General features: G+C 72.2%; 42 protein-coding genes and 3 pseudogenes. 20 read left to right on the top strand and 25 right to left on the bottom strand.

Features of this window, described 5'->3' with window-relative positions; all coding sequences use genetic code 11:
* The first annotated feature begins 254 nt into the window (after positions 1–254).
* Entirely contained in the window at positions 255–1,151 is an 897-nt protein-coding gene (locus tag IF78_RS0134115; RefSeq protein WP_031486299.1) for an arginase family protein, read from the top strand.
* A 129-nt stretch (positions 1,152–1,280) separates the two neighbouring features.
* Positions 1,281–2,492: an SLC13 family permease gene (locus IF78_RS0134110; protein ID WP_199921441.1), complete on the top strand. Its 1,212-nt coding sequence runs from the start codon at positions 1,281–1,283 to the stop codon at positions 2,490–2,492.
* Between the two features lie 46 nt (positions 2,493–2,538).
* On the opposite strand, the gene IF78_RS0134105 is transcribed toward IF78_RS0134110, so the two are convergent.
* The gene (locus IF78_RS0134105; RefSeq protein ID WP_031486297.1) at positions 2,539–3,336 is read right to left on the bottom strand and encodes a DUF899 domain-containing protein; all 798 of its coding nucleotides are present in this window, start codon (positions 3,334–3,336) and stop codon (positions 2,539–2,541) included.
* 309 nt (positions 3,337–3,645) lie between these two features.
* Here IF78_RS0134105 and IF78_RS46750 point away from each other — a divergent pair, with 309 nt between their 5' ends.
* Entirely contained in the window at positions 3,646–3,951 is a 306-nt protein-coding gene (locus IF78_RS46750) for a hypothetical protein (RefSeq protein WP_234439921.1), read from the top strand.
* Between the two features lie 56 nt (positions 3,952–4,007).
* On the opposite strand, the gene IF78_RS0134095 is transcribed toward IF78_RS46750, so the two are convergent.
* The 8 genes and pseudogenes from IF78_RS0134095 to IF78_RS0134060 form a co-directional block, all read right to left on the bottom strand.
* A complete protein-coding gene (locus tag IF78_RS0134095; protein WP_037641869.1) occupies positions 4,008–4,904 on the bottom strand; it encodes a hypothetical protein in 897 nt (298 codons plus the stop codon).
* A gap of 357 nt (positions 4,905–5,261) precedes the next feature.
* Entirely contained in the window at positions 5,262–5,492 is a 231-nt protein-coding gene (locus tag IF78_RS0134090) for an MFS transporter (RefSeq protein WP_031486295.1), read from the bottom strand.
* Positions 5,493–5,535: 43 nt separating this feature from the next.
* On the bottom strand, positions 5,536–6,756 hold the full coding sequence (locus tag IF78_RS0134085; protein ID WP_031486294.1) for an RNA-guided endonuclease InsQ/TnpB family protein: 1,221 nt from the start codon (positions 6,754–6,756) through the stop codon (positions 5,536–5,538).
* A 137-nt stretch (positions 6,757–6,893) separates the two neighbouring features.
* A pseudogene (locus IF78_RS44100) lies at positions 6,894–7,856 on the bottom strand (MFS transporter); the annotation flags it as partial.
* Between the two features lie 130 nt (positions 7,857–7,986).
* Positions 7,987–8,400 (bottom strand): hypothetical protein, encoded by a 414-nt coding sequence (locus IF78_RS0134075; RefSeq protein WP_031486293.1) that lies wholly within the window; start codon positions 8,398–8,400, stop codon positions 7,987–7,989.
* A 107-nt stretch (positions 8,401–8,507) separates the two neighbouring features.
* On the bottom strand, positions 8,508–9,698 hold the full coding sequence (locus IF78_RS0134070) for an MFS transporter (protein WP_031486292.1): 1,191 nt from the start codon (positions 9,696–9,698) through the stop codon (positions 8,508–8,510).
* A 122-nt stretch (positions 9,699–9,820) separates the two neighbouring features.
* Positions 9,821–10,576, bottom strand: coding sequence for a dienelactone hydrolase family protein (locus IF78_RS0134065; RefSeq protein WP_031486291.1), 756 nt, complete (start codon positions 10,574–10,576; stop codon positions 9,821–9,823).
* Positions 10,577–10,701: 125 nt separating this feature from the next.
* Positions 10,702–11,322 carry an L-threonylcarbamoyladenylate synthase gene (locus IF78_RS0134060; protein WP_031486290.1) on the bottom strand — a complete coding sequence of 207 codons (621 nt, stop codon included), beginning with the start codon at positions 11,320–11,322 and terminating at the stop codon, positions 10,702–10,704.
* Positions 11,323–11,446: 124 nt separating this feature from the next.
* Between IF78_RS0134060 and IF78_RS48620 the strand changes: the two genes are divergently transcribed.
* Positions 11,447–11,584: a hypothetical protein gene (locus tag IF78_RS48620; protein WP_158751559.1), complete on the top strand. Its 138-nt coding sequence runs from the start codon at positions 11,447–11,449 to the stop codon at positions 11,582–11,584.
* 134 nt (positions 11,585–11,718) lie between these two features.
* Complete coding sequence (locus tag IF78_RS0134055) at positions 11,719–13,251, top strand: helix-turn-helix domain-containing protein (protein ID WP_031486289.1); 1,533 nt, start codon at positions 11,719–11,721, stop codon at positions 13,249–13,251.
* A 125-nt stretch (positions 13,252–13,376) separates the two neighbouring features.
* Here the strand turns inward: IF78_RS0134055 and IF78_RS0134050 are convergent, their stop codons facing one another.
* Genes IF78_RS0134050 through IF78_RS0134025 form a run of 6 tightly spaced genes read right to left on the bottom strand, consistent with a single transcriptional unit; the run spans position 13,377 to position 18,905 of the window.
* Positions 13,377–14,609, bottom strand: a complete 1,233-nt coding sequence (locus IF78_RS0134050; protein ID WP_031486288.1) for a cytochrome P450 family protein — start codon at positions 14,607–14,609, stop codon at positions 13,377–13,379.
* Positions 14,606–15,880, bottom strand: coding sequence for a cytochrome P450 family protein (locus IF78_RS0134045; protein WP_031486287.1), 1,275 nt, complete (start codon positions 15,878–15,880; stop codon positions 14,606–14,608). The genes IF78_RS0134050 and IF78_RS0134045 overlap by 4 nt, the downstream gene beginning before the upstream one ends.
* 5 nt (positions 15,881–15,885) lie before the next feature.
* Positions 15,886–16,515, bottom strand: coding sequence for a GTP-binding protein (locus IF78_RS0134040; protein ID WP_031486286.1), 630 nt, complete (start codon positions 16,513–16,515; stop codon positions 15,886–15,888).
* Positions 16,487–16,849, bottom strand: coding sequence for a DUF742 domain-containing protein (locus IF78_RS0134035; RefSeq protein WP_031486285.1), 363 nt, complete (start codon positions 16,847–16,849; stop codon positions 16,487–16,489). The genes IF78_RS0134040 and IF78_RS0134035 overlap by 29 nt, the downstream gene beginning before the upstream one ends.
* Positions 16,846–17,268, bottom strand: a complete 423-nt coding sequence (locus IF78_RS0134030; RefSeq protein WP_031486284.1) for a roadblock/LC7 domain-containing protein — start codon at positions 17,266–17,268, stop codon at positions 16,846–16,848. Before IF78_RS0134030 ends, IF78_RS0134035 begins: the two co-directional genes overlap by 4 nt.
* Positions 17,265–18,905: an ATP-binding protein gene (locus IF78_RS0134025; protein WP_031486283.1), complete on the bottom strand. Its 1,641-nt coding sequence runs from the start codon at positions 18,903–18,905 to the stop codon at positions 17,265–17,267. The genes IF78_RS0134030 and IF78_RS0134025 overlap by 4 nt, the downstream gene beginning before the upstream one ends.
* Before the next feature lie 530 nt (positions 18,906–19,435).
* Here IF78_RS0134025 and IF78_RS0134020 point away from each other — a divergent pair.
* The 6 genes from IF78_RS0134020 (at position 19,436) to IF78_RS0133995 (ending at position 39,963) form a co-directional block, all read left to right on the top strand.
* Complete coding sequence (locus IF78_RS0134020) at positions 19,436–21,175, top strand: fatty acyl-AMP ligase (RefSeq protein WP_031486282.1); 1,740 nt, start codon at positions 19,436–19,438, stop codon at positions 21,173–21,175.
* Positions 21,176–21,307: 132 nt separating this feature from the next.
* Positions 21,308–35,077 carry a type I polyketide synthase gene (locus tag IF78_RS0134015; protein ID WP_031486281.1) on the top strand — a complete coding sequence of 4,590 codons (13,770 nt, stop codon included), beginning with the start codon at positions 21,308–21,310 and terminating at the stop codon, positions 35,075–35,077.
* A 78-nt stretch (positions 35,078–35,155) separates the two neighbouring features.
* Positions 35,156–37,498: a thioester reductase domain-containing protein gene (locus tag IF78_RS0134010; RefSeq protein WP_031486280.1), complete on the top strand. Its 2,343-nt coding sequence runs from the start codon at positions 35,156–35,158 to the stop codon at positions 37,496–37,498.
* Positions 37,495–38,634 (top strand): alpha/beta hydrolase, encoded by a 1,140-nt coding sequence (locus tag IF78_RS0134005; protein ID WP_031486279.1) that lies wholly within the window; start codon positions 37,495–37,497, stop codon positions 38,632–38,634. The genes IF78_RS0134010 and IF78_RS0134005 overlap by 4 nt, the downstream gene beginning before the upstream one ends.
* A gap of 65 nt (positions 38,635–38,699) precedes the next feature.
* Complete coding sequence (locus IF78_RS0134000; protein WP_031486278.1) at positions 38,700–39,497, top strand: alpha/beta fold hydrolase; 798 nt, start codon at positions 38,700–38,702, stop codon at positions 39,495–39,497.
* Positions 39,498–39,525: 28 nt separating this feature from the next.
* On the top strand, positions 39,526–39,963 hold the full coding sequence (locus IF78_RS0133995) for a GNAT family N-acetyltransferase (protein WP_031486277.1): 438 nt from the start codon (positions 39,526–39,528) through the stop codon (positions 39,961–39,963).
* 64 nt (positions 39,964–40,027) lie between these two features.
* Here the strand turns inward: IF78_RS0133995 and IF78_RS0133990 are convergent, their stop codons facing one another.
* From IF78_RS0133990 to IF78_RS0133980, 3 genes are all read right to left on the bottom strand, one after another.
* Positions 40,028–41,257, bottom strand: a complete 1,230-nt coding sequence (locus tag IF78_RS0133990; protein WP_031486276.1) for a GNAT family N-acetyltransferase — start codon at positions 41,255–41,257, stop codon at positions 40,028–40,030.
* 253 nt (positions 41,258–41,510) lie between these two features.
* Positions 41,511–43,154 (bottom strand): DEAD/DEAH box helicase, encoded by a 1,644-nt coding sequence (locus IF78_RS0133985; RefSeq protein ID WP_051828365.1) that lies wholly within the window; start codon positions 43,152–43,154, stop codon positions 41,511–41,513.
* An 87-nt stretch (positions 43,155–43,241) separates the two neighbouring features.
* Positions 43,242–43,445 (bottom strand): cold-shock protein, encoded by a 204-nt coding sequence (locus IF78_RS0133980; RefSeq protein ID WP_031486274.1) that lies wholly within the window; start codon positions 43,443–43,445, stop codon positions 43,242–43,244.
* 200 nt (positions 43,446–43,645) lie between these two features.
* Between IF78_RS0133980 and IF78_RS44095 the strand changes: the two are divergent.
* Positions 43,646–43,998, top strand: a pseudogene (locus tag IF78_RS44095) (ArsR/SmtB family transcription factor).
* Complete coding sequence (locus IF78_RS0133970) at positions 43,991–44,629, top strand: SRPBCC family protein (protein WP_031486273.1); 639 nt, start codon at positions 43,991–43,993, stop codon at positions 44,627–44,629. The pseudogene IF78_RS44095 and the gene IF78_RS0133970 overlap by 8 nt, the downstream one beginning before the upstream one ends.
* A gap of 270 nt (positions 44,630–44,899) precedes the next feature.
* On the opposite strand, the gene IF78_RS0133960 is transcribed toward IF78_RS0133970, so the two are convergent.
* Positions 44,900–45,610: a lipoprotein gene (locus IF78_RS0133960; protein WP_031486272.1), complete on the bottom strand. Its 711-nt coding sequence runs from the start codon at positions 45,608–45,610 to the stop codon at positions 44,900–44,902.
* A 103-nt stretch (positions 45,611–45,713) separates the two neighbouring features.
* On the opposite strand from IF78_RS0133960, the gene IF78_RS0133955 reads away from it, so the two are divergent.
* Entirely contained in the window at positions 45,714–46,505 is a 792-nt protein-coding gene (locus tag IF78_RS0133955) for a maleylpyruvate isomerase N-terminal domain-containing protein (protein ID WP_031486271.1), read from the top strand.
* Between the two features lies 1 nt (position 46,506).
* On the opposite strand, the gene IF78_RS0133950 is transcribed toward IF78_RS0133955, so the two are convergent.
* The gene (locus tag IF78_RS0133950; protein WP_031486270.1) at positions 46,507–47,133 is read right to left on the bottom strand and encodes an NADPH-dependent F420 reductase; all 627 of its coding nucleotides are present in this window, start codon (positions 47,131–47,133) and stop codon (positions 46,507–46,509) included.
* Between the two features lie 247 nt (positions 47,134–47,380).
* On the opposite strand from IF78_RS0133950, the gene IF78_RS0133945 reads away from it, so the two are divergent.
* The gene (locus IF78_RS0133945; protein WP_031486269.1) at positions 47,381–48,019 is read left to right on the top strand and encodes a class I SAM-dependent methyltransferase; all 639 of its coding nucleotides are present in this window, start codon (positions 47,381–47,383) and stop codon (positions 48,017–48,019) included.
* Positions 48,020–48,050: 31 nt separating this feature from the next.
* On the opposite strand, the gene IF78_RS0133940 is transcribed toward IF78_RS0133945, so the two are convergent.
* Both IF78_RS0133940 and IF78_RS0133935 read right to left on the bottom strand, forming a co-directional pair.
* Positions 48,051–49,640, bottom strand: a complete 1,590-nt coding sequence (locus IF78_RS0133940) for a glycerol-3-phosphate dehydrogenase/oxidase (RefSeq protein ID WP_031486268.1) — start codon at positions 49,638–49,640, stop codon at positions 48,051–48,053.
* Positions 49,637–50,236 carry a TetR/AcrR family transcriptional regulator gene (locus tag IF78_RS0133935; protein WP_051828363.1) on the bottom strand — a complete coding sequence of 200 codons (600 nt, stop codon included), beginning with the start codon at positions 50,234–50,236 and terminating at the stop codon, positions 49,637–49,639. Before IF78_RS0133935 ends, IF78_RS0133940 begins: the two co-directional genes overlap by 4 nt.
* Positions 50,237–50,310: 74 nt before the next feature.
* Here IF78_RS0133935 and IF78_RS0133930 point away from each other — a divergent pair, with 74 nt between their 5' ends.
* Both IF78_RS0133930 and IF78_RS0133925 read left to right on the top strand, forming a co-directional pair.
* Positions 50,311–51,909 (top strand): FAD-binding oxidoreductase, encoded by a 1,599-nt coding sequence (locus IF78_RS0133930; RefSeq protein ID WP_031486266.1) that lies wholly within the window; start codon positions 50,311–50,313, stop codon positions 51,907–51,909.
* A gap of 118 nt (positions 51,910–52,027) precedes the next feature.
* Entirely contained in the window at positions 52,028–52,909 is an 882-nt protein-coding gene (locus IF78_RS0133925; RefSeq protein ID WP_031486265.1) for a YegS/Rv2252/BmrU family lipid kinase, read from the top strand.
* Between the two features lie 43 nt (positions 52,910–52,952).
* On the opposite strand, the gene IF78_RS0133920 is transcribed toward IF78_RS0133925, so the two are convergent.
* Positions 52,953–53,318: a helix-turn-helix transcriptional regulator gene (locus IF78_RS0133920; RefSeq protein ID WP_031486264.1), complete on the bottom strand. Its 366-nt coding sequence runs from the start codon at positions 53,316–53,318 to the stop codon at positions 52,953–52,955.
* A gap of 129 nt (positions 53,319–53,447) precedes the next feature.
* On the opposite strand from IF78_RS0133920, the gene IF78_RS0133915 reads away from it, so the two are divergent.
* The 3 genes from IF78_RS0133915 to IF78_RS0133905 all read left to right on the top strand — a co-directional run bounded on the left by IF78_RS0133915 (position 53,448) and on the right by IF78_RS0133905 (position 56,934).
* On the top strand, positions 53,448–54,227 hold the full coding sequence (locus IF78_RS0133915) for an ANTAR domain-containing protein (RefSeq protein ID WP_051828361.1): 780 nt from the start codon (positions 53,448–53,450) through the stop codon (positions 54,225–54,227).
* A gap of 46 nt (positions 54,228–54,273) precedes the next feature.
* A complete protein-coding gene (locus IF78_RS0133910) occupies positions 54,274–54,726 on the top strand; it encodes a flavodoxin family protein (protein ID WP_031486262.1) in 453 nt (150 codons plus the stop codon).
* 198 nt (positions 54,727–54,924) lie between these two features.
* Positions 54,925–56,934, top strand: coding sequence for a DUF1996 domain-containing protein (locus IF78_RS0133905; protein ID WP_031486261.1), 2,010 nt, complete (start codon positions 54,925–54,927; stop codon positions 56,932–56,934).
* Between the two features lie 118 nt (positions 56,935–57,052).
* Here the strand turns inward: IF78_RS0133905 and IF78_RS0133900 are convergent.
* Positions 57,053–57,520, bottom strand: a pseudogene (locus IF78_RS0133900) (SDR family oxidoreductase); the annotation flags it as partial.
* A 59-nt stretch (positions 57,521–57,579) separates the two neighbouring features.
* The coding region (locus IF78_RS45470; protein ID WP_199921440.1) for a transposase at positions 57,580–57,671 on the bottom strand (92 nt) is incomplete at its 5' end.

Below are 57,671 nucleotides of genomic sequence, written 5' to 3'. Positions count from 1 at the left end.
AAAGCAAGCCTTTACCGCCGGTAGCAGTTGAGCTCTGCATCACCGTGGGTCAACTCCGGTCACACAGCGATGAGTTTTGGCCAGTAGGAGGCTGGGCTCGGGAAGCCCTGCTAGGGGAGCGCACCGCCGAGCCGTGAGCGCGCCCTGCCCCGCCCCTGCCCCCGGCCGGCCTCGAGTGGTGACCGGCCTCCGGGTGTGGGACAGATGGAATGAGGGCGGCAGTGGACAGGGAGCAGCGGCGGAAGGGAGCGGAGATGCGGGAAATCGCGATCATCGAGGCGCCGTCCGTGCTCGGACTGCGACCCTCGGGGGTCCAGGACCTGCCGGCCGTGCTGCTCGACAGTCACCTGGCGTCCACTCCCGGCGCGGTACGCGCCGGCCGGATCGAACCACCCGCCTACGACCCGACGAGGGACGCCGGCACCGGGGTGCTCAACCCGCACGCCATCGCGGAGTACTCCGCCCGACTGGCCGACGCGGTCGGAGAAGCCCTCGACGCGGGCCGCTTCCCCGTCGTCCTCGGCGGGGACTGCAGCATCCTGCTCGGCAACCTCCTCGCCCTGCGCCGCCGCGGACGCCACGGCCTGCTGTTCCTCGACGGGCACACCGACTTCTACCAGCCCTCGGCGGAGCCGGCCGGTGAGGCGGCCTCGATGGAACTCGCCCTGGCCACCGGCCGCGGCCCCCGGCTCCTCACCGACCTCGAGGGCCGCGGCCCCCTGGTGCGGGACGAGGACGTCGTGGCCTTCGGCTTCCGCGACGCCGCCGAGTCCGCCCAGGCGGGTATGCAGCCGCTCCCGGCCGGGCTGCACGCCGTCGACCTCGACGCCGTACGCGCGTCCGGCGCGGGCACCGCGGCGCGCCGGGCGGTGGACCGGCTCGCCGCCGGTGCGGGGGCCGGGTTCTGGATCCACCTCGACGTCGACGTCCTGGACGACGCGATCATGCCCGCCGTCGACTACCGCCAGCCCGGCGGCCTGACCTGGGACGAACTGGAGAGCGTGCTGCGGACGGCGCTGGCCGACGCGCGCGCCGTGGGTCTCGACGTCACGATCTTCAACCCTCGCCTCGACCCGGACGGCACCATCGCCGCCCGCCTCGCCGAGTGCCTGCGCCGTGGGCTGTCGGTGCGGACCGCCGCACGGGCCTGAGTAATCTTGGGTTACCCGGATGACCAGGTGGTTTGTGCCACTGCCGCGTTCACCGGACACCCTCGATCTCGAAAGGCTCCGACCCTGAACGGCTCGCTCACGGAAGTACTCTCGGCCGTCCTTCTCGTGATGGTGCTGATATGCGCGGTAGTGCGTCCCTGGGGACTGCCGGAGGCGGTCGTCGCCGTCCCGGCGGCGGGGGTGGTCATCGCCACCGGGGCGATATCACTTGATCATGCCTCGGACGAGGCCGCCCGGCTCGGGCCGGTGATCGGCTTCCTCGCCGCCGTCCTGGTGCTGGCCCGACTGTGCGACGACGAGGGCCTGTTCCAGGCATGCGGAGCCTGGATGGCGCGCACCGCCGCGGGGCGGCCGCGCCGGCTCCTCGGGCAGGTGTTCGTCGTCGCCTCGCTCATCACCGCGGTGCTGAGCCTGGACGCCACCGTGGTGCTGCTGACCCCGGTGGTCTTCGCCACCGCCGCCCGGCTCGGCGCCCAGGCCAAACCGCATGTGTACGCCTGCGCCCACCTGTCGAACACGGCCTCCCTGCTGCTGCCCGTCTCCAACCTCACCAACCTGCTGGCGTTCGCCGCGAGCGGGCTGAGCTTCACCCGCTTCGCCGCGCTGATGGCGCTGCCGTGGGTGGTCGCGATCGGCATCGAGTACCTGGTCTTCCGCCGGTTCTTCGCGGTGGATCTGGACGCCGGCGCACAGGCACCTCCCTCCGCCGGCCCGCCCGAGGTGCCGCTGTTCGCCCTCGTCACGGTGGTGGGCACGCTGGCCGGGTTCGTGGTGACCTCCGCGGTGGGGATCGACCCGGCGTGGGCTGCCCTGGCGGGGGCGCTGGTGCTGGCCGTCCGCGCCCTGATCCGGCGCCGTACCACTCCCAGGGCCCTCGTGCGGGCCGTCGGCCTCCCGTTCCTCGCATTCGTCCTCGCGCTGGGGATCGTGGTGCGGGCGGTCGTCGACAACGGGCTGGACGGCACCCTCGGTCACCTCGTCCCCGACAGCACCGGACTGCCCGGGCTGCTGGGCATCGCCGCGCTGGCCGCCCTACTGGCGAACGTGATCAACAATCTGCCGGCCGTGCTGGTGCTCCTGCCGCTGACCGCCGAGGCCGGGCCCGGTGCGGTGCTGGCGGTGCTGCTCGGCGTCAACATCGGCCCCAACCTCACGTACGCCGGGTCCCTGGCGACGCTGCTGTGGCGGAAGATCGTGCACACGCACGACACCGACGTCGAGCTGGGCGAGTTCACCCGGCTCGGCCTGTGCACGGTGCCTGCCGCGCTCACCTGCTCGGTGCTGGCGCTGTGGGGCGCGCTGCAAGTGATCGGAACCTGATCAGCGCCCGATCGGCAGTGGCCGAACAGCATCCCTGCTCCGGGCGTCAGTCGTCGTACTCGTCGGGCAGACGCAAGGCGGGCCCGCCGGCCTGCAGACCCAGCGGCACCGCCCGGCCCTTCGGCTCCTCCCACTCCTCCTGGCGGCCGAGCGCGGTGAGGTCGAGGTACGGGATGCCGTAGTGGAACTGCTCGATGCCACGGCCGAACGTGGAGTACGTGTGGAAGACGTCGTCCCCGACCCGCAGAAAGGCGCTGATGCCCGGCCAGTCGCCGCGCATCCCCTCCGACCACGGCATGCCCGCCTCCGCGAGCTCGGCCTCGTTGCGGTGGAAGACCTGCACCGGCGCGACCCGCTCGTCGACGGTCGCGTGGAAGTCGTAGTTGAAGTCGCTGCCCGCCGAGGAGTACCAGGGGAAGGCCCACTCCATCCGTGCGCGGTACGCGGCGATCTTCGGGTACGGTGCCCGGCTCACCGCCACCAGCGTCGTGTTGCGGGCATGCAGCTGCCGCAGTCCGCTGATGCAGTCGGCCGCGGAGGAGCAGCTGGGGCAGCCGGAGTCGCGGGGGTGCTCGATGCCGTCGGCGTCGATGTCGTACGTCCACATGAAGTGGTGCATGACCAGCTGGGGGCGCCCCTCGAACAGGTCGGGCAGGCTCACCGTCCCGTCCGGGCCCTCGAAGGCGTACGCCTTGTCGACCCGGACCATCGGCAACCGTCGCCGCTCGGCGTTCACCCGGTCACGCGCGCGCGTGAGCTCCTTCTCCTCGGCCAACAGCTCCTTGCGGGCGGCGAGCCACTCCTCGCGCGACACCACGTCCGGCAGGTTCGCCATCGAAGTCATGTCCCGGTCCTCCCACAGGTCTCGTCCTACGAGCAGCCGAATCGACCCCACTCCAGCTTGCGCCCGCCCCCGCCCGCGCCGCACACCGGGCCGGTCCGGATGTCAGCGGGTTCCCCTACTGTGCTCGGCCATGACCCATGACGTGCGTCCAGCCCGCGGACGCCATGGCCCTGGGCCTACGATCGCCTGCGCGATCCTGCGGGCGCGAGGCGTCGCATCCCGTGCCCGGTGCGGTTTCGGCACCTACTTCCAGCAGGGGCGCGGCTTCGATCAAAGGATCACCGAGTACTGGGACGACGGCCGGCGTCGATGGGCGCGTGTCGACACCAAACATCTCGACAGCGACTTCGTCGGGCGGGCGGCACCGAGCACGCCCTGGGGCCGCACGAGATCAGCGGCAACGTCGTCCGTGACCTCGCCGCGCTGTGCAAGCGGGAGACTCTGAACTGGGACGAATGGGGCCGGATGACCGCGGCGTACGAGGGCAGGACCGGCCCCGACTACGACCGGCTGATCGACGTGGTCGCCGAGGCGTGCGCGGAGGACGATCCGGCCGCCTTGATACTCCTGTCCGCCCACGAGGACCTCGCCGTACCCCGGCACATCACCGGTTGAGGTGGGCGGCAGCCGGATGGCCGGGCGGCGGTCGGATGGGACCGACAGAGATTCCCCTAACGCCTGCGTGCGCTCAGGCGTTTCACCTCCCGTGCGGCCTCGCGTTCCGCCCGCTCGGCCTGGGCCACCGCGTCGGCGGTCGTACGGCTTCGTTCCTCCGCCTGCCGTTGTTCGCGGTCGGCTCGCCGGAGCTCTTCCCGGGCCTGGCGCAGCCGCTGTTCGGCGTCCGACAGCTGCTGCTGGGCCTGGTCGTGCCGGTCTCTGGCCTGCTGCAGCGCGTTGTCGGCGTCGGCTTGCTCGGCGCGTCTGTCGTGCAGCCGCCGCGCGGCCTCTTCCGCTGCTCTGTGGGCCTGATCGAGCTGTTCCTGCCGCTGCCGCCGCCGTTCGGCGAGTTCGTCCTTCGAGCCGGCTCGCGCCGGCGGGGCCGCTGGCGTTGCCGCTTTCGTGCTCGGTTTTCGCGGGGCGCCGGACGCCGGAGCGATGTCGGTGGGAAAGTCCGACGGCGGGGTGAGGGCGCCCGTCAAGCGGCCGCCGGCCCACCTGTCGGCGGCCTCCGGATCGGCGAGCACGGCACGCAGGGTGGCCTCGACGTCCTGCCGCACCGTGGCCGACAGGGGGTTCCCGGCCTGATGGGCCAGCTCCGCGGCCTGCTGGGACAACGCGGACACCATGCGCCGACGCCGGTCCGCCAGCTCCTTGATGCCGGTGGCGTCCAGGGAGTGGTACGCCTCGCGCAGAGCGGGTCCCAGTTCCAGCAGCCGCCGGCTCTCCTCCGGCTGGGAGCGCAGCAGCAGGTTCGCGGCCCAGGCCGCCAGGGTGGGGCGGCGGGCAGCGCCGATACGGCGGGCGTCCTCGCCGTGGCCGCCCGACTTGGCCGCGGCCGCCATCTCCGCGCGGCGGACGACGAATTCGGCCGGAGGCGTGACGTAGAGCTCGTCGAGCACCGCCTCCACATCGGACTCCCCGGCGCCTCGCGCCCCTTTGCGGCTGCTCAGGGTCCCCACATCCCCGGCCGAGCCTCATGCCACCGGCGCGGACCCGACTCGGCGGCGCCCGAGGCAACCCAGTCGGCCAGGTGATCCCATCCGGCCGACGCATCCCATCCGGCAAGGGCATCCCAGCCGGGCAAGGCAACCCAGTCGGCAAGCGTGGCCGTCCGGCCACCGGCCCCGGACGGCAGACAGACGATCACGCGGTGCTCGGACATGGCACCAGCCTCACCCGCCGCCGGTGCCCCCGCACCCCGGACCTGCCGATCGGCAGCCGACGCGGCGGGACACGTCACCCGCGGCAACACGTGCGGGTCGGTGTCACCAAGGCCGGCCCGTCCGCTGCCCGGGTGTCCTGGCCTGTTGCGCGGCTACGGCCATGACGACGGCGGAGATCAGGACGATACCGGCGCCGACGTAGAGCGGTGCCGTGTAGCCGAGGCCCGCCGCGATGGCCAGGCCTCCGAGCCAGGCGCCGAGGGCGTTGCCCACGTTGGACGCGGACACATTGGCGCTCGCGGCCAGTGCCACGCCCTGGGCGAAGTCGGTCACGCGCGTGTTGACCTCCTCCCCGGGCTGAAGCCCGGGGATTCCCCTATGCGGGGGTTCGGCCGGTTGCCCGGCTTACGGGTTCCTGTTTCACGGACCGGCTGTTGCCGAGGTCTCCGCAGGCTGACACGGCATGTCCTGCCGCGTGTTTGATGTTGATGGCCGCGTTGACGTCGGCATGCTGGCGGTGTCCGCAGTCTGGGGCTTTGCACGCGAAGACCGATTGGCTCTCTCGGTTTCCTTCAGTGACAAGGCCGCAGGCGGAACACCGCTGCGACGTGTACGCGGGATTGACCTTCACCACCGTCGTGCCGGTGTACCGGGCGGCGCTGGTGAGGGCGAGTTCGAGGCGGTGCCATCCCTTGTCCAGGATCGCGCGGTTCAGGCCCCGTTTCTGGGCCGCGCGGGTACCCGGCGTCTCGATGGTGCCGGATGCCGAGGCGGACATGTTGCGAGTCTTGAGGTCTTCCAGGACCACCACGGCGTTCTTGGCTGTGATCTGGGCGGCGGTCCGGGCGCAGAAGTCGCCCCGCCGGTCCGTGACCCGTCCCATGATCCGGTTCATGCGGGCGTGGACCTTGGCCCGGCCCGCGCTGCCCTTCTTCGTGCGGGCGTACTGCTGCTGAAGCCGGCGGTAACGACCGGCCTCGCCGGGGGTGATGAACTGGCGGTCGTGGAAGTCTCCGTCCGAGGTGACCGCGGCCGTCTTCACTCCCCGGTCGATCCCCACGGCCGTGCCCGGCATGGCGTGCCGCTCGGGCGTGGCCGCGCCGTCGTCCACGAGGAACGACACATACCAGCGTCCGGCCTTACGGCTGACGGTCGCGGACCGGATCCCCCCGCCCAGCGGCCGGGACCAGCGAAAGCGCGCCCATCCCAGCTTCGGCAGCTTCACCCGGCCCCACTTACGCCCGAGGCGCTCCACGATGACAAGGTTTCCGGCCGGGAACCTGAACGACGGCGCCCAACGCGCCTTCGAACGCCACCGCACAGCGAAGGTGCCGTGATCCCGGCAGGCCCGGTCCAGATCCCTGAGCGTCTGCTGAAGCACGTGCGACGGCGCGGCCTTCAGCCACGGGTGCTCGCGCTTGGCGTCGGCCAGCTCGGCGGCCTGCGGCACGTAGTTCATCCACGCACCCCGCCTCCGGTACTCGCGCCGCTGTTCCAGGGCGATGTTCCACACCGACCGGCATATGTTGCCGAACTCCTCGCACATCCCGGCCTGTTCGGGCGACAGGTCGAGCAGATAGCGACGACCAGCCAGCATGAGAACACCCCCCTTCGACTGATGTGATCAACCTAGTACATGACACTGACAACGCAGCGAACTCCGCCGCTGCGCGGCTCCGGCACGAGGATGAGCTAACCCCCAGCTAAAGCAAGGGGCCTGCGCTCAAGAGAGCCGATCAGGCCGGGCACGCCGGCGAACCCGAACAGTCCCATCAAAAAGGTCAGGACGACCGATGCGGTCGCGCTGGCGGCCAGCAGACCGAACACGGCCAGCGTGACGGTGAGTCCGAGCAGGGAGAGCACCAGCGCGCGGTCACGGTCACCGTCCGCGGCCCGTCCGCCGATCAGGTTCCCGACGACCAAGCCCACGCCGTACACCATGAGCAGCCAGGCCACATCCGCCGGGGAGAAGCCACTGACCTCGGTGAACGTGTAGGCGATGTAGCTGAACGCCCCGAACATCCCGCCGTAGCCGAGCGCGGTGGCCGCCAGGGTCAGCCAGACCTGCCCGGACCGGAAGGCACGGACCTGGGCACGCAGGCCACTCGGCGGCATCGCACCGGAGCGACCCGTCGGCAGGGGTGCCCGGCCCGCCCAGCCGGGTACGAGGACGGCGATTCCCACAAGTGCCGCCACGCCGATCGCGGTCACCGCCCAGAAGGCCGCCCGCCAGCCCCAGCGCTCACCGACCAGCGCGCCGAACGGCACGCCCAGCACGTTCGCGACCGTCAGACCGGCGAACATGACCGCCACCGCGCGGGACTTCCTCTCCGGCGCGACCAGGCCGCGCGCGACGAGCGAGCCGATGCCGAAGAACGAGCCGTGGCACAACGCCGCCACGACCCGTCCGAGCAGCATCACGGGATAGCTCGGCGCCAGTGCGGACAGCAGATTGCCGACGACGAACAACGCCACCAGGCCGACCAGGACGCTCTTGCGGGGCAGCCGTGCCGTCGCCGCGGTCAGCGCGATCCCACCGATCGCGACACTCAGTGCGTACCCGGAGATCAGCCATCCGGCGGCTGCCTCCGACACCTCGAGACTTGACGCCACCTGCGGCAGCAGCCCGGCGATCAGGAACTCCGTCAGCCCGATGCCGAAACCGCCCAGCGCCAGGGCGACGAGCCCACCCGGCAGCCGCCGCTGTTGTTCGCCCATGGGCCCACCCTCACCGCCGCCGATGGCTCCGTCGATGGACAAAGATCGACGACGCTTGGACGAATGTGAGAGCGGACGGCTGCCGACGGGTCATGCCGTCATGCGTTGGCTAGGCCTGAATCCACCGCCGCAGCGCCTCGACGGTGTCCTCCGGCGAGGTGTTGAAGCACAGCCGGATCCCGGGCGCCTCCTCGGTCAGGACGTTGACCAACCGCTCGAACAGCAGGGTGTTCTCCGGCAGCATCCGCACACCTCCGCCGATCATCGCCAGGCCGAACGTCTGCTGCCGAAGCTGCTCGCGGACCGTGGCCTCGGCGCTGTCGGGAGAGTTGTCGATCAGGCAGGGCACGGCATCGAACCCCGCGTCGCGCAGCGCCGCGTTCGCCGCCCCGATCCGAGCGGTGAGCACCGACTCGTCGACACCGTCGGGCATCCAGCTGTAGTCGAGCGCACTCGGATGCAGCCCGATGGACAGCACCTTCGTGCCGACCGGAAGCGCGGTCGAGGTCGTGGGTCGGCCCATGGACGGTGCCCTCTCTGTGCGCGGCATGGTCATCTTCCCGGTGTATCACGGAAGTTGGGCGGCCGGCGCGCTCGGTCGGACAACGGGTGGATGATCTCCGTACGCGCTCATGCCCTCGCCGGCACAGGCCGGCGCAGGAGATAGGCCGCCGCGCCCGAGACCAGGACGGTCATGCACGCGATGAACACCAGCCCCGCGTTCTCCAGGCCGATCGGGCCGGTCAGCAGTCCCACACCGATCACCGGCACCGAGATGCCGCCGTAGGCCACCACGAACAGCGTCGAGATCACCGCGGCGCGGCGGTCCGCCGGCGACGCCTCCGCCACCGCGGCCAGCGCCCCCCGGAAGGCCAGCCCCTGCCCGCCCCCGCCGACGAGCGCGCTCAGCACCACCAGTGACATCAGATCCCAGTGCAGCGCCCCCGCGAGCAGCGCCAGCCCGGCGAGGAGCCCGGCGCAGCCCAGCGGCAGCGATCGGCTCACCCCGACGGGGCCGACGGCCAGTTGACCGGCGGTCGAGGCGAAGAAGGCCAGCGCGACGACCAGCCCGCTCACGGCGTGGTTGTCCACGTCCAGGAACTCGGCGAGGAACTCCGGGCTGACCGACGTGAACACCCCGAACAGCGCGAACCCCACGAACGAGGCGATCGCCGCCGGCCCGAACACCGCCCGCACGCGCCCGGGCAGAGCGGGCCGCTGCGGCCGCACGGTGCTCAGCGGCCGCCGCTCCCGCACCGTCTCCGGAAGCCGCCACAGGACGACGGCCGAGCCGGCCACCAGCGCCAGATGCACGACGAACGGCAGGTACAGCGGCCATGCGGCGTACTGTGCGAGCACCCCTGCCAGCAGCGGACCACAGCCCAGTCCGCCCATGTTGGCGGCCGTCGCCACGAACGTGGCCCGCGAGGCGCCCCCGCGCGGCGCCAACTCCATCACGTACGCCGTGGCGGCCCCGGTGAACAGACCGGCGGACAGCCCCGACAGCAGCCGCCCCGCGTACAGCCAGCCCAGCCCGGTGGCGTACAGAAAGCAGACGGCACTCGCCGCCGCGCACCCCAGACCCCACATCAGCACCGCACGCCTGCCCACCGCGTCCGAGGCATTGCCCACCAGCAGCAGCACGCCGATGACCCCGAAGGCGTAGACGGCGTACACCACGGTCACCGTCAACTCGGAGAACCCGAACTTCTCCTGGTAGAGGGGATACAGGGGCGTCGGCAGGGTGGTGCCGGCCATGCACACGGCGAACACCGCCCCGCTGAGCACACAATCCCGCCACCCTCGGCGATCACCGTCCACGCCGCCGACGATAACCCCGTACGCGGCGTCGGCCCGGACCGGCACGCCACCGGTCCGGCGGGGTCGGCCGAAGGCCAGGAGACCACGGTGGGAGCCGACTCCCGGGGGACGAGCCGAGCGGCTCAGAACGTCCGCTTCAGCAGATCGAGCAGCGCCGCCCAGTGCCGCTCAGCGGCGGCCTCATCGTACGCGGCGGTGTCGGCCTGGGTGTAACCGTGGTGGGCGCCCTCGTAGACCTCGTACCGGTGGCGGACCCCGGCCGCGGAAAGCGCGGTTGCCAGGCGCTCCATCTGCTCGGGCGGCATCGAGGGGTCGGCGTCGGCGTGCCCGAAGTACAGCTCCGCCGTGACGTGTTCGGCGACCAGGTGCGGGCTGTCCGGCGCGTCGGTCGCCAGTTGGCCGCCGTGGAAGCCGGCCGCGGCGGCGACCCGGTCCGGGTAGGCACCGGCGGTGCGCAGGGCGAGCCGCGCGCCCATGCAGTAACCGGTGAGGGCGACGGGGCCGTCGGTGACCTCGGGCCGCTCGGCCATCCAGCGCAGATAGGCGCCGGCGTCCCGCATCGCGAGCTCGGGCGTCAGGGACCGCATGACGGGCACGATCTTCTCCCACAGCTCCGGCCGCGCCGCGGGGTCGATGAACTCGGGCAGCTCGAACACCGGGCTGGGCCCGTGCCGGTAGAAGACGTTCGGCACGAGGACCGTGTAGCCGGCCTCGGCGAGCCGGTCGGCCATCGACCGCAGATGGGGACGCAGCCCGAAGGCGTCCTGGTAGAGGAGGACGCCCGGCCGGGGCACACCGTCGCCCGGATGGGCCAGGTAGGCGTCCGCCACGCCGTCCTCGGTGGGGACGTCCACGTCTGTTGCCTGTACGGAGGTCATGGGGGTGCCTCTCTGCGCAGTCCACGGCGAACCAGGGTCGCCGACCCGGCGGAAGCGGGCCGCACGCATGGTTGCACGCACCATCCGGACGGGCCCGCGGCACCCCGTCTCCCTTGGGGACCGCTTTACTCGAAGCGGGACGTGTCGCCCGCCCCCTTCCGTACGATCTCGGCTTCCCCGGACGAGAAGTCGATCACCGTGGTGGGCTCGGTGCCGCAGTCCCCGGAGTCGACCACCGCGTCCAGTACATGATCGAGCCGGTCCTTGATCTCCCAGCCCTGCGTCATCGGCTCGTCCTCGTCGGGCAGCAGCAGCGTGCTGGACAGCAGCGGCTCCCCGAGCTCGGCGAGCAGCGCCTGGGTGACGACGTGGGCGGGGATGCGCACGCCGACCGTCTTCTTCTTCGGATGCTGGAGCATGCGCGGCACCTCCTTCGTCGCGGGCAGGATGAAGGTGTAGCTGCCGGGCGTCGATGCCTTGATCGCGCGGAACACGTCCTTGTCGACCAGCACGAACTGGCCGAGCTGCGCGAAGTCCTGGCAGACGAGGGTGAAATGGTGCCGGTCGTCCAGGCGGCGAATGGTCCGGATCCGGTCGATGCCGTCACGGCTGCCCAGCCGGCAGCCCAGCGCATAACAGGAGTCCGTCGGATACGCGATCAGCGCACCGGAGCGGACGCTGTCGGCGACCTGGGCGATGGTGCGCGGCTGAGGGTTGTCGGGGTGCACGTCGAAGTACTTCGCCATTCGCCGAGCCTATGCCCTTCAGGCCCGGCGCAGGCGCAGGCCGGGGCGGGCGGGCCCGGTACGGCGAAAGGGCGCGCGCGGCTTCGTCCCGCCGTACGCCGAACCTGCCCGGGGGAGCGCCCCGATGGACGTGGCCGCAATGATCCGCCGTCAGCAGTGCGGACGGCGGCATGACGCGGCCATGCGCAGGGGTGGCCGCAACCCCGGCAGCCTCTGGAACGACGAGTCGCCGCCCGCCCGCCACGCGGCCTCGCCGCCCTGAGCCGGTCGGGATGAGCGTCGCGATACGGGGAACCCAGTCCCCGATGCGAACGACGGCATACCGCGACGTACGGGTGAGGTAACGTCCCCGAGCGGTACGTCGTGGATGAAGCGCAGGACGAGGTGAAGGCCGACGTGGCTGGCAGAGAGGACGGGGTCCGGCAGGCGGGGGTGAGGAACGCCGACGGCTCGGCGTGGGCCCAGGAGTTGCTGGACCACCTGCGGCCGACGGGGCGTGATGTGCGCCGGGTCGTCGCCTGGCTCGCGGACGCCGTGCAGGGCGTCTGTGCGCTCCAGGACCACACCGGCACCCTCGTCGCCGGCACGCTGCCACCCCTGGACGACCACCTCGTCGAGGCCGTCGCGGCCGGCCGTATCGCCTCCGCCGCCTGGGAGGGGCAGGGCCGTCATCTGCGCCTGGTCAGAGTGGCGTATCCGAACCCCGCGTCGGCGGGCGTCCTCGCGGTGTCGCGCAAGGCACCCTTCGACCGGCGTACCGCCGACATCGTCACGCACACCGTCCAGGTCATCGAACTCCTGCTCAAGGCGGGCGAGACGACCGCCGCGGGCCTCCGGCTCGAACAGGCGACGTCCGATCTGCGCCTGGCGATCCTTCAGCTGCTGATGGTGGAGGACACCGTCTCCGCGCGCCGCGTCGCCGCGGGACTGTGGCCGGGCCTGCTCGACACGGACTCCGCCTGCGTCTACGTCGTCGAAGGGACCGCCGAGGAGCGCGACCGGCTCGCCGACGAGTGCATCGCCGTGACGGGTGAGCGGGCGCTCGTCGTGCTCTGCCCGGCGGTGGACGAGCACGTGATCGTCGTGACGCCCGGCGAGGCCGAGGCCCGGCAACTGCGCTCGCTGATCGGCCCGCGCCCCCGCACCTTCCTCGGCGGCAGCGCCCGGCACAGCCTGGCCCGCACCGCCACCGCGTACGGGCAGGCCGTGAGCGCCCTGGCCGTCGCGCACTTCCGTCCGGACAAGGCCGCCGTCTACGCCGAACGCACCCACCCCGAGCGGCTGATCGACCCGACGGCACTGCGCGGCTGGACGGACGGCCTGCTGCGGCCGCTCGACACCCTGCCGCACCACACCCGCGCCGAGCTGCTCGCCACCACCCGGCTGGGCCTGGAGTTCACCGCCGTGAGCGCGGCAAAGGTCCTCGGCGTCAGCCGGAACACCGTCCGCGCCCGCATGGAACGCGTGGAAGCCCTGCTGCGCACGGACTTCGCCGACCTCACGGCCCGGGCCGTGGTCCATCTGGCGCTCAACATCCAGGTGAGCCTGGCGGACACACCGGCCGGTACCCGCGCCCCGGAAGCGGCGCCCGTGTCGCTGTGCGACCTGCTGTCGGGTCCCGCGATGCGCACATGGGCGCAGGACCTGCTCGCCCACTTGGACAAGGACAGCCGCGACCTGCGCCGTACCCTGCGCGCCTGGATCGTCGAGGGCGGCAACGCCGAGCGAACCGCGCAGCGCCTCGGCGTCCACGCCCAGACCGTCCGCGAGCACGTCCGCAGCGCGGAACCCGTCCTCCAACGGCAGCTTCTCGCCGGTGGCACCGACCTGTACGAGGTCGTCCTGGCCCATCTCGCCCTGGGCGACCTGGATCAGCCCGCACTTGCGGCAGCCAAATCGGGCCTTCCGGACTCACCTGTGCACAGGTGAGTCCCGCGGGCCCCGCAGCGGGCATCGACGCGATACCCAATCCCCCCGCGTAGACGTAAGTTCGACCTGCCGCGGAGGCACGCGACCGGAACGGGGGACCGGTCGCGTCTCCGCGCCGCAAGCCCTCAGGCCCGCAAACGCACGGGGATCTCCTGCCAGCCGAACGCGATGAACGACGGCACCTGACGCAACGCGTCCGCCCCGACGGCCAACTCCAGGCCGGGGAAGCGGTCGAAGAGGGCGGGCAACGCCGTCAGGGCCTCGACGCGGGCCAGCGGGGCGCCGACGCACCGGTGCACCCCGATCCCGAACGCCAGATGGTCGTCGGCCCCGCGTGAGGCGTCGAAGCCGTCCGCGTCCGGCCCGTAGTGCGCGGGGTCCAGTCCGGCGGCGGCGTACGTCGTGATGATCGCGTCCCCGGCCGGCACGGTCACGTCCCTGACCTTGATGTCGCTGACGGCGAACCGCAGGGGCAGTGACGCGATCGACGGGTGCACCCGCAGCGTCTCGTCGATCACCGAGTCCCAGCCGATCTCACCGGAGAGCACGGCCGCCAGTTGCCCGGGGTGGGTCAGCAGGGCCACGACCGCGTTGCCGATGAGGTTGACGGTCGTCTCGAAACCGGCGCCGATCACCAGCAGCAGCGTGTACAGCAACTCCTCGTCGCTGAGCCGGTCCCCGTCCTCGTCACGCACCCGGATCAGCTCGGTCGTCAGATCGTCCCCGGGGTGCTCGCTGCGGTACGCGATCAGCGCCGGCAGCACCGTACCGATCTGCTGCTGCACGAACGCCGCGTGCTCCGGACTCGGGTCGGAGGTGTCCATGATGGCGGCGATGAGCGTCCCGGTCGCCTCCGTCAACTCATCGGGCACACCGAACAGTTCACAGATCATCCGCATCGGCAGGGGATGGGCGAACCCGGCCTTCAGATCGACCACCGCACCGCTGTCGTCGAGGGCGTCGAGCAACTCCGTGGTGATCGCCTCCACGCGCGGCCGCATCAGCTCCGTACGCCGCTGGGTGAAGCTCGGCGCGACCAGCTTGCGCAGCCGGGTGTGGTCGGCGCCGTACGTCGAGAGCATGTTGACCACGCCGACCCAGCCCAGGATCCACCCCCAGGAGGGGTGTTCGCCGATCTCGGGCCACAGCCGCCAGTGCCGCCGGGGATCCTTGCTGACCTGCGGGTCGAGGATGAGCTCCTTGAGGGTGTCGTAACCGGTGGGCGCCCACGCGGGGATGCCGCCGGGCAGCTCCACGGGCACGATCGGGCCGAGGGCACGCAGCCGCGCGCTCTCACCGGCGATGTCGGCGCCGAACGGGTCGATGGCGAAGCGTTCGGTGCGGTCGGTCACGGTCACGACGGAACTCCTGGCTGGTCGGGGGAGCTGGGGCTGAACCGGACGGGCAGGGAGGTCAGTGAGCGGTGGAAGGGGCCGGGCCGCCAGGTCAGGCGGGCGCGTGGCAGGACCGGCTCGAGGTCGGGCAGCCACTGGGTGAGCCGCTCGATCGCCTCGGTGGCGATGAGCAGGGTGTGCTGCCGGACCGGGCAGGCGTGCGGGCCCGCCGACCAGGACAGGTGGGAGGCGTCCCTGGGGTGTCGGCCGCCGGTGAACTCCCGCTCGGCGACGGGTGTAGTACCTCCCATGCCTTCCGGGCTGTGGGCGCGCGCGAGCGCCCCGTAGGAGACGACCACGGGCACCGCGGCCCTGATCCATGTGCCGTGGAAGGACACCGGACCGCGGGCGTAGTGGATGCCGTAGTTGGCGAGCGGCGTCTCGTGGTGCAGGACCTCCACCACCGCGTCCATCACGGGGCGGGCCCCGCTGGTCAGCGTGGAGTAGTAGAGCGGGTTGCCGAGGATGCGGGACAGCGCGTTCGACACCAGGTTGGCCGTCGGCTCGTGCCCGGCGCCGAGGGTGAGGAACACCTGCCAGGTGACCTCCTCGGGGGTGAGCCCCGCGGGGTGGTCCAGGAGCCGGCTGGGCAGGTCGTCGCCCCGCCGCTCGGCCTTGGCCGCGATCAGCTCCAGTACGTAACCCCCGAACTCGGCCTCGCCCTCGGCCGCTTCGGCGCCGCCCTCCATCATCTTGCCCAGCGCCCCGTCGAGCCGGTCGCTCTGGCTGTCCGGCAGCCCGAAGAGGTTGTTGAACACCAGCGCCATCAGCGGCCGCGCGAACTCGCCCACCAGATCGGCCTCGCCCTTCGGACCCATCCGGCCCACCAGAACCCGCACCGCGTAGTGCACCCGTGCCCGCAGATCGTGCGGCTCGATCCGGTCGAAGGTGTCGATCAGCGAGGTGCGGTACCGGACATGGGCCGCACCGTCGGCGAACAGTGTGTTGGGCCGCCAGCGCATCATGCCGAGGACCGGCGAGTCGTCGGCGACCGTGGACTCCCACGGCCGCGGGTCGTGCGAGAACGTCTCCGTGTCGTGCAGCAGATCCAGCGCCGCCCTCCGGTCCGTGACGACGTACGCCGGCACGCCCGGCGCCAACTCGGCCCAGCCGACCGGGCCCTGGGCGCGCAGGGCGTCGTAGTAGCGGTACGGATCCAGCGCGAAACCGTCCTCCCACAGGCGCACGGGCGCCGAGCGGGAGAAGGCCTGCCGGTCGGGGGAGTGGGTGGTCATCCGGGTCACCGGCCCTCCGGAGCGTGACGGTCGATCAGGTGCTGGACCAGCGCGAGCAGCGCGTCGACGGACGAGTCGGCCTCCCGCGCGTCGCAGGTCACCATCGGGGTGCACGCCTCCAGGTCCAGCGCGGCGCGCAACTGCTCCTCGGTGTGGTGCCGGGGCGCGTCGGGAAACGCGTTGAACGCGACGGCGTACGGCAGCCCCGTCTCCTCCACCAGCCCCAGCACGTCGAACGACGCGTCGATCCGACGGCTGTCGACCAGGACCAGGGCCCCCAGCGCGCCGTACGCGATGTCGTCCCACAGTGCCCGGAACCGCTCCTGCCCCGGAGTGCCGAACAGGTACAGCACGACCCCGCCGGGCAGGCTGATCCGGCCGAAGTCGACGGCGACGGTGGTCGTCGTCTTGTCCCGCACCCCGGCGAGATCGTCCACCTCCGCGGACGCCTCGCTGAGCGGCTCCTCGGTGTGCAGGGGCCGGATCTCGGAGACGGAGTCGATCAGGGTCGTCTTGCCCACGCCGAACGGGCCGGCGACCAGGATCTTGACCAGGTCCCGGGCGGTGTCGGGGAGGTGGATGTCCTCGGTGGGACGCGGGGGAGCGCTAGGTGTGTTTGAGGGCGCGAAGGCCATCGGCCACTCTCTTCAGCAGGTCGGGGTCGAAGCGTCCGGCGGGCGGGATCGGGGGACGGGACTGAACCAGTTCCCGGTCGATGAGCTCGGCCGCGAGCACGCGCACCGCGGACACCGGCAACCGCAGCAGTGCGGCGGCCTCCACCACCGTCAGCGAACCTTCGTCCAGGGCGTCCAGCAGGGCGAGTTGGGCGGCGGGCAGACCGGCCGGGGCCGGCGTGCGGGTGCCCATGAGCACGGACAGCCGCTCCAGGTGGGGTCGGCTGGGCCGGGCCACGCCGCCGGTCGACAGATACGCCGGGACCAGCGGGCGGCCGCCACGCCGGCCGGTCATGCCGGCGCGCCGCCGTCGGCACCTCGGGGCGCGGCGGCCATCGCCTTCTCACCCAGCCGGGCCACCTGCGAGTGCACCCGGTGCGCGAGCAGATCCAGGCGCACCTCCTCGTCCCCGTACGCGGCCACGCACGTACCGTGGTCCGTCGGCACGATCAGCACATAGCCGTGGTCCGACTCGATGACCACCTGCCGCACCTCGGCCCGCTCCCGGTCCGCGAACGCGGCCGCCGCGGTACGGCACGCCCCCTGCACGGTGCTCGTGATCGCGGCCACCCGCTCTGCCGAGGGCCGCGTGAGCGCGTCCGTGTACCCGGTCACCAGCCCGTCCCGGGTGAGCAGTACGGCGGCCACCACGTGCGGTACCTGCAGGATCGGTTCGAGCACCCACGCCGTGTCTCCCGCATCGCGGCTGGTCATCGAGCCGTTCCCCCTTCATGGTCGGTCTGATCGAGGTCGTCGGTGGTGGTCTCGCCCCGCTCCCGCGTCGCCCGGACGGCTTCCGGTACGGGCGTGGCGGCGTCGCCGGTGCGCTCGCCGGCCGACGACCGGGCGGCGGACGTCCCGGCCTGCAGCGCGCCCAGCGCGGCGGCGGCCCGCTCCGGGCTGCGTACGTCGGGCCGAGGTGCGGGCGTGTCACCGGATGCCGGGGGCACCCGAGTGCGACGCCGGCGCTGGGGCAGTCCGCCGGCTTCGCGCGGAGCGTGATGCCCGGACGCGGTGCCGGAGGCGTCGGGATCGTGCTCGGCGCCGTATCCGTGCGAGGTGCCGGACGTCTCACCACGGGCGCGGATGGGTTCGTCACCGCGGGCGCCGCCGGGCTCGTCATCACGGGAGCCGACGGACGCCCCGTCGTGCGCGGCGCCGGTCTCCGCGGCCTGTGCGGCGCCGGCCTTCCCCGCCTTCGGGCCGACGGATGCTTCGCTCCCGGAGCCGGCGGATGCCTCGTCCCCGGAGCTGACGGACGCTTCGTCGCGGGTGGCCTTGCGTGTGGAGCGTGGCGCGCTGGCCGCGGGCGGTCGCTCGACCGGGTCGATACGGCTGAGCAGGTGGCTGTCGACCCGCAGCACCGCCCGCACCCCGCCGTACGGTGACGGCGACGACAGGTCCACGCCCAGGTCGAACTGCCGGGTCAGCTGCCCGATCGCGGCGAGCCCCATGCGCGGCGGATCGCCCAGCTCGGTGAGGAGGATCGGCTCGGAACCCGCCACCAGCCGCTGGGCGCGGGCCCGTTCGTCCTGGGTCATGCCGAGGCCCGCGTCGTCGATCGTGACACAGGCGCCGTGGTGGACGTGCTCCAGGTTGACCACGACGTCCGTGTCGGGCGCGGAATGCCGCAGGGCGTTGTCGAGGAGTTCGGCGACGATGATCGCGACCGGCTCGACGGCGTGGGACACCAGCCCGGTCCCCGCCGCCAGGTGGTTGTGGACCCGGACCCGGTGGTAGCCCGCGAGCCGGGCCTGGCCGCCGGTCACCGCGTCCACGAGATGCGACTCCTCGCGGGCGAGCCCGACCCAGGCTCCGCACACCACCGCGGTGACCTGGGCGCGCCGCAGCGACTGCTCGTTCTCGTGGTCGAGCCGGAACAGCGTCTGCGCCAACTCGGGGTCGTCGTACTGCTGTTGAAGCCCCCGCAACGCGTCCTGCAGCCGGTACAGTGCCGCCTGGATCTCGCGTGTCGCCCCGCGCATGCCGGCCTGTGCGGCCGCGTCGACGCGGGTGCGCTGCGCGGTGAGCTCGGTGCGCAGTCCGGACAGGACGTTCTCCAGGGCGAGGCCCAGCGCTGTCCCCGAGGTCTGCGGACGCAGCGGACCCGGCACGGCGACGTGCGGATGCGCCAACTGCCGGGCGGCGGCCGGAAGCCGTTGCGCCGCCAGATGCTCGACCTCGGCCGTCAACGCCTGGAGCGCGTCATGGAGTTGCTGTCGCAACGCGGCGATCTCGGCCCGCTGCCGCGCCTGTTGCCGCTGTGCGCGCAGCAGCCCGCCGCCCAAGGCGAGCGCGGACAGCATGCCGACGGCGAGACCGCCGGTCGCCAGGTCCGGTAGTTCGATCATCGAGTCGGTTCCCAGGGTCGGTTCGGGAGCGGTCGGGCAGGGCTGTGCCGAGGCCGTGGGGCGAGGCGCTCGCAGCACAGTACACACCGTCATCGACCGATCTCGCACGGTCGATCGACACTTCGCTTCGAAAGTGCCGGACTCTGCTCGCTTCTGCGTCGACTGTCTGAATTGCCGTACAGCAAGCGGAAGTTGGGGTGATTGAGTGACTCCGGGGGCCCGTCCGCCGGTATCGGGAGTTATGGCGTTCGTGTGTGAGACCCCTGTTTCGTCAACCACCCTTCGGACACATAGGGTTTACTTCCGTTCGGCCCGTCGGACCGAACGGACTTGCTATGGTGTTACTCGCCGGTAGCAAGCCGTACGGCAGCGCTTGGATCGGCCGGTCGGCGCCACGGCTTCTCGACGGGTCGTCGAGACGTCAGGTCCGGCAAGGGGGCCGGACGGACCGAGGTGTCCGCGCGTCTCTCCGACGCGCCCCTCGAACTCCAGTTCCTCGCCCACCGATCCAGACAGGTGAGACTCGCGACATGGTTCGATCCTTGGTCGATCTGCTGACCACGCATGCTGCGCACCACCCCGACCGAACCGCCTACCGCTACCTCGTCACCGGCGACATCGACGGCGAGACACAGGAGATCTCCTACGGCCGTCTCGCCGACCGGTCCCGGGCCGTCGCCGCCTGGCTGCAGGAACGCGGCCTCGCCGGTGCCCGCGCCATGCTGCTGTACCCGCCCGGCCCGGAGTTCATCTGCGGCTACCTCGGCTGCCTGGCGGCCGGCGTGGTGGCCGTACCGGGCGTGCCCCCGCAGGGCCGCGCGCACAACCACCGCGCCCTGACCAGGATGAAGCGCCTGATCGCCGACGCCGACGTCAAGGTGATCCTGGGCGGCCGCGAGGTGATCTCGGCTCTGTCCGGCATGGCGGAACAACTGCCCGAACTCGTCGACATCACCTGCGTCGCCACCGAGGACATCCCGGATGAGGCGGCCGCCGCCTGGCGCGAACCCGACCTCACCGCCGACTCGGTCGCCTTCCTCCAGTACACCTCCGGCTCCACCTCCGCGCCGCGCGGTGTGATGGTCACCCACGGAAACCTGCTCGACAACGAGCGGGTCATCACCGAGCGCATGGGCCACACGCCGGACGTCATCGCGGAGCACGGCCACGAGATGTTCGTCAGCTGGCTGCCCGTCTACCACGACATGGGGCTCATAGGCCCCGTCCTCAACACCGTCTATCTGGGCGTGACCGCCACTCTCTTCTCCCCGCTGCACTTCCTGCAGCGGCCCGAGCGCTGGCTGACCGCGATCAGCCACTACCGCCCGCACACCAGCGGCGGCCCCAACTTCGCCTACGAACTCTGCCTCAAGCACGCCACGCCCGGGCTCCTCGACGACCTCGACCTCAGCAGCTGGCAGGTCGCCTTCAACGGCGCCGAACCCATCCGCGCCGCCACCCTGCGCCGCTTCGCCGACACCTTCGCCCCGGCCGGCTTCCGCCGCGAGGCCCTTTACCCCTGCTACGGCCTGGCCGAGGCCACCTTGATGGTCACCGGCAGCACGGTCCACACCCGGCCCACGCTGCTCCAGGCCGCCGAAGCCGGCCCGCACGCCGGCCACTCCGACGCGGCGGCCGTCGGCTGCGGTCGCCCCGGCCCGGACGTCACCGTCGTCATCGCCGACCCCGAACGGCGCGAGGAACTGCCCGACGGCGAGGTCGGCGAGATCTGGGTGCGCGGCCCGAGCGTCGCCAAGGGCTACTGGCGCAACGCCCTCGCCACCCGCGAGACCTTCCGCGCCACCCTGACCGGCCACGACGGCCGCTTCCTGCGCACCGGCGACCTCGGATTCCTGCGTGACGGCGAGCTGTTCGTCACCGGCCGCCTGAAGGACCTCATCGTCGTCGACGGCCGCAACCACTACCCCCAGGACCTGGAACTGACCGCCGAGATGGCCCACCCGGCCCTGCGCCCCGGCTGCACCGCCGCGTTCGCCGTCGAAGGGGAAGGAAGCAACGGCGGAGCGGGCGGTGAGCAGCCCGTCGTCGTCGCCGAGATCGCCCCGGAAGCGGCGCCCGAGGCGGAGAAGATCATCGACGTCATCCGCAGCGGGATAGGCGAGGCCCACGGCCTTTCGGTCCGTGACGTCGTGTTGGTCCAGCCCGGCACCATCCCCAAGACATCCAGCGGCAAGATCCAGCGCCACGCCTCCCGGGCCGCCTACCTGAACGGCACCCTCGCGGTGGTCGCCGCGCCCGCCCTGAGCTGAAGAAGCGCCCGGGCCAGCCGTCGTACGTCGACGAGTCCGCCGTACGACGCCCGCCGCAGCCGTACCGGAGCACGAGGCCTGCGCGTCGTACGTCCACAGACCTCTCCCGAATCCACGAGGACACCTGTCTAGATGCCTGCGCACGAGTCCCCGAAGCAGTTCCCCGACCCGTCTCTCACCACAACCGAGGGCGTGCGGGCATGGCTGGAGTCGGCCGTCGCCGAGGCGGCCGGGCTCGATTCGCTGAGCGTCGATGCGGGGCGTCCGCTCGCTGAATTCGGCCTGGGATCACGGCAGTTGGTGACGCTGGCCGCCGAGCTGTCCGCGCTGACCGGCCGGACCCTGGACCCCTCCATAGTCTTCAACCACCCCACGATCGCGGCGCTCGCCGAGGCCGTGTTCGACGACGGGTCCACGGCGACGCGCACGACGACCGCCGCCCCCGCTCCGGCCGAGACGCACGTGCGGCAGAACGACGACGTCGCGATCATCTCGATGGCCTGCCGCTTCCCCGGCGGCGCCAACAGCCCCGAGGCGCTGTGGCGGCTGCTGGCCGCCGGCGAGGACGCCATCACCGAGGTGCCGGCGGGCCGTTGGGAAACACAGGGGCTGTACGACCCCGACCCGGAGGCCACCGGCAAGGCGTACTCGCTGCACGGCGGCTACCTCTCCGGCATCGACCGCTTCGACGCGGGCTTCTTCGGGATCTCGCCGCGCGAGGCCGCCGCCATGGACCCCCAGCAGCGGCTGCTCCTGCAGACCGGCTGGGAGGCGATCGAACGCGCCGGGATCGTCCCGGAGACGCTGAACGGCAGCTCCACGGGCGTCTACATCGGCCTGTACGACAGCGGTTACCTGGCCTCGGCCGCCCTGGACCAGCTCGACGGGCACGTCGGCACCGGCTCGGCGTCCAGTGTGGCGTCCGGCCGCATCGCCTACACCCTGGGCCTTCAGGGCCCGGCGGTCACCGTCGACACCGCCTGTTCCTCCTCCCTGCTCGCCCTGCATCTGGCGGCCCGTGCGCTGGCGGGCGGCGAGTGTGACCTCGCGCTGGCGGGCGGCGCGTCGCTGCTGGTGACGCCGCGTGGGCACGTCGAGTTCAGCAGGCTGCGCGGTCTGTCGCCGTCCGGTCGGTGCAGCCCGTTCTCGGCCGATGCGGACGGTGTGGTGTGGGCCGAGGGCTGCGGCGTCGTGCTGCTCAAGCGGCTCGCCGACGCGCGCCGCGACGGCGATCGGATCCTCGCCGTCGTCAAGGGCTCGGCGATCAACCAGGACGGCCGCAGCCAGGGCCTCAGCGCTCCCCGCGGCCCCGCCCAGGAACGGGTGTTGCGCGCCGCACTCGACGCCGCCGGGCTCCGGCCGCACGACCTGGACCACATCGAGGCGCACGGCACCGGCACCCGACTCGGCGATCCCATCGAGGGCAGGGCCCTGGCCGCGGTCTTCGGGCCCGAGCGTCCCGCCGAGCGCCCCCTCGGGGTCGGCTCCCTGAAGTCCAACATCGGACACACCCAGGCTGCCGCGGGCATCGCCGGAGTCATCAAGACCGTACTGGCCCTCCACCACGAACGCATTCCGGCTTCCCTGCACGCCGAGACCCCGACCGAGCACATCGACTGGGCGCACAGCGGACTACGCGTACTCGGCGTGGCCCAGACCTGGCCACGGAATCCCGAGCGGATACGGCGTGCCGGGGTGAGCGCGTTCGGGATCAGCGGCACGAACGCCCATGTGGTGATCGAGGAAGCCCTCGAGGAGCCTGCGCAACGGCCCGAAGACCTCCCCGGCACCGCCCTGTTCCCGCTCTCCGCCCGCACCCTCCCGGCCCTCCGGGGGCAGGCCGGTCGCCTTCTCGAAACCCTTGAGTGGCAGCCCGAGTTGCCGCTCCCGGCCGTGGCCGCGACGCTGGCTCACCACCGCACCCACTTCGAGCACCGAGCCGTCGTCCGGGCGGCCGACCGCGACGCACTGCTCACCGCCCTGCGCGCACTCACCGGGGACCAGCCCGACACAGACCTGACCGTCGGGCCCCAACAGGTCTTCCCTGCAGGCAAGTTGGCGTTCGTGTTCCCAGGGCAGGGAGCCCAGTGGGCGGGCATGGCGCGCGATCTGCTCGATCGTGACCCGGTGTTCGCCGACGAAGTCGACCGTTGTGACGCGGCCCTGCGCCCGTTCACCGACTGGTCGGTGACGTCCGTCCTGCGCGGCGACGCGGGTGCGCCGCACCTGGAGCGCGTCGACGTCGTCCAGCCCGTGCTCTTCGCCGTGATGGTGTCGCTCGCCGCGGTGTGGCGTGCTCGCGGCGTACGGCCGGACGCGGTCGTCGGACACAGTCAGGGCGAGGTGGCCGCCGCCTGCGTCGCCGGGGCGCTCAGCCTCAACGACGCCGCGGCCGTGGTCGCCCTGCGCAGCCAGGCCCTGACCGAACTGTCCGGCACCGGCGCCATGGCCGTCGTCGCCCTGCCACACAGCGAGGTCGAGGCCCGACTCGCCGACCACTGCGGCGAGATCGGCGTCGCCGCCGTCAACAGCGCTCGCTCCACCGTCATCGCCGGTGCCGTGGACGCGGTGGAGGCCCTGCTCGCCGACCTCGAACGGCGGCAGGTCTTCGTCCGCCGCCTCGATGTCGACTACGCCTCCCACAGCGCCCGGGTCGAGCCGGTGCGTGCGACGATCCTCGAAGAACTCGACGGAGTCACCACCTGCCCCACCTCCGTCGCCTGGTACTCCACGGTCACGGGCGAACCGGTCACGGAGGAGCTCGAGGCCGACTACTGGTACACCAACCTGCGCGAACCCGTCCGCTTCGCGCCCACCGTCGAGCGGATGGCCGCCGACGGCTACCGCTGCTTCGTCGAACTCGGCCCGCACCCGTCGCTGCTCACCGCCCTGCACACCATCGACGACACCCTGGTCGCCGTCGCCTCCCTGCACCGTGACGAGGACGGCCCCGCCTGCCTGGACCGCGCGGCGGCCGAACTCCACGTCCACGGACGGCAGATCGACTGGCGCCGACTGATTCCCCCCACTGCCCCCGCCGACCTGCCGACCTACGCCTGGGACACCCAGCGCCACTGGATCGAGCCGGCCGCCTCCGCGACGGCGCCCGGACCGTTCGACCGCGCCGCCCACCCGTTGCTCGGCGTCCAGCTCCAGTCGGCGGACGAGACCCGCTGGACCTTCCGGGGCGAGTGGTCCCCGGCCACCGCCGACTGGCTGCCCGACCACACGATCTTCGGCCGGACCGTGGTCTCGGGCACCACTCTGATGGAACTCTGCCGAGCCGCCCTCGCCGTGGCCCGCCCGGACACGCCTTGCGACGTCACCGGCCTGCTCCTCCTGGCCCCGCTCACCCTGCCCGGCACGGGCACGGTCGAGGTGTCCGTCGAGGTGGTCACCGCCGGCGCCGTACCGGAGATCACGGTCCACAGCCGTCCGCGCGGCCAGGAGGGCAGTGACTGGACCCTCCACGCCACCGCCTCCGCCGCAGAGTCGGCCGCCACGCCGGCCGACGAGCCACCGACCTGGCCCGAGACCGCCGAACCGGCCTGGGGCGAGGAGACTTACGAGCGACTGGCCTCTCTCGGCCTCGGCTACGGCCCCGCCTTCCAGGGCGTACGACAGGCCGCCGCGACCGGCGACGGGACCGTGCTCGCCCGCCTCTCGCTGCCGCCCGTGGCCCGCGACACGGCCGACCCCTACCCGGTACACCCCGCGCTCCTGGACGCCGCCCTCCAGGTGGCCGCCGCCCTCGACCCTGCCGACCAGCGGGTTCTGCTGCCGGTGGCGGTGGCCCGCTGTGTGCTGCCGCCCGGCGGCGCGACGGACCTCATCGCCGCCGTGCACCGGACCGGCGGCGACTCCGGCACCGACGTCACCCTGGACGTCGGCCTGTGGGACGCCGACGGCTTCCCTGCGGGGCGCCTGGAAGGCGTACGCCTGCGAGCCGTGAACCCGGCCGACCTGAACGGCGGCTCGGAGAACGCGCGGCACCTGTACGAGGTGGCGTGGACGGCCGTACCGGAGACGCAGCCCGAGGCACCCGGCGCCGTTTGGGCCGTCCACGGCGACCCGTCGGACCCGGCGGTCGCGTCGGCCTTGCGTGAGCTGCGTGCGGCTGGCGTTAGGGTCACCGACGAGGGCGGCGCCGAGACAGTCGTACGGTTCTGGCCCCGCCCGACCCCCGACAGCGAACCGGCGTTGCTCGCCCACGAGTTGGCGGCCACGGCGCTGGCCGAACTGCGGGCTCTGATCGCCCTCCCGCCGGACGAGGCGCCCACGCGCACCGTCTGGGTGACCCGCGGAGCGATCGCCGCCGCCGACGGCGACGCGGTTGCCGGGTTCGCCCAGTCGGTGCTGTGGGGACTCGCACGCAGCGCCCGTACCGAACACCCGGATCTCGGGATCGCCCTCCTGGACCTCGACAGCGACGACGATCCGTCACTGCTCTCCGCCGCCGTGCACACCGGCGAGCCGGAACTCGCCCTGCGAGGCGGTGAGTTGCGCGCTCCGCGCCTCACGCGTGCCAGTCGGGCGGCATCCGGCCGTCCGGCTCCGCTCCCCACCGACGGCACCGTACTGATCACCGGAGGCCTCGGCGCGGTAGGCCGCCACATCGCCCGTCTGCTCGCCGAGAACGGCGTCCCTCGCCTGCTGCTCACAACCCGTCAGGGGCCCGACGACGCCCGCGCGGCCGACGTCACCGCCGAACTGACCGCCCTCGGCACCGAAGTCGAGCTCGCCGCGTGCGACATCGCCGACGCGGCGGCCGTGGCTGACGTACTGGCCCGCATCGGCGGCGAGTCGCCCCTGCGCGGCGTCGTCCACTGCGCCGGAGTCCTCGCCGACGGCGTGGTGGCCGAGTTGACCCCCGAGCGTCTCGGGCAGGTGCTGCGCCCCAAGGTCGACGGCGCCGTCCATCTGCACCGGCTCACCGCCGACCACCCGCTCGACCTCTTCCTCCTGGTCTCCTCGGCCGCCGGAGTCGTCGGCAACGCGGGCCAGGCCAACTACGCGGCGGCCAACGCCTTCCTCGACCAACTCGCCCACCGCCGACGCGCCTTGGGCCTGCCCGGCGTCTCGGTCTCCTTCGGCGCCTGGGCGGGAGAGGGGCTCGCCGCGGTCCACGCCGACCTGGAGCGGATGGCCCGCGTCGGCCACCGCGCCCTCACCGCCGACCAGGGCCGGGAGCTGACCGAACTGGCCCTGCGGCGCGACGCCCCGCACCTGGTCGCCTGGGCGCTGGACCTGCCCCGGCTGCGAGCCGCCGCACCGACGGGCGCCCTGTGGCGCTCCCTGCTCCCGGCCACCCGGCCCGCCCACGCGGGCAGCCACACCCTGGCCGACCGCCTGGCCCGACTGCCGCAGCCCGAACGCGCCGCACGCGTCCTCGCCCTGGTCCGCGAAGAGGCCGCGCACGCCCTCGGCCTGCGCTCGGCGGAGTCGATACCTCCGGACCAGCCACTGCGCGACCTCGGCATGGACTCGGTGACGGCGGTCGACCTGCGCAACCGCATCAGCGCCCGCATCGGCACCAAGCTCCCGGCCACCCTGGTCTTCGACCATCCGACCCCGAGCCGTCTCGCCGAGTACCTCCTGAGCGGCGCCCTGGCGACAACAGGGCGCACAAGCCGCGAGGCCGCGCACACAGCCGCCGCCGGCTCTTCGAACAAGGCCGCGGCCACCCGCTCCTCCGACGAGCCGGTGGCTCTCGTCGCCATGGCCTGCCGACTGCCCGGCGGCGTGACCGACCCGCAGGGCCTGTGGCGCCTCGTCGCGGAGGGACGGGACGCCGTCGGACCCTTCCCGGCGGGGCGATGGGACGTCGAGTCGCTGTACGACCCCGACCCGGACGCCCCCGGCAAGACCTACGCCCGCGAGGGCGGCTTCCTCGACGACATCGACTCCTTCGACGCGGGCTTCTTCGGCATCACCCCGAAAGAGGCTGCGGCCATGGACCCGCAGCAGCGACTGCTCCTGGAGACCGCCTGGGAGTCGCTGGAGCGCGCCGGTATCGTGCCCGCCGACCTGGCCGGCAGCACCACCGGCGTGTACGTCGGCATGTTCGGCAGCGACTACCTGTCCGGCACCCGGCTCGACCAACTCGACGGCTACGTCGGCACGGGCTCTGCCCTGAGCGTCGCCTCGGGACGGCTCGCCTACACACTGGGGCTGAACGGCCCCGCCCTCACGGTCGACACCGCCTGCTCGTCCTCGCTGGTAGCCGTGCATCTCGCGGCGCAGGCGCTGCGCGCGGGCGAGTGCGATCTGGCGCTCGCCGGCGGCGTCACCCTGATGGTCACACCGCAGACCTTCGTCGAGTTCAGCCGACTGCGCGGACTGTCGCCGACGGGGCGCTGCCGCTCCTTCTCCGACGCCGCCGACGGCGCCATCTGGGCCGAGGGCGCCGGCATGGTCGTACTGAAACGACTGAGCGACGCCCGGCGCGACGGCGACCCGATCCTGGCCGTGCTGCGCGGCACCGCCGTCAACCAGGACGGCCGCAGCCAGGGCCTGTCCGCGCCGAACGGCCCCGCGCAGGAACAGGTGATCCGGCGCGCCCTGGAGCAGTCCGGGCTGCGGCCCGCCGACATCGACCACGTCGAGGCCCACGGCACCGGCACGACGCTGGGCGACCCGATCGAGGCGAACGCCCTCGCGGAGGTCTTCGGCACCTCGCGCCCCGAGGAGCGCCCGCTCCACCTGGGCTCGCTGAAGTCCAATGTCGGGCACACACAGGCAGCTTCGGGCGTCCTCGGCCTCATCAAGGTCGTGCAGTCACTGCACAACGAAACCCTGCCGCGCAGCCTGCACGCCGACACGCCCAGCCGCCACGTCGACTGGACGGACAGCGGACTGCGTCTGCTGCGCGAGGAGGTGGCCTGGCCCGCGTCGGCGGAGCGGGTGCGGCGTGCGGGGGTGAGCGCCTTCGGGATCAGTGGCACGAACGCGCATGTGATCGTGGAGGAGGCCGGACCCGAGGTCGAGCCCGAGGCCGGCGAACTACCGGATGGAAAGCACCTGTTCGTCCTGTCGGGCCGCAGTGAAGCGGGCCTGCGCGGACAGGCCGCCGCGCTGGCCCGCCACCTGGCCGACGACTCGGTCGCGCTGCCGGACGTGGCCCACACCCTGGCCCGGCACCGCAGCCACTTCGAGCGGCGTACGGCGATCGTGGCCGAGGAGCGTGGGGAACTGCGCTCGGTCCTCGGCGGGTTGGCGGCCGGGCGGATGCCGTTGCCGCCGCACCGGGAGGAGCAGCGGGGGAAGGTCGCCTTCGTCTACGCCGGACACGGTGGTCAGTGGCCCGGGATGGGTCTGGACCTCATGTCCGAGTCGGAGGCGTTCCGCGAGGAGCTGACCCGGATCGACGAGGCGGTGGAGCGGCACGCCGGATGGTCGGTGCTCAACGCGCTACGGGCGCCGGAGGAGTTCTCCCCGCTCGAGCGGACGGAGTATCTCCAGCCGACGCTGTTCGCGGTGAACGCGGCGCTGACGGTCGCCTGGCGCTCGCTCGGCGTCACCCCGGACGCCGTGACCGGCCACAGCCTGGGCGAGATCGCCGCCGCGTACAGCGCGGGCGCCCTCACCCTGGACGACGCCGTGACCGTGGTGACCGGGCGCGCCCGGACGGTCGTACCGGTCGTCGGCAAGGGCGGCATGCTGTCCCTGGACCTGCCGCGGCCGCGTGTGGAGGAACTGCTCGCCCCTTACGCCGGCCGGCTGTTCGTCGCCGCGGTCAACAGTCCGCACTCCACGGCCGTCTCCGGCGACGGCGACGCACTGGCCGAGCTGCGCCGCGGCCTCGACGAGCAGGGGATCGGGGTCCGGTCGCTTTCGACGCCGTTCGCCTCGCACACCCCGCTGATGGCCCCCCTGCGTGCGGACCTGCTCGACCGCCTCTCGGACATCCGGGGCGGACACGCCCGGACCCCGCTGTACTCGACGGTGCTGGCGGAACCCGTACCCGCAGACCGCCTCGATCCCGGCTACTGGTACGCCAACCTCAGCGAGCCCGTCCGCTTCGCGGACACGATCACCCGCATGCTGGATGACGGCCACCGCTACTTCGTCGAGCTGAGCCCGCACCCCTCGCTGGGCTCGTCCATCGAGGCCGTGGCGGCCGAGGCTGGCATCGACGCGGTGAGTGTCGGCTCGCTGCGCCGGCAGCGGGGCGGCCGGGACGCGCTGCTGCGCGGGCTGGGGGAGCTGTACGCGGCCGGCCACACGCCGGACTGGTCCGCGCTCTTCCCGGCCGGCCGCCGCGTCGACCTGCCGACCTACGCCTTCGCCCGCGAACGCCACTGGCTCGCCCCCGCTGCGGCCACCGCGCCCGGCACTTCTCCGCTCCTCGGCACCCACGTCGAGGCCAGCGACGAAGCCGACCGGCACCTCTTCCAGAGCGAGGTGGACCTGCGCGACAGCCGCTTCGCCTATCTGACCGACCACAAGGTCACCGGCGAGGTGTGGCTGCCCGGCGCCGCCTTCCTCGGCATGGCGCTGGAGGCCGCGTCCGCCGTACACGACGGCGCCGACGTACGGCTCGCCGACGTCAGGTTCGTCCGGCCGCTGCGCCTCGACGAGTCCCGGCCGACCCGGCTGCAACTTGTCCTCCGGCCCGCCGCCGACGGTTTCCGGGACTTCACCATCGCCTCGTCACCCACCGGGCTCGGACAGCGCACACGCTGGGAACGCCATGTCAGCGGGCGCGTCGTCGTGCCCCCGGCCGAACCCGAGGCCGCCTCCGCCGAGCCCGACACCGCCCCGGGTGACTCGCTCGCCGCACTGCGCACACAGTGCACGGAGCAGGTCGATCTGCCCGCGGTCTATGGCGCCCTCGCCACACTCGGTATCGAGTACGGCCCCGCCTTCCGGGGCCTGGAGTCCGGCCATCGCACCCACTCCACGAGCCTCGCGCGGCTGGCCGACAAGCCCGCCGCCGGTCATCTGCTGCACCCGGCCGTCCTGGACGCCGCCTTCCACGCGGCCGCGCTGCCCGGCGGCGCACCCGAGGGACGGGCGTTCGTACCCGCGGGTGTCGGACGCCTCCGCCACACCGGACTGCGCACCACCCCGGTGTGGGTGACCTGTGAACTGCGGTCCGTGTCCGGCGACACCGCGACGCTGGACCTTCGGCTCTACGACGAGAACGACCAACTCCTGCTGGAGGCAGAGGAGTTCCGACTGGCGGCACTCTCGCCCCTGGACGGGGCGCTGTTCGAGACCCGCTGGCAGCCCCGTCCGACCGCCAATGAGCCGCCCACGCAGGGCAGTTGGCTGATCCTGGCCGACGAGTCGGGCATGACCGGCGAACTCGTCGAACGGCTGGGCGACTCCGTGCCGTACGTGATCGCCCGCAGGGGTGCGGAGTTCGCCGCCGAGGGTTCCGGACGCTACGTCCTCGATCCGGCCGACCCAGGGCATCTGGCCCGTCTCCTCGACGAGGCCTTCGCCGACGAACCCCCCGAGCGAGTCGTCCAGTTGTCCGCCCTCGACGCTCCCACGATCGTCGACGCCGACACGGCCGAGGAGGCCGCCCGACTGTGCTGCCTCAGCACCCGTCATCTGGTGCGCGCGCTCGCCGACCGCACGCGGGGTCCGGCGCCCCGCCTCTTCGTCGTCGTACGGGGCAGCCAGGCGGCCGGTGACAGCACGCAGGTGACGCATCCTCAGCAGGCGCTCGCCTGGGGCTTCGGCCTTGCGGTGGCGCAGGAGCATCCGGAGTTCAGGACCACGCTCGTCGACCTCCCGTCGGCGGACGGCGTCGACTCCCTGTGGACACAGCTGCGGTACGCCGACGACGAACGCCTCGTCGCGCTGCGCGGAACCGGACGACTGGTACCCCGCCTTGCCCGCACCCGCCCGGACGACGGCGGTCACGGGGCCGTCACCGCGGACGGCGTGCATCTGATCACCGGTGGCCTGGGCGGTCTCGGACGTGTCGTCGCCGAGCGGCTGGTCCGCCGCGGCGCCCGTCGCCTGGCCCTGATGAGCCGGAGCGCACCCTCATCGGACGCCAAGAGCTGGATCCGGGACCTCGAAGAGCGGGGGGTGACCGTGCACGTGGCCCGCGCGGACGTCGCCGACCGCGACGGCCTCACCGCCGCCCTGGACGCCATACGTCACGCACTTGGTCCGATCACCGGCGTCGTCCACGCGGCCGGCGTCCTCGACGACGCCACGATCGCGAACCTGAGCGACGAACGCGTCCGGCGCGTCCTCGCGCCCAAGGTCCTCGGCACCGCCCTGCTGACCGAACTCACCCCGGACGCCGAGGACTTCGTCCTCTTCTCCTCGGCCGCCGGTCTGCTCGGCTCGGCGGGACAGAGCCCGTACTCGGCGGCGAACGCCTTCCTCGACGCCTGGGCCCACCACCTCTCGCGCACCGACCGTCGGGCGCTGAGCCTTAACTGGGGTGCCTGGTCGGGCGTGGGCATGGTGTCCGGGTCCGGCGCACGAGAGGCGGAAACGGCCCGCTCGGGCCTCGTCGCCTTCTCGGCTCGGGACGGTGGCGAACTCTTCGACCGCGTCCTGACCACCGCCCGCCGCCAGCTCGCCCCCCTGGCCCTGGACTGGGAACTCCTGGCCCTCGATCCCGACGCCGCCCGCACCCGCCCGATCCTTGCCGACCTGGTCACCGTCCCCACGGGCTCGCCCGACACGGACGACCTCGTCAAGAAGGTCCACGCGGCGACGAACGGCACCGAACGGGCCGTACGGCTGGAGGCCTATGTGCGCGCCCGAGTCGCCGAGGTATCCGGCGGCGCCGTCCAGGTCTCCGCGACCACGGCCCTGAAGGAACTCGGCCTCGACTCCCTCATGCTCGTGCGGCTGCGCAACGCCTTCGCCCGCGAGCTGGGCGTGGAACTCCCGGCGGCCACCGTCTTCTCGGCCGCCGACATCCGCGGCCTCGCCCAGGCCCTGAGCACGGCACTGCCGGAAACAACCCGTCCTGGACAGGGGACGACGACACCGGACGAACCACAACGCACCACCGAGGTACCGGTCACCGAACTGCACCCCGTGACCCGCGACGTCGTACGCCTGCTGCGCAGCGCCCAGCCCGGCATGCCGCAGGCCGCCCACGCCGTCGGCCTGGCGGTACGCCTCACCACACCGACCACCCGCGAGAGCCTCACCGGCATCCTCACCCGCCTCGCCGCCCGGCACGCGGCCCTGCGCACCGCCGTGGTCACCGCCGACGAAGGTGGGCGGCAGCTGCGGGTCGACCGCGAACCGGCGGCACCGTTGCTGCGATGGACGCTCGTGCCGCAGGACACAGCCGTTGACGCGGCCGACCGGCTGCGCGAGCTGCTGGAGCCACCGTTCGACCTGGCTGTCGCCCCCCTGTGGCGATTCGAGCTGCTGGACGGCGGCGAGCGCGGCCAGATCCTGCTCTACGGCGCCCACCACGCCGTGAGTGATCTGCAGTCCCTGCTGCTGGTGGCGGGCGAGATCGACGCCGAGCTGTCCGGCGACGCGCTCGGCGACACCGTCACCAACCGCGACATCCACCTGCTGATCGAGGCCCAGCGGACCGACGAGCACGCGGACGGGAGCACCGACGCGAGCGAATGGCGCGAGGCCTTCGAAGGCAGCGCCCGCCTCGACCTGACCCTGAGCCGACCGCGTCCGCGGGCCCGCTCGTACCGCGCAGGCAGTGTCACCGTTCCGATCCCCGACGGGCTCATGGACCGGATCTCGGCCGCCGCGAGCCACTTGGCCGTGACCCCCGCCGCGTTCTGCCTCGGCACCCTCACCGTCCTGCTGGCCAGGAAGCGCGAGCGGGAGCGCTTCGTCCTCGCCGTGCCCGTCGACACCCGCATCCACGCCGACGCCTTCGACGCCGTGGGCTTCTTCGGCGTACCGGTGCCGTTCCCCGCCGAGGCGAACGCGGGGGAGCGGATCGAGGAGGTGCTGCGCCGCACCGACGGGCGTCTGCAACGGGTCCTGGCCAAGGGCGCGATGTTCTCCGACGTGCTGCCGGTGCTGGCCCGGCAGGGCCTGCACCGGGCCGACGCGCCGCTGGTCGAGGTGTACTTCAACTACGTACGGGCCGCGGGCCGGCCGGCCCGCCTGGAGGTGCTCCCGGCGGGTACCGGCTACTCCGACCTCGACCTGATGATCACCATGACGCCGGACGCGGGCCGTATCCGCCTGGACCACAACCTCGACATCCTGGACGCGGCGACGGCCACCGAGCTGGGGGAGGAGCTGCTGCGGCTGCTCGCGGAGACGGCAGGGGACCCGACGCGACCGGTTCGTACGATGCCGACGACGGCCGAGGCCCCGCAGGCGAGGCCCTCCAGCGCACCGGCCCATGTGCTCGCCCTCGCCGCCACGTTCGCCCTCGGCAACCTGCCTCTGATGTGCGAGACGGCGATGGACGAGTCGGTACGGGAGGGCAGCGTGACGACCGTCGCGGAGGCGCCGTACCACCACGTCCTGGCGAGCCTGCGCGACCCGTCCGGCGTGTTCGCCGAGCCGGCCACCACTGCGGGCGTCGCACTGCTGCGGGCGGCGGACCTGCAGCGATTCGGCCCGGTCGACGACTCGTTGCTCGCCGAGCTGCGCACCGCCTACCCGGCCGCGCTGCACGCGGTGGCCGAGCGCACCAGCAAGCCCCTGATCGTCGGCTTCCTGCCCACCGCACAACGCGAGGACCGTCTCGACCGGTGGGAACGGGAGATCGCCGCCGAGCTGGCCGACGTACCCGGCATCGCCGTACTCGGCCCCGACGACTGGACCCGCCACCACCCGGTCGAAGAACGCTTCGACGAGCGGACCGAACGGCTGGCACACCTCCCGTTCACCCCGCACTTCCAGGCCGCCGTGGCCCTGCGCCTTGCCGAGGTGGTCCGGGCGGTACGGCGCCCGGCACCGAAGGTGATCGCGGTCGACGGCGACGAGACCCTGTGGGGCGGTGTGGCCGGGGAGATCGGTCCCGAGGCCGTCGACCTGACCGGTCCGCGAGCCCTGCTCGCCCGCAGGCTGCTGGCGTGGCGGGCGGCCGGCGCGCTGCTGGTGCTGCTCAGCAACAACGACGAGGACACCGTCCGTGCCGTACTCGACCGGCCGGACAGCCCCCTGAAGGCGGAGCACTTCAGCGTGCTCTCCGCGGCCTGGGGCCCGAAACCGACCCGCCTGGCCGAGGTGGCACGCACGCTCAACCTCGGTCCGGACAGCTTCCTGTTCCTCGACGACAACCCGGCCGAGATCGCCAGGATGCGCGCCGCGCTGCCGCGGGTCCTGTCGGTGACCTGCCCGCCGGAGGCCGAACTGCCCGAGTTCCTGGGCCGGTTGTGGCCACTGGTCCCGGCCGCGGCGACCGCCGAGGACGCGCTGCGGGCGCGCTTCTACGAGCAGGAACGGGAGCGCGACGCGGCGCGCGAGCAGGCCGGGTTCGAGGAGTTCCTGGACCGGCTGGAGCTGGAGGTCGACGTCCGGGCGCTGTCCGACGCCGACGTGCGGCGGGCCGAACAACTCGTGGCCCGCACCAACCAGTTCACCCTCCACGCCCGCTCCGCCGACGGCGGCGACGTCGCGCGCTGGCGCGAAGACGGCGAGGTCTGGACAGCCGCGGCCCGCGACCGCTTCGGCGACTACGGCCAGATCGGCCTCCTCGCCGTGCGCCGCGAGGGCGACCGACTCGACGTCCTCGCCTGGCTGATGAGCTGCCGTGCCCTCGGCCGAGGCGTCGAGGAACGCCTGCTGCGATGGCTGGCCGACCGCGCCGAGGAACTGGACTGCGCCAAGATCCACCTGACCGCGGAACGCACCCCGCGCAACGCCCCAGCCCGCCGGCTGCTCGCGGCGCTGGGCGGCGGCGACCAGGACGACGAGCGACTGGAGACCGTGGCCACGCCGGAACAGCTGCGCACGTTCCGCTCCTGGCGGCAGCAGTGACGGCACCGTTCAGTGTGCGGCTGCGAACCACCCGGACAGCACCGATGAAGGGGCAGGGCAACACCGTGAAGGACTCTCATGCGTGAGGTGAACGAGAACGTACCGGCCGCCGTCGACCAGCGGGCGACCGCGGAGGCGATAGAGCGGGGCGGTGTCGGCCTCACCGTGACCGACCTGCTGGCCAAGGTCACGGCACCGGCGGCGACCACGCGGCCGGACGCCGACCCGCCCCGGGACGTGGACACCCTGGCCGCCACCATCGCAGGCATCGCGGGCCGTTACGTTCCCGCAGGCCGCCTTTCCCCCGATGCCGACTTCTTCGACGCCGGGGGCACCTCCGTGAGCGCGGTGGAACTCGTCGCGGCGCTGGAGGCCGAGCTGGGCACGCAGCTCGACCTGGACGAGGTGTTCGCCGACGCCAGGCCGATCAACCTGGCCAAGCGCATGCTGGCGCGCACCGGAGCCGCAACTGCCGTACCGGAGGCGGCCGCCGCGGCGGCAATCGGGGCGGTCCGACCGCAGGCGGTCGCCACCCCGCCACCCCTGCTCGCCGGCTCACCGCCCCGTCTCACCACCCCGTCGGACTCCACGGCCCGCCCCGACGACCTCACCCAGATCCTCGCCGACCTGTCCCTCGCCGACCGCCTCCCCTTCACCGCCTCACCCGATCCCGTGGCACCCCGCCGCATCCTCCTGACCGGGGCCACCGGCTTCCTCGGCAGCCACATGCTCCTGGACCTGCTGCGGCACAGCGACGCCCACGTCCACTGCCTGGTTCGCGCCGCCGACGAGAAGGGGGCCCTCACCCGGCTCGGCGAGGCACTCAAGGGCTACGCCCTGCCCTGGTCGTCGGAGGTCCGCCGCCGTATCACCGTGCTCCCCGGCGACATCCGCCAACCCCACCTGGGCCTGCCCGGCGACCTCTGGAACACGCTCGCCCACGAACTGGACAGCGTCGTCGGGGTGGCGGCCGCCGTGGACTTCCTGCGCGGCTACCAGTCACTGCGCACCAGCAACGTCCTCGGTGCCCTCACCCTCGCCGAACTCGCCGCGACCGGGCGCCCCAAGCCCCTGCACCACATCTCCTCCGTCGCCGTGTTCAACGAGGTCGGCATCCCGTCCATGGGCGAGGACGACCCGCTCGCCCACATCGACCGCCTCGTCGCCGGCTACGACCAGACCAAGTGGGCCGCGGAAGTCGCCCTGCGCCGGGCCCGTGACCACGGCCTGGTCGTCACCGCCCTGCGCCCCGGCGGCATCGGCGGCCACACCAGGACCGGCGCCTGCAACCCCCAGGACCTCAGCAGCGGCCTGATCTCGGCCTTCGGCCGCTTCCGCACCGTCCCGGCCTTCCGCTACCTCAACGCCGCCCCCGTCGACTGGGTCAGCCGCGTCGCGGTCGCCGCCATCTGCGAACCCGACGCCTGGGGCTTCGACTACAACCTCACCGGGGTCCCCAACACCCTCGACGACGTCGTACGGGACATGGCGCTCGGCGGGATGCACGTCCGCGTCCAGGACTGGGACGAATGGCGCGCCGACGCCCTGGCCCGCCTGCAGGCGGAGCCCGTCCCCGAACTGGCCTTCCTCACCCGCGTGTTGCAAAGCCCCACCGCCCTGAAACTGTGCGAGGCGACCCTCAAGGGCCCGGCCGCCACGGCCGACCGCACCACCGCCCTCGTCGAGGCCCTCGGCCTGCCACCCGCGGCCCGCTACGACGCACGGGCCCAGCTGAAGACCTTCGAGCGCCTCGCCCACGACGGCCTGGCCCGCCTCCCGCACAAGGACGACCAGCCCTACCTGTGGTTCACCGAGACCACCGAAGGCCGAGTCGGCCCGGTCGGAGCCACCCCCGACACCCCCTGCGCCATGTCCCTCACCCTCTCCATCGCGAGCATGCACCAGCTGGTCACCGACCGCCGCGTGGACGTCCGAGGCGAACTCACCTGCCCCGCCCTGCACCCCGAGCCGCTGACCGTGGCACGCGGCGACATCTGGGTCCGCCCCGAGGAAGGCATCCCACACGGACACGGCCTGCGCCACCAACTCCTGCGCTACCGACTGGAGTTGACCGACACCGACGGCGGCCGCTGGTGGCTGGAGGGCCACAAGTACGCCCGCGCACGCCGCGACCTCTGGCGCCAGACCCGCGCCCTGACCGTTCAGCTCGGCCGCGAGGGAGAACCCGCGAGCCTGGCCGGCGAGGTCGTCGTCCCCGCCGACTCCTACGTACGCGACCAGATCGACGGCATCAGGGTCGACCCGCGCCTCACCGGCCAGGAGAAGCGCGCCGCCAAACTGACCTGGCTCGCCTGGTTCGGCCTGGAGATGGGACGCGGCCTGATCGGCCCCTTCGCCCGGGCCGCCGCGGACCTGCTCGACCTGCGCCGCACCCCGAACTCCACGGAGCACCACCGATGATCTTCCGTACGACGAACCCCAGGACCACCAGGCCGGCCCTGCGCAAGGTCAGGACCACCACGACCCTTCGTGCCCTGCACCACCGGCTCGACCCGGCGCGGGTCGAGGAGATCCCGTTCCACGCCCCGGACGGCGTACGCCTCGGCCTGACCCGCATCGACACCGGCGACGCCGACCGCCCCGCCGTGCTGCTCCTGCACGGCCACACCGCGTCCGCCGACATGTTCCTGCTGCCCGAGACCCGCAACCTGGTCGACGTCCTCCTAGCCGAGGGCTACGAACCCTGGCTGCTCGACTGGCGAGGCAGCTGCCGGCTCCCGTACAACGAGACGGGCCGCCGCTACACCTACGACGACGTCGCCCTCCACGACATCCCCGAGGCCGTCCGCCACATGCGCACCCGCATCGGCGACCGCCCCCTGTTCGTGGTGGCCCACTGCATCGGCTCCCTCACCCTCTCCCTGAGCATGACGGCGGGCCTGGTCCCCGGTCTGGCGGGCGTGGTCTCCCAAGGGGTGTTCCTGACCCCGAAGCTCGCGGGCCGCACCTCCCTGCGCATGACCCTGGCCGGGGAACTGCTCAAGTCCCGGATCGACCACATCCCCGTCGACTTCCGGAAGGTCGGCCTGTGGTCCAAGTACACCCCGCTGTTCGCCCTGGCCTCCCGCAAGGCGACCTGCCCCGACCCCACCTGCCAGATCCTGCACAACTCGGCCTGGGGGACCGGCGCCTCCCTCTTCGTCCACGAGCACCTGACCGACACCACCCACCAGCGGCTCGCCGAACTCCTCGGCCCCGCCCCGCTGTGGATCCTGCCGCACCTGCGCCGCATCGAACTGGCCCGCACCGTGGTCCGCTGGCACGACACCGACCACCGCTACCGGGCCCTCCCGCAGAACGCCCTCGACGCGGCCGCCCGCATCGACACCCCGGTCCTGCTGCTGGCGGGCAGCGAGAACGGACTGTGGCTCGACTCCCAGAACCTCTGCCGCGACGTCCTCGCCCACCGCCAACCCCAACTGGACGTGACCTACACCGAGATCCCCGGCTACGGCCACCTGGACACGTTCCTCGGCAGGGGAGCGGCCCTCGACGTCTTCGGGCACATCCTCGATTTCCTGGACGAACGCCGGTGACGGCAGACGGCACGGCCGGTTACCGTACCGGTCAGTAACCCGAACCGCACTCCAGGAGGCCACCCATGCCGCAGCTCGAAGTCGACGGCGCAGCGCTGACGTACGACGACGAGGGCCCGCGCGACGGCGACGGTGTGCCCCTGGTGTTCGTCCACGGCTGGACGGCGAACCGGCACCGCTGGGACCACCAGCTCGCCCACTTCTCCGAGCGACGGCGGGTCGTCCGGCTCGACCTGCGCGGGCACGGCGAGAGCAGCGGGACAGGGGTGCGCACGATCGACGCCCTGGCGCAGGACGTCCTCGCCCTCCTCGACCACCTGAAGATCGAGCGGTTCGCGATCATCGGTCATTCCATGGGCGGGATGATCGCCCAGACCATCGCCCTCGCCCACCCCGAGCGGGTCGAGCGCATGGTGCTGGTGAACTCCATCGGCAGGATGACCTACAGCAGAGGCCGCGCCCTGCTGATGGCCGCCTCGACACTCGCCCCCTTCAAGGTGTTCCTCGCCACCAACATCCAGCGCGCCTTCGCCCCGGGCCACCCGCGCGAGGAGATCCGCGAGTACATCCGCGCCTCCGCCGAGACACCCCGGGAGGTCGTCATGACGCTGTACCGCGCCATGCGCGCCTTCGACGTGCTCGACCGGGTCGGCGAAATTCGGACGCCCACCCTGATGGTGCACGGCTACCACGACATCCAGCTGCCGGTCTCCCAGATGCTGCGGATGGCCAAGGCCTACCCGGACGCGGTGATCCGCATCGTGGACGCCGGACATGAACTCCCGGTGGAGAAGCCGGCCGAACTGACGAAGGCGCTGGACCGGTTCCTCACCGACCACGGCCAGGTCGCTTCTTTCGGATGATCGCCTGGGCGCCGGATAGGCTCCCGGCATGGACGTCCGTGTGGAGATCATCCGGGAAGCAAGCCAGGAACTCGTCCACGCCTTCAGCCGACTGCTGCCACAGCTGTCCTCGACTGCCAAGCCCCTCGACCATGCAGCAATCGACCGCATGGTGACCTGCGACGCCAACACAGTGCTTGTCGCCCGGACATCCGACGCGATCGTCGGCACCCTGACGCTGGTGGTGTTGCCCTTGCCGTCGGGCGTGCGGGCCCGCATCGAAGACGTGGTCGTCGACAGAGAGACACGAGGGCGGGGAGTGGCGGGGCTTCTCATTCAGGAGGCCCTGCGGCTCGCTCAGGAGGCCGGTGCCCGGACGGTGGATCTGACCTCCCGCCCTGATCGTGTGGCAGCCAACCGGTTGTATGAGCGTCTCGGTTTCCAGGCCCGGCAGTCGACGGTCTACCGCTTCGCGATCGACCGGTGAGCCACCTGCCGGACGTCCCCGATACGCGCGATCCCCGCGAGTGCCGCGGCCGACGGCCGCGCGGTCAGAACCAGTGCAGGCAGTGCGGGGAGCGCTCGGCGCGGAAGAGGGCGTCAGCGAGGGTGGCCGCGCCCGGGCGGTGGGCCCGGATGTGTCCGGCACGTGCGAGCGTGCTCGGGGCGGTGCCGCCGAGGTAGACCGAGCCCAGGTCGCTGATGTCCAGGGACAGGTCGGGCTCCCGGTCCGTCGGGACGCAGTCGGCCTTGCCGTCCCGGACGGCCAGCAGGTAGCGGCCGTGTTCGCGGAGAAACGGGTCCTCGACATCGAGGACGAGCTCGCCGTCGACGAACCAGCCGCGCGCGGTCAGCGCACGCGGGACGTCCAGCAGCCGCACCCAGAGCCAGTCCATGTTGCCGCTCACTTCGCAGGCGCGGAGGTCCGCGAACTGCCAGCGCAGCGGGTGATCGGGCGGGACGTGCCGGAACACGACCTGAGAGACCAGGTCGTGTCCGAGTACGAACCCGGCCAGGGCTGTGAAGACGGCGTCATCGGTGGCGATGGTCTCGTCGACCGTCAGGGTGCCGGACTCGATCGAGTAGCTGGCGTACCCGTCCGGGACACCGTCGGCGTCCCGGTGGACGGCGACGTAGCGCGGCGCCGGCGAGATCGGGGGCTGCCCCGCGCGCAAGGCCCACCAGCGGTGCGGCCGGGACAGCGCGCCGGGCTGGGCGCGGCGATACCGGTCGTAGACCTCTTCAAGAATCTCGCCGCACGCGGCCCGACGCAGCACCTCGACCGAGCCGTCGTCCGAGCCGGTCGCCGGCGCCTGCGCCACTGCGCGGGCCCGGGGAAGTGCGAGGGCGGCCTTGTGGCGCGGCACCGTCAGCCGCGCTGTGTAGGTCGCCGGTCCATAGCCGAACCTGCCGTAGATCGGGGCCTCGGAGGCCAGCAGTACGGAAAGGACCTCCCCGCGCGCCCGCAGCTCGGCGAGCTGATGCCGCATCATCGCGCTGAGCACGCCCTGGCGCCGGTGCGAGGGCAGGACGCCGACGGCGGTCACCCCGGGGGCCGGGACGAGGATCTCACCGGGCAGGGTGAGCTCGAAGGAGTGCGTGGCGGCGGTGCCGACGGGCCGCCCATCCGCCGTCAGGGCGAGCATGCAGCGGTCCATTTCGAGCGCCGACCACCAGAGCCCGCCGCCCTCGATCGGGGTTTCCGGGAAGCGCCCGAACGCGGCATGGACCGTGTCGACGAAGACGTCGAGATCCTCATCGGTCGTGGGACGGATCTCCATTGCTGCTGCCCCCTCGGATTCCGGCACACGACTCGTGATGTCCGGCCATAGTGCAGCGTCGACCCGTGGCCAGGGCAAGCGATTTACGGCCGGGCCCCGTGAGGCGCGTCGCGAGGGTCTCGGCAGCAACAGGTAGCCGAGCTCGGCCTCTCCGGCATCCGGACGGACATGACCGAGAAGGCCTCGTGCCGCAGCACCCCCGGTCGCCGCGGGAGTGGTGGACGACAGCAGCGATGCACCCCAGGGCGAACGCCTACGAAAGGCCGTCACCAGGGCCGGCGTTGCCTGATGCGGCACGGGTGGCGGAGGTGCGGCGGCCTCCTCGGCGGTCGGAACCGCGGCGGCCCCCTCCGTCGGCACCGCTCGTGACCCCGCCGGCCCCCGCCCGGCGGGCAGAACCGCGCCCGCCGGCTGCGGAGGTGCCACCAGACGCTGTCGCCCCGGCCGCGGCCCGGCGATCGGCGTCCCGGCTCCCGGTTCCGGTGGCAGCACCTGTCGCCGCTCGGGCTCCGCCGCCCCGGCGTCGGCGGCCCGCTCGCCCGTCCGGCTTGGTCCCGGTCTTTCGGTCCGGGCGGGACGCCGTCGGTGTCGCGGGCTGGGGGACGTCGATGGTGACGGCCACGCCGGACGGCTCGCGGGCGCCGGTGATGGTGGCCAGTTGCGCGTCGCTGGACTTGACGCGGGCCGTCCGGGGACGGATGCCCGCGTCCGACATGAGCCGGGTGACGTCCCGCTTCTGCTCGGGCAGGACCAGCGTGACCACGCTGCCGGAGCCGCCGGCGCGGGCCGTGCGGCCGCCCCGGTGGAGGTAGTCCTTGTGGTCGGCGGGGGGATCGACGTTCACGACGAGGTCGAGGTCGTCGACGTGTATGCCCCGGGCCGCGACGTTCGTCGCCACCAGCGCGGTCACGTGACCGTTCTTGAACTGCTCCAGGGTGCGGTTCCGCTGCGGCTGGGAACGGCCTCCGTGCAGTGCCGCCGCGCGGACGCCCACGGCCAGGAGCCGCTTGGCGAGCCGGTCGGCGGACCTCTTGGTGTCGAGGAAGAGGATGACCCGACCGTCGCGGGCCGCGATCCGCGTGGTGACGGCCTTCTTGTCGGTCTCGTCCTGGACGTGGAGCACATGGTGCTCCATGGTCGTCACCGCTCCCGCGGACGGGTCCACGGAGTGCGTCACAGGGTCGTTCAGGAACCGCTGCACCAGGCGGTCGATGTTGCGGTCCAGGGTGGCCGAGAAGAGCATGCGCTGCCCGTCGGGCCGTACCTGCTGGATCAGCTTGGTGATCTGCGGCAGGAAGCCCATGTCGGTCATCTGGTCGGCCTCGTCCAGCACGGTGATGCGTACGTCGCCGAGCACGCAGTCTCCGCGTTCCACCAGGTCGTTGAGCCGACCGGGACTCGCGACGACCACCTCGGCGCCACGCCGGAGCGCACCCGCCTGCTTGGTGATCGACAGCCCGCCGACCACGGTGGCCAGCCGCAGGTTGACCGCCGTCGCGTAGGGGGTCAGCGCGTCCGTCACCTGCTGGGCGAGTTCACGGGTGGGCACCAGCACGAGGGCGAGGGGTGCCTTGGGCTGCGCACGCAGTCCGGCCGTGCGGGCCAGGAGCGCCAGCCCGAACGCGAGGGTCTTGCCGGAGCCGGTACGGCCCCGGCCCAGCAGGTCGCGGCCGGCGAGTGAGTTGGGCAGCGTGGCGGCCTGGATGGGGAAAGGGGTGGTCACGCCCTGCGCGGTGAGGGTCTTCAACAGCCCCGCGGGCATGCCCAGGGCGGCGAAGTCCTCGACGGCGGGAAGTGCGGGTGTCGTGCTTTCCGGCAGCCGGAAATCCCTCGGTGCCGCCGCGGACCGTGGGGATGACGAGGCGCGCCGGTTCGGCTTCTGGGGCCTGCGGGACATTCGGTTGTCTGCCTTCCTGGAAACAGCACAAACCGGGGTCCGCACCATGACAGTGCGGACCCCGGTGAGCGGATACGCGTCCGGCGATCAGGCGGGGACGATGTTCTCCGCCTGCGGGCCCTTCTGGCCCTGCGTGACGTCGAAGGTGACCCGCTGGCCCTCCTGGAGCTCACGGAAGCCCTGGGTCGCGATGTTCGAGTAGTGGGCGAAGACGTCGGGGCCGCCGCCGTCCTGCTCGATGAAGCCGAAACCCTTTTCGGCGTTGAACCACTTCACGGTTCCCTGTGCCATGACCTTCTCCTTCTGTAGGCAGAGGCCCCATCCGGAGACGCCGGAAAACAAATAATGCGCCTGAAGAGAGCATTCCCGTCAGGCGCACATAGCTTCATGGGTACCACAACTGCAACACCGAGACAGTAGCACAGCCCGGCGGGCCCTGTGCGGTTTTTTAAGTGTTGCCTTATATAAGCGGTGGCTGTCATAGTGGACCTGTGCACGCCTTCGATGTGCTGGGTGATCCGGTTCGCCGCCGGATATTGGAGCTGCTCGCGGTCGGTGAGCAGGCATCGGGCGACATCAGTGCCGTGATCCAGGACGAGTTCGGGATCTCCCAACCTGCCGTTTCGCAGCACCTCCGGGTGCTGCGCGAGAGCGGCTTCGCTTCCGTGCGGGCGGAGGGCACCCGGCGGCTGTACGCCGTCGATGCCGCCCCGCTGCGGGAGGTGGACGCATGGCTGGAGAGATTCCGCGGTTTCTGGAGCAGCGGCTCGACGCCCTCGAAACGGAACTCGCGCGAGGAAAGCGCGAACGCAGACTGAGAGAGGTAGCGAGCGGGGATGACTGAGATCGTCGACGAGTTGAACCGCCTGCACCGGCAGGTCGAGGTACGGCAGGTCGAGGCGGGCGAGGCCCGTACGGTGCTCTTGCGGCGTACGGTCGACGCCGAGATCGCCGACGTGTGGGATGCCGTGACGTCGCCCGAGCGGATCGGCCGCTGGTTCCTGCCGGTGAGCGGTGAGTTCAAGGTCGGCGGGCGGTACCAGCTGGAGGGTCAGGCCGGCGGGGAGATCCTGCAGTGCGAGGAGCCGACGCGGCTGCGGGTGAGCTGGCTGCACGGGCCCGACCCGGGCTTCAGCGAGGTCGAGGTGCGCCTCACGCCGGACGGCGAGGAGCGGACGGTGCTGGAGTTGGAGCACGTGGCCGTGGTGCCGCCCGACTTCTGGGGCCGTTTCGGGCCGGGAGCCGTGGGTGTCGGCTGGGACGGGGCGTTGCTGGGCCTCGGCATGCACCTCGCCGGCGGCGGGATGAGCAGGGAGGAGGCCGAGGCCTGGCAGGTCTCGGACGAGGGCAAGGCGTTCTTCACGCGGTCGGGTGAGCTGTGGGGGAAGGCCTACGCGACCTCGGGGGCCGACGAGGACGTCGTGGCGGCCACGACGGCGGCGACGATCGCGTTCTACACCGGGGCCGAGTCGTAGCGGCACCGGAGAACAGTCGCCGGCCTCGGTGCGGCCGACCTCAGATCGGCGATGGACAACCACATCACTCAGGTCATGCAGCACTACAGGGGCGCCGGGCGCCGCTGCTGCCGGTCGCCGTGCAGATCACCGAACTGGACATCGAGGGCTCGGGCACGGCACAGGCCACGATGAGGCCGAACGGCAACGGCAGCCTGGCCGCCGGAGCATCGACGAGCTTCGGCTTCACCATCATGAATCGCCCGCGCCGGACACACCGGCACCGACCGCTCAGCTGAGGCGCAGGGTCCGTTTGGCGAGTTCGTACGCCGGCAGCATCTCCCGGTGCTCCTCGGTGTCCATTCCGCCGAGGTGTATGACGACCGGACCCTGCTCGGTGATGACGGCCAGCGCGGACTCCTCCTTCGTCTCCTCCAGCAGCTTGCTCGTGAAGAGGTACTCGACCTCGGCAACGGCGAGGTCGCCCACCTCGGACGTGCTGTACTTGGCCTTGCTCGTGTTGTCCTCCGCCGCGACGAAGGCCTCCAGCACGGCGCGTGCGTCGTCGTCGCCCGGCTTGCCCGTCCAGACGCGGAGGAAGCCGATGTTCCCCGCCGGCTTGGCGTCGACCTCACACGCGGCCGCCACCGGGCCCTGGCGCAGGATCGCGTCGGCGATCTCCTGGGCAAGCTCGGCCTCCTCGGGGTCGGCGGAGGCGCCGTCGGCCACCTTCTCCTCGGCCGCCCCGGCGTGGATGGCCTCCGCCTCCCAGTCCTCGGCGATGTCGAAGGCGACGGGCAGCTCACAGGCCGATCCGGCGGGGCCGATGGTGCCGCCGCTCTTCACTGCCGTACCGCTCTCGCTGTCCGCGTCGGCCGCCGCCGAGGCGCTGGCCGGCGTCTTCGTGTCGTCCTGCGCCGCTCCCGCACAACCCGTCAGCACCCCGGCCAGCAGAGCCACCTGGGCCAGTCGTCGCCGTACGTTCCCCGCCCCCACCAGCATCTGATCTCTCCCCGCCCGATCCTGCTTCTGATCTTGCTCAGACGGCACACAGTATCCGAGCCCACTGACAGAGCGGAGCGCTGTTCTGCGGCACCATGAGGCGATGACCTCGCTGACCTTCGACCGCCACTGCGACGAGATCGTCAACCAGACCGAACGGCTCACCGGTCATGTACGGGGCGCGAACATGAGCGCTCCGGTGCTTGCCTGCCCCGGCTGGGACCTCGGCCGGCTGCTGCGGCACGTGGGCGGCGAGCACCGCTGGGCCGAGGAGATCGTACGGACCCGGGCCGGCGGCCCGATCCCCGACGACCTGGTGAACGACCTGTCCGGATACACGCGCGAGGACGAGGCATTCCTGATTCCCTGGCTCATCGAGGGCGCCGCGCGGCTCAGCGCCGCCCTGCGGGCCGCCGGTCCCGACGCACTCGCCTGGAACCCCTCCGAGGAGAGGTCGGCGCCGGTGGAGTTCTGGGCACGGCGCATGACGCACGAGACCGTCGTGCACCGCGCCGACGCGGCCCGGGCGGCCGGGGCCGAGTTCGTGCTGGAGGCGGATCTGGCCGTCGACGCGGTCGAGGAGTGGCTGGAGTACTCGACCTTTCCCGAGGCGTTCGAGCCTGGGCCGGACCTGCCCGACCTGCTCGGCCCGGGCCGCATGCTCCACTTCGACGCGACCGACGCCGGAGAGTGGATGGTCGACCTGACCGGCGAGCGCCCCGTCTGGCGCACTGGGGCCGACCAGGCCACGGCGACCGCGTGCGGCCCGGTGGCCGACCTGCTTCTGTACTTCTACCAGCGGCCCGAGCCCGCGATCGTGACGCAGGGCGACACGGCGCTGCTCGATCTCTGGCGAATCCGCGCCGGCTTCTGGTTGGAGGCGCCGGGCGAGTGACCTAGCCGGCGGCGCGCGCGACCACGTTGATGTTGAACGCGTGAGCGCCCAGCCCGCGGGCGATCCCCATGAAGAGGAACGCGAAGTGCTCCTGCCCGCGCGCGGTGGTGATGCCTCCGATGTCCAGCTGGGACGACGGCGGCCAGCCGAGGTCGGCGAGCAGTCGCCCGGTGGTCCGCTTGGCCTCGGCGTCGTCGCCGGAGAGGAAGACGGTGCTCGGACCCTCCAGACTGCCCGGGGCGATCATCACCGTGGAGTCCATGGTGCACAGCGTCTTGACGACGGGGGTCAGGGGAAAGGCCTCCTGGATCTGTTCGCCGAGGCTGCTGTTGGGGTGTGAGAGCCGGGTGAAGTCGGGGGAGAGGCCGACTGCGACGTCGATGAGCAGGGTGCCGGCCAGCGCCGGTGCCCCGATGGAGCGCAGCAGCTCCACGGAGACGTCCCCCGGGGTGGCGTTGACCAGTACCTCCGCGTGGGCTGCCGTCTCGTTCAGGCCTGCCACGGGGAGACCGAGGTCCGTCCGGTCCTTCGGGCTGCGTGAACCGAGGAGCACGTCGTGCCCTGCGGCGCTCCACCCACGGGCCAGTGCTCGTGCGACGTTGCCGGTGCCGAGAAGTCCTATACGCATGCTGTGACGCTAACCGCGCCCCGCCGCCCGGCGGATCGGACCGCGGGCCCAGGGGAAATGGCTCCAAGGTCGTAGTCCTTTGGTCGCCCGCCTGTCGGCACGCGCGCGCAGTGCGCCGAGGGCTTTTGCCGAACCGGCAAGAACCTTTGGCCATCTCGGAGGTGTCCCGCAGGCTTCGTCAGGGAGGGGCAGGACGCGTTTTGTCCGAGTCGCTCCGCACCGTCACACCCGCATCTCAGGAGGCACCATGACCCAGACCCCCGCCATGAGGGCAGCCGAGTTCTGGGAGGCCCGCTACCGGGACGGCGGACCTCTGTGGAGTGGCCGCCCCAACGCGCTGCTCGTCCGCGAGGCCGGCGACCTCCCGCCGGGCAGCGCCCTCGACCTCGGATGCGGCGAGGGGGCCGACGCGGTGTGGCTCGCCTCGCGCGGCTGGCGGGTCACCGGCGTCGACATCTCGCACACCGCTCTGGAACGTGCCGGCCTGCACGCCGTCGAGGCCGGAGTCGGCGACCGTACGGTGTGGGAACGGCATGTACTGGGGGAGTCGTTCCCCGAGGGCTCCTTCGACCTGGTGAACGCCCAGTATCTGCAGTCGCCGATCCCTTTGGACCAGAAGCGGATTCTGCGCCAGGCCGCAGACGCGGTCGCCCCGGGCGGCACTCTGCTGATCGTCATGCACGCCGGCTGGCCGTCCTGGCAGACCGAGCCGCCCTTCGAGGCGGAGTTCCCGACGCGGCGGGGCGTCCTCGACGAACTCGCGCTCCCGAAGGCCGACTGGACCGTGCAGACCCTGGACACGGTGCGCAGGGCGAGCGTGTCACCCGACGGCGTGGAGGGCTTCCGGGACGACCACGTGTGGCGGATCCGGCGCACGGACACCTGACCGACCCCGCAGCCCCGTACGCCCCGCGGCGCTACCTCTCACCCACGCGTGCCGACACCTCGTCAAGCACTCGGCGTGCGGCGTCCGTCGCCGCCGCGCGGTCGGCGGGCACCAGTCCGATGCGGGTGCGCCGGTCCAGCAGGTCGGCCTCGTCCAGGGCGCCCTCGTGGCGTACGGCCCACAGCAGTTCGGCGCCGGTGACGGGATGACCGGGCAGCACCGGTTCCTCGAGCCGGGGGTGCCGCGCGCCGAGCGCCCGGACGGCCGCCGCCTCGGTGCCGTACCGCTGGACGAGGCGGCGTGGTGCCCGGACGGAGCCGAGCGCGTCCGGCGACGCGGCGCCGACCAGGGGCAGGGAGGCCGTGGGCGAGGGGCCGGCGGTGAGCCGGCCGGTGGCGACGGCGGCGTCGACGGCGTCCTCGGCCATGCGCCGGTAGGTGGTGAGCTTGCCGCCGACCACCGTGACCACCCCCTCCGGCGAGGTCAGGACCGCGTGCCGGCGGGAGATGTCGGAAGTCCGTGGAGCCGCACCGGAATGCGCCGCCGACGTGGTGTCGAGCAGCGGACGCAGTCCCGCGAACGCGCCGACCACGTCCTCGCGTTGGACCGGGACGTCCAGGACGGAGCCGAGGACGTCGAGGAGGAAACCGATGTCCGTCTCGGGCGCTTGCGGAACATCGGGGATGTCGCCCTCGACGGGCTCGTCGGTGAGCCCGACGTAGACGCGGCCGTCGCCCTGGGGCAGGACGAGGACGAAGCGGTTCGTCTCCCCGGGGACCGGCACGTGCAGCCCGGCGGGCAGCGGGCCGAGGTGGTCGGAGCGCAGGACGAGGTGGGTGCCGCGGGAGGGGCGGATCCGGATCCCTTCGACCAGACCGCCCGCCCAGACGCCGGAGGCGTTGATCACCGCGCGGGCCCTGATCTCGCCTTCCTCGCCGGTGAGTTCGTCGCGGATCACGGCCCCGGACGCGGTGAGCCGCAGGGCCCTGACCCGGGTCAGGATCCGGGCGCCGTGGGCGGCGGCGGTGCGGGCGATCGCGGTCACCAGGCGGGCGTCGTCGGTGAGCCGGCCGTCCCAGGACAGCAGGCCGCCGCGCAGGCCCTGGGTGCGCAGGGCGGGGGCGAGGTGCCGGGTCTCCACGGTGGAGAGCCGGCGCGGGGCGGGCAGGGTCGCGCGGGCCGTGCGGGCCGCGAGGCGCAGGGTGTCGCCGGCCCGGAATCCGGCCCAGGCGAGGGCGGACTGGCCCCGGGAGACCAGAGGCGTCAGCGGCAGCACGAAGGGCTGGGCCCGCACCAGATGCGGTGCCGTGCGCTCCATCAGCACCCCGCGCTCGACGGCGCTCTCGTGGGCCACGTCGAGCTGCGCCGAGGCGAGATAGCGCAGCCCGCCGTGGATGAGCTTGCTGCTGAAGCGGGAGGTGCCGAAGGCCAGGTCGTGGGCGTCGACGGCGGCCACGGTCAGGCCCCGGGCGGCGGCGTCCAGGGCGGCCCCGGCGCCGGTCGCGCCCAGCCCGACGACCAGGACGTCCACGGCCGGACCGCCGACGGTCTCGGCCAGTTCGCGCGACCGCCGCGCGGCGGACAGAGAGGAACCGGGAAGCGGGGGAGTGGCAGTGCTCATGGGGTGAGGGTCCTCTCCAGAAGGCCGCGCAACTCCGCGAGGAAGGCCTCACTGTTCAGGTCGGCGTCGTCCTCGTCGGTCATGGTGCGCAGGGAAAGCGTGAAGGACTGGACGACCAACAGCAGGGCCCGCGCCTGCCGTTCGGCATGGCCGGCACGCACCGACCCGTCGGCGTGGCCCTCCCGTACGGCATCGCCCAGCAGCGCGAGGAGAGCCTCCTGGCTCGCACCCCGGCGGTCGAGGACATAGGGCAGGAGCAGTTCCGGATCGACGTCGACGATCTTCCGGAACAGCGGATGGGCCCGGAACGCCGCCACGCCGGCCACCAGGCCGTCGACGATCAGGGCACGCGCGTCGGCCCCGGGGCGCGGCTCGGGCAGGGCCCCGGTGGCCACCGCGACCCACTCCCGGGTCATCAAGTCCCCCACCAGCGAGCGCACATCGGGCCAGCGCCGGTACAGCGTCATCCGGGAGACACCCGCGCGGCGGGCCACGTCGGTCAGTGTCGTACGGCGCACACCGACGGCGAGGACACAGTCGCGCACCGCGTCGAGCACCGCGTCGCCGTCCGAGTGGTTGTGACGAATAGGCGTCATGTGTCACAGTGTAACGCCTGCGAGGCCGTCCCGGGACACGGCATCGCTCGAATCGACCGGTGAGGACGACCGCCATGGACATGTTGTGGAGCGGCTGGGGCGACCCGGCCAAGGCGGCGCCGCTGCCCGAGACCGTGACGGGGCTGCTGCGCGATCTGCTCGGCGTGAAGCCGCGCACCGCCGGGCCGGTCGCCCTGGAGGACATCGCCGTACCCGAGCCGCCGCTCGAAACCGCCGCGCGCCAGGCCCTGTCCCGTGCCGTGGGGGGTGAGGAGCACGTCCGCCTCGACGCGGAGGCCCGCATCCGCCACACCCGCGGCAAGTCCACCCCCGACCTGCTGCGGATCCGTGAGGGCGACGTCGACGACATCCCCGCGGCCGTCGTACTCCCCGCCGACCACGACCAGGTGGCCGCCGTGCTGCGCGCATGCGCCGAACACGGCCTGTCCGTCATCCCGTTCGGCGGCGGCACCTCCGTCGTCGGCGGCCTCGCCCCGAGCCGACGGGGTCCCTTCGTCGCCCTGGACCTGCGCCGCATGGACCAGCTCCTCGCCCTCGACCCCGTCTCGCGCACGGCCACCCTGCAACCGGGCCTGCGCGCCCCGCAGGCCGAGGCGCTGCTCGCCGAACACGGCTTCACCCTCGGCCACTTCCCGCAGTCCTACGAGTGGGCCACCATCGGAGGATTCGCCGCCGCCCGCTCCAGCGGCCAGGCGTCCGCCGGCTACGGCCGGTTCGACGAGATGGTCCTGGGACTGACCCTCGCCACCCCCGAGGGCACCATCGACACGGGCCGCGCACCGCGCTCGGCGGCCGGCCCCGACCTCCGCCAGCTCTTCCTCGGCTCGGAAGGCGCGTTCGGCGTCATCACGTCGGTCACGGTACGGATCCGCCCCGTCCCCCGGACCCGCGTGTACGAGGGCTGGCGTTTCCCCTCCTTCGAGGAGGGCGCCGTAGCCCTGCGCCGCCTCGCGCAGGACGGGCCGCGCCCGACGGTGCTGCGGCTGTCCGACGAGACCGAGACGCTGATCGGCCTCGCCCAGCCCGAGGCGATCGGCGCCGCCGTCGCCGGGCAGCAGCCCACCGGTTGCATGGCGATCACCGGCTACGAGGGCACGGACGAGGACACTTCGCACCGCCGGGAGAAGGCCGCCGCCGTCCTGCGCGCGTGCGGCGGAACCCCGCTCGGTGAGGAACCGGGACAGCGCTGGGCGCACGGCCGCTACTCGGCGCCCTATCTGCGGGACTCCTTGCTGGACGCCGGGGCGTTCGCCGAGACGCTGGAGACGGCGGCCTTCTGGTCACGCGTCCCGGAGCTGTACGCGTCCGTCCGCGAGGCCCTCACCACCACGCTCACCGAGTCCGGCACGCCGCCCCTGATCATGTGTCACATCTCCCACGTCTACGAGAACGGCGCCTCGCTGTACTTCACCGTCGTCTCCGCGCAGGGCGACGACCCGGTGGCGCACTGGGAGAAGGCCAAGCACGCCGCCAACGAGGCGATCCTCGACGCGGGCGGCACCATCAGCCACCACCACGGCGTGGGCAGCGACCACCGGGACTGGTACGTCCGCGAGGCGGGCCCGCTCGGCATCGAGGCGCTGCGCGCCGTGAAGCGCCGGCTGGACCCGGCGGGCATGCTCAACCCCGGTGTCCTCCTGCCCCTCGACTGACCTCCCGGCGGTCCGCCGTATCCGCCCACCGACTGACCTCCTGTCAGCCCGCCCCATCCGCTCGCCCCGACCTCCCGCCTCCGGCAGCACCCTCCTCGTCGGCCCGAAAGGCACCCCGATGCGACAGTTCACCGCCATCGTCAACCCCACGGCCGGCGGATCCGCCTCAGCGGCCGCGCTGCTGCAGGTGGCCCGGCAGCTGCGGGAGGCCGGGGCCGGCCTGGAGACCGAGTACAGCCGCAGCCTGGCCCACGCCCGGGAGCTCGCCCTGGACGCCGGGCAGCGGGGCCGGGTGGTGCTCGCGGTCGGCGGCGACGGCATCGCCGGCGGCATCGGCGGAGCCCTCAGCGGCACCGACGCCCTGCTCGGCCTGGTGCCGGCCGGCCGCGGCAACGACTTCGCCCGGGCACTGAACCTGCCCACCGACCCGACGGAACTCGCGCGGGTACTGCTCCACCACGAGCCCCGGAAGGTCGACACCATCGAGGTCGAGTCGGCCGTCCATCACCGCACGGTGGTCCTCGGCAGCGTGTACGCGGGCGTCGACGCACTCGCCAACCGGCACGCCAACAACGCCACCCTGCTGCGCGGCGCGGCCTCCTACTACGCCGGCGGACTGCGCGCCGTCACCACCTGGCGCCCCGCCCGCTACCGCGTCACCGTCGACGGTGAGGAACACCCGCACACCGGCTACACGGTCGTCGCCGCCAACTCCGGCTACTACGGCTCCGGTCGGCTCATCGCCCCCGACGCCCGCCTGGACGACGGACTGCTGGACGTGGTGATGATCCGCGAGGCGCCGCGGCGGCTGTTCTTCGCCCTGATGAACGACCTCAAGACCGGCGCCCATGTCCACCGCCCCCAGGTGCGCATCCTGCGGGGCAGGGAGATCCGTATCGAGGCCGACCGCGCGGTCCCCTACGGCGCGGACGGCGAGGTGGAGGCGAACCTCCCGGTCACGGTCAGGGTCCTGCCCGGAGCGCTGCGCGTACTGTGCTGAGCCGGCCAGGGGTAGCACGTGTGCGAACCGGTCCGCCGACCGCTCATCCGCCGTCCACCGGCATGCGCTGACGCGCGGCTCTCAGCTGATCGGAGGCCGTGCCGCGGTCGGCCTCGTCCTGGACGAGCAGCGAGAGCAGTGCGGCGACCGGCAGTCCGGCCTCGGCGGGGTGACGCAGCACCTTGTCGGGCTCGATCTGGTAGGAGTTGGTGCGTCCCTCACGGACATGGGACAGATAGCCGTCCCGCTCCAGATCTGAAATGATCTTCTGGACGGCGCGTTCGGTGAGCCGGCAGCGCGCCGCGATATGCCGAATGCGGACACTCGGGTTGTCCGCGATGGCCGCCAGTACTCGGGCGTGATTGGTCAGGAATGTCCATCCGGTGTGCGACTCAGGGCCTCCGTCCATGCCCCAAGACTACGACAGCGCGTTCACGTATACAAAAACACGTACTGCGTTTCATGTATCTATTGACGTGTACGACAGTTCCGGTTCAGTCTGGTACGGAGACGGGGAGCACCTGAGGGAGAGGCGGTCATGCCGGAGCTCGCGTTCTGTGCGCAATCCCCTACCGGGGGCACTGCTGACTGGGCGGACACCACGGGCGCACCGGCGGCCGGTCGGCCACGCACGCTGGTCACCCACCTGCGCCCGCACGGTGACCGGATCACCATGGAAGTCCGCGGGGAAATCGACCTCGACACCAGCGAACAGTTCCGCACCGACCTGCGCCACGCACTCAACCGCTCGGTCCGCGGAATAGACCTGGACCTGGAGGGCGTCACTTTCTGCGACTGCTCCGCCCTCAACATCCTCCTCACCCTGCGCCACCGGGCCCTGGAGCAGGCCAAGACGGTCGCGGTCCACTCCACGAGTACGGCAGTCGATCGCCTCCTCACCCTGACCGCCACCCGGTCGCTGTTCACTCGCCCGCCTGGACTGACCACCGCGGCCGACCCCGCACAGGACACCGACATGACCGACGAGCCCGACCAGGACCTGCGGATCGAAGTCGCCCAGCTGCGCCGGGCCATGCAGACCCGGCCGACCATCGACCTGGCCCGGGGCATCCTGATGGCCTCGTTCAACCTCACCTCCGAGGAGGCCTGGACGGTGCTCGTCGCGGCCTCCCAGAACACCAACACCAAACTGCACTCGCTGGCCGGGGACCTGGTCCACGCGATCAAGGGCGACGCACTGCCCGAGGCGATCCAGGAGCAGCTGTCGTCCGCGGTCGCCAGGGTCAACGCCTCCTCGGGAGTCACGGGTGGCGGGTCGGAGGACGAGGACCCCGACGCCGCCCAAGCCGCCAACTGAACCGTCGCGGTTGCGCGGATCCGCGGCGCGGCGGCAGGGTTCGGGTGTGCCTACCTTGCTGATCGTGCATCACACTCCCTCGCCCAACTGCCAGGCCATGCTCGAAGCCGTGATCTCCGGAGCCACGGCGCCGGAGATCGAGAACGTCGACGTCGTACGGCGACCGGCGCTGTCGGCCACGGCGGCCGACGTACTCGACGCCGACGCCTACCTGCTGGGCACGCCGGCGAACCTCGGCTACATCTCCGGGGCCCTCAAGCATTTCTTCGACCAGGTCTACTACCCGTGCCTGGACGCCACCCGAGGCCGGCCCTTCGGCTACTACGTGCACGGCGGCAGCGACGTCACCGGGGCGGTCCGGGCGATCGACTCCATCACGACCGGGCTCGCCTGGCGACGTGCCGCGCAACCCGTGACGGTGACCGGCGAGCCCGGCAAGAACGACACCGAGGCCTGCTGGGAACTGGGGGCGACGCTCGCCGCCGGACTCATGAACTGACCCTGGCAGGCCGGTCGTTGTAAGAGATTTCTGTGAATTCCTGATGCCGTTGAACACGACGCGGCGCGCCTCCGTATTAGGCCGGGGGATTTTCATGCCCTGAGACCGACCACGAGGCGTAGGAGTACTTCCTTGGGACGCAGCACGCGAAGACGCCCCACGGGCGCACGGCGCGCGACCTTTGCAGCGGTCGCGCTGATGTTGGGCGGCGGCGGCCTGGTTGCGGCCAACGTCTACGCCTCGGCCACCGAGGACGACGGAACGCAGCAGGCCCGGACGCTGTCCTCCCCGGCAGGCACGATCGACTGCCCGGATGTCGGCAGCAAGCTGACGGCCGTACCGGACGGCGCGAGGGAGGACGTCGCCAAGGAACTCGCCCTCCTGGACCAGCAGATCGCCGACGCCTACCAGCGCCTGCAGGAGTCGGCCCAGGCCATCCAGCAGGACGCGGGCTTCGCCGACAGCGCGATCATGAATCCGCTGAAGGACAAGCGCACGGCGACGATCGAGCGCATCGCCATCGCCATCGAGCGCGTGGGGGAGCGGCCGCAGGGCCTGGAGTCCCTCGCCCCCTGCACACTGCGCGCCGCCGACAGCGGCAACGGCGACCAGACCGACGCCGGCCAGAACGAGGGCGGCGACAACCAGGCGGGCGCCGAACAGGGCGGCCAGCAGCCCGAGAACGGCGGCCAGAGCGGTGACGGAGGCCAGGCGGGCAACGGCGGCCAGGCCGGCAACGGCCCCGTCGCCGCCGACTTCACCGACATCACCGCCGTACAGCCGAACGTGACCGGCCCGGCCCTGCAGAAGGGCGCCTCCCGGGGCACCTTCACCACCAGCTGCGGCGTGAACGAGAACGGCCTGTTCAACTCCGACAACGTGATCGTGGCCCCCGGCGTCTCCAACGGCGCCCACCACTTCCACGACTACGTCGGCAACCAGGCCAACGACGCCTTCGCCAGCGACGAGGACCTGGCGAACGCCGAGACGACCTGTGTCGACCAGGGCGACAAGTCCTCCTACTTCTGGCCCGTCCTGCGCCTGCAGAACGGCACCCAGGAGCAGGACGCGGGCTCGCCCGGCGGCGGCATCGAGGGCAACGCCGGCGAGATCGTCACCCCCAAGCAGGTGACGATGACGTTCGTGGGCAACCCGCGTAGCAAGGTCACCGAGATGCCGCGGCTGCTGCGCATCATCACCGGTGACGCCAAGGCGTTCGTCAACGGCACCGCCAACGCCAACGCCTCCTGGAGCTGCACCGGCTTCGAGGACCGGCAGCTGAAGGACAAGTACCCGCTGTGCCCGCAGGGCAGCGACGTGGTGCGCACCTTCAAGTTCCAGAGCTGCTGGGACGGACAGAACATCGACAGCGCCAACCACCGCACCCACGTGGCGTTCGCGGCGGCCGACGGCAGCTGCCCGAACGGCTTCACGGCCATCCCGCAGCTGGTGCAGCGGATCGTCTACGACGTCGACGCGCCGAGCCTGCAGGACGGCGGCCGCACGACTCCGCTGTTCGCGGTGGACTCCTTCCCCGAGCAGCTGCACAAGCCCGTCACCGACCACGGCGACTTCATCAACGTCTTCGACGAGGACCTGATGGGACAGCTGGTCGACTGCATCAACGAGGGCCGAGAGTGCGGCGTCGGTGCCGACGACCCGGGCCAGGAGGAGCCGACCGAGGCCCCCACCACTCCGCCGGCCGGGAACGACGACCCGAAGCCCGGTGACGGCGGCGGCGAGCAGACGGATCCCCCGGCCACCGAGGAACCGGCCACCGAGGAACCGGCGACCGAGGAACCGGCTACCGAAGCGCCCGCGACGCAGGAGCCTGCGACGGAGGAGCCCGGAAAGGGCGAACCCGGCAACGAGGCGCCCGCCACGGAACCGGCGCAGGACGACGAGCCCACCGTGTCCAGCACGGTCGCGCCCAAGTCCTACGGCACCCCGTCGGCCGACGCGGACAACGATCAGGCACAGGCCGGATCCGGCGACGGCGACAACGACGCGAACGCGTCGAGCGGGGCGGCCCAGACGCAGCCCGCCGACGTCGGTGACGACACCGAGGACAGCCTGGGCACGAAGCCGCAGGCGGTCGGCGGCAATCTGGCCGAGACGGGCACGACGCTGTGGCCAGCCATGGCGGGGGCCGTGCTCCTCATCGGCGGCCTCCTGGTCCTGATCCGAGCCAGGCGCACCGCCCGATGAGGCTGACCACGCAACGGAGCGGCGCATGACGCGCTGACGTCCCACAGGGGCCCGGACCGGCCTTCCCGGCCCGGGCCCCTGGCGTTCGCCCTGCCGCACCGCCTCCCCGGGCCATTCCCTAGTCCACGATGGCGCCGCAGGAGATGTTCACGTCCGTCGCGGTCACCGTGCGGGCCCGGTCGGAGGCGACGAAGGCGGCCACGTCGCCGACGTCCGCCAGCGTCGCGGCACGGCCGAGCTGCGTCGCCCCGACCAGGCCGTCCACGATCGCGTCCCGGCCGGGAAACCCCTCGGGCACGGTCTCCGGCACCCCGCCCGACTTCAGCGTCACTACGCGGATGCCGTGCGGGCCCAGCTCGATGGCCCACTGGCGGCGCAGTCCCTCCAGCGCGTCCAGCGCGATCTTGAAACCGCCGAGGCCCGGCAGCGTCTGCGGGCCACCGCCGCCGAAGGCCAGGATCACTCCCGTACGGCGGGGGATCATGTGCCGGGCCGCCGCCCTCGTCGTCAGGAACTGTGAGCGCGTCGCGGTCACGATGGGCTGGAGGAAGTCCGCCTCCGAGATCTCCATCCCTGATCTTGCGTGGGTATCTCCGGCTTCAGCCGGGGAGGGAAACGCATCTCAGGACTGCTCTGACGCGCAGGTCACAGCGGACGTTTTTGCTGCTCGATGTACTGACGGATCACGGTGAGCGGTGCGCCGCCACAGGAGCCGGCGAAGTAGGAGCGGGACCAGA

Source organism: Streptomyces bicolor, from assembly GCF_000719285.1.
GTDB classification, from domain to species: Bacteria; Actinomycetota; Actinomycetes; order Streptomycetales; family Streptomycetaceae; genus Streptomyces; species Streptomyces bicolor.
Note: the sequence above shows the minus strand (reverse complement) of the source record. Positions and strands in the feature narration are given on the sequence as shown.

Excerpts from the sequence above, each read along its gene's own strand:
- IF78_RS0134115 (WP_031486299.1), top strand. The coding sequence starts at position 255 with ATGCGGGAAATCGCGATCATCGAGGCGCCGTCCGTGCTCGGACTGCGA.
- IF78_RS0134110 (WP_199921441.1), top strand. The coding sequence starts at position 1,281 with ATGGTGCTGATATGCGCGGTAGTGCGTCCCTGGGGACTGCCGGAGGCG.
- IF78_RS0134105 (WP_031486297.1), bottom strand. The coding sequence starts at position 3,336 with ATGACTTCGATGGCGAACCTGCCGGACGTGGTGTCGCGCGAGGAGTGG.
- IF78_RS46750 (WP_234439921.1), top strand. The coding sequence starts at position 3,646 with ATGGGCGCGTGTCGACACCAAACATCTCGACAGCGACTTCGTCGGGCG.
- IF78_RS0134085 (WP_031486294.1), bottom strand. The coding sequence starts at position 6,756 with ATGCTGGCTGGTCGTCGCTATCTGCTCGACCTGTCGCCCGAACAGGCC.
- IF78_RS0134075 (WP_031486293.1), bottom strand. The coding sequence starts at position 8,400 with ATGGGCCGACCCACGACCTCGACCGCGCTTCCGGTCGGCACGAAGGTG.
- IF78_RS0134065 (WP_031486291.1), bottom strand. The coding sequence starts at position 10,576 with ATGACCTCCGTACAGGCAACAGACGTGGACGTCCCCACCGAGGACGGC.
- IF78_RS0134060 (WP_031486290.1), bottom strand. The coding sequence starts at position 11,322 with ATGGCGAAGTACTTCGACGTGCACCCCGACAACCCTCAGCCGCGCACC.
- IF78_RS48620 (WP_158751559.1), top strand. The coding sequence starts at position 11,447 with ATGGACGTGGCCGCAATGATCCGCCGTCAGCAGTGCGGACGGCGGCAT.
- IF78_RS0134045 (WP_031486287.1), bottom strand. The coding sequence starts at position 15,880 with ATGACCACCCACTCCCCCGACCGGCAGGCCTTCTCCCGCTCGGCGCCC.
- IF78_RS0134040 (WP_031486286.1), bottom strand. The coding sequence starts at position 16,515 with ATGGCCTTCGCGCCCTCAAACACACCTAGCGCTCCCCCGCGTCCCACC.
- IF78_RS0134035 (WP_031486285.1), bottom strand. The coding sequence starts at position 16,849 with ATGACCGGCCGGCGTGGCGGCCGCCCGCTGGTCCCGGCGTATCTGTCG.
- IF78_RS0134030 (WP_031486284.1), bottom strand. The coding sequence starts at position 17,268 with ATGACCAGCCGCGATGCGGGAGACACGGCGTGGGTGCTCGAACCGATC.
- IF78_RS0134025 (WP_031486283.1), bottom strand. The coding sequence starts at position 18,905 with ATGATCGAACTACCGGACCTGGCGACCGGCGGTCTCGCCGTCGGCATG.
- IF78_RS0134020 (WP_031486282.1), top strand. The coding sequence starts at position 19,436 with ATGGTTCGATCCTTGGTCGATCTGCTGACCACGCATGCTGCGCACCAC.
- IF78_RS0134015 (WP_031486281.1), top strand. The coding sequence starts at position 21,308 with ATGCCTGCGCACGAGTCCCCGAAGCAGTTCCCCGACCCGTCTCTCACC.
- IF78_RS0134010 (WP_031486280.1), top strand. The coding sequence starts at position 35,156 with ATGCGTGAGGTGAACGAGAACGTACCGGCCGCCGTCGACCAGCGGGCG.
- IF78_RS0134005 (WP_031486279.1), top strand. The coding sequence starts at position 37,495 with ATGATCTTCCGTACGACGAACCCCAGGACCACCAGGCCGGCCCTGCGC.
- IF78_RS0134000 (WP_031486278.1), top strand. The coding sequence starts at position 38,700 with ATGCCGCAGCTCGAAGTCGACGGCGCAGCGCTGACGTACGACGACGAG.
- IF78_RS0133995 (WP_031486277.1), top strand. The coding sequence starts at position 39,526 with ATGGACGTCCGTGTGGAGATCATCCGGGAAGCAAGCCAGGAACTCGTC.
- IF78_RS0133990 (WP_031486276.1), bottom strand. The coding sequence starts at position 41,257 with ATGGAGATCCGTCCCACGACCGATGAGGATCTCGACGTCTTCGTCGAC.
- IF78_RS0133985 (WP_051828365.1), bottom strand. The coding sequence starts at position 43,154 with ATGTCCCGCAGGCCCCAGAAGCCGAACCGGCGCGCCTCGTCATCCCCA.
- IF78_RS0133980 (WP_031486274.1), bottom strand. The coding sequence starts at position 43,445 with ATGGCACAGGGAACCGTGAAGTGGTTCAACGCCGAAAAGGGTTTCGGC.
- IF78_RS0133970 (WP_031486273.1), top strand. The coding sequence starts at position 43,991 with ATGACTGAGATCGTCGACGAGTTGAACCGCCTGCACCGGCAGGTCGAG.
- IF78_RS0133960 (WP_031486272.1), bottom strand. The coding sequence starts at position 45,610 with ATGCTGGTGGGGGCGGGGAACGTACGGCGACGACTGGCCCAGGTGGCT.
- IF78_RS0133955 (WP_031486271.1), top strand. The coding sequence starts at position 45,714 with ATGACCTCGCTGACCTTCGACCGCCACTGCGACGAGATCGTCAACCAG.
- IF78_RS0133950 (WP_031486270.1), bottom strand. The coding sequence starts at position 47,133 with ATGCGTATAGGACTTCTCGGCACCGGCAACGTCGCACGAGCACTGGCC.
- IF78_RS0133945 (WP_031486269.1), top strand. The coding sequence starts at position 47,381 with ATGACCCAGACCCCCGCCATGAGGGCAGCCGAGTTCTGGGAGGCCCGC.
- IF78_RS0133940 (WP_031486268.1), bottom strand. The coding sequence starts at position 49,640 with ATGAGCACTGCCACTCCCCCGCTTCCCGGTTCCTCTCTGTCCGCCGCG.
- IF78_RS0133935 (WP_051828363.1), bottom strand. The coding sequence starts at position 50,236 with ATGACGCCTATTCGTCACAACCACTCGGACGGCGACGCGGTGCTCGAC.
- IF78_RS0133930 (WP_031486266.1), top strand. The coding sequence starts at position 50,311 with ATGGACATGTTGTGGAGCGGCTGGGGCGACCCGGCCAAGGCGGCGCCG.
- IF78_RS0133925 (WP_031486265.1), top strand. The coding sequence starts at position 52,028 with ATGCGACAGTTCACCGCCATCGTCAACCCCACGGCCGGCGGATCCGCC.
- IF78_RS0133920 (WP_031486264.1), bottom strand. The coding sequence starts at position 53,318 with ATGGACGGAGGCCCTGAGTCGCACACCGGATGGACATTCCTGACCAAT.
- IF78_RS0133915 (WP_051828361.1), top strand. The coding sequence starts at position 53,448 with ATGCCGGAGCTCGCGTTCTGTGCGCAATCCCCTACCGGGGGCACTGCT.
- IF78_RS0133905 (WP_031486261.1), top strand. The coding sequence starts at position 54,925 with ATGTTGGGCGGCGGCGGCCTGGTTGCGGCCAACGTCTACGCCTCGGCC.